General features: G+C 43.2%; 58 protein-coding genes, 1 pseudogene and 1 other annotated feature. Of the genes and pseudogenes, 9 read left to right on the forward strand and 50 right to left on the reverse strand.

The window, feature by feature from the left end; all coding sequences use genetic code 11:
- Positions 1-90: 90 nt before the first annotated feature.
- The 17 genes and pseudogenes from DET59_RS18700 to DET59_RS18780 all read right to left on the reverse strand — a co-directional run.
- Positions 91-303: pseudogene (locus DET59_RS18700) on the reverse strand (NUDIX domain-containing protein); the annotation flags it as partial.
- A 224-nt stretch (positions 304-527) separates the two neighbouring features.
- Entirely contained in the window at positions 528-1,922 is a 1,395-nt protein-coding gene (locus tag DET59_RS18705; RefSeq protein WP_113971115.1) for an HD domain-containing protein, read from the reverse strand.
- Between the two features lie 245 nt (positions 1,923-2,167).
- Complete coding sequence (locus DET59_RS18710; RefSeq protein WP_113971116.1) at positions 2,168-3,421, reverse strand: MFS transporter; 1,254 nt, start codon at positions 3,419-3,421, stop codon at positions 2,168-2,170.
- Positions 3,422-3,489: 68 nt separating this feature from the next.
- Positions 3,490-3,746, reverse strand: a binding site (T-box leader).
- Positions 3,747-4,024: 278 nt separating this feature from the next.
- Complete coding sequence (locus DET59_RS18715; protein ID WP_113971117.1) at positions 4,025-4,576, reverse strand: hypothetical protein; 552 nt, start codon at positions 4,574-4,576, stop codon at positions 4,025-4,027.
- Positions 4,577-4,741: 165 nt separating this feature from the next.
- On the reverse strand, positions 4,742-5,245 hold the full coding sequence (locus tag DET59_RS18720) for a hypothetical protein (RefSeq protein WP_113971118.1): 504 nt from the start codon (positions 5,243-5,245) through the stop codon (positions 4,742-4,744).
- Positions 5,246-5,665: 420 nt separating this feature from the next.
- Positions 5,666-5,947, reverse strand: a complete 282-nt coding sequence (locus DET59_RS18725; RefSeq protein ID WP_113971119.1) for a type II toxin-antitoxin system RelE/ParE family toxin — start codon at positions 5,945-5,947, stop codon at positions 5,666-5,668.
- On the reverse strand, positions 5,947-6,213 hold the full coding sequence (locus DET59_RS18730) for a hypothetical protein (protein WP_113971120.1): 267 nt from the start codon (positions 6,211-6,213) through the stop codon (positions 5,947-5,949). The genes DET59_RS18725 and DET59_RS18730 overlap by 1 nt, the downstream gene beginning before the upstream one ends.
- A 161-nt stretch (positions 6,214-6,374) precedes the next feature.
- Positions 6,375-6,725 carry a DUF4181 domain-containing protein gene (locus DET59_RS18735; protein ID WP_113971121.1) on the reverse strand — a complete coding sequence of 117 codons (351 nt, stop codon included), beginning with the start codon at positions 6,723-6,725 and terminating at the stop codon, positions 6,375-6,377.
- A gap of 52 nt (positions 6,726-6,777) precedes the next feature.
- The gene (locus tag DET59_RS18740) at positions 6,778-7,431 is read right to left on the reverse strand and encodes a hypothetical protein (RefSeq protein ID WP_113971122.1); all 654 of its coding nucleotides are present in this window, start codon (positions 7,429-7,431) and stop codon (positions 6,778-6,780) included.
- A complete protein-coding gene (locus tag DET59_RS18745) occupies positions 7,424-7,969 on the reverse strand; it encodes a sigma-70 family RNA polymerase sigma factor (RefSeq protein WP_113971123.1) in 546 nt (181 codons plus the stop codon). The genes DET59_RS18740 and DET59_RS18745 overlap by 8 nt, the downstream gene beginning before the upstream one ends.
- Positions 7,970-8,095: 126 nt before the next feature.
- The gene (locus tag DET59_RS18750; RefSeq protein WP_113971167.1) at positions 8,096-8,767 is read right to left on the reverse strand and encodes a lysoplasmalogenase; all 672 of its coding nucleotides are present in this window, start codon (positions 8,765-8,767) and stop codon (positions 8,096-8,098) included.
- A 329-nt stretch (positions 8,768-9,096) separates the two neighbouring features.
- Positions 9,097-9,465, reverse strand: a complete 369-nt coding sequence (locus DET59_RS18755) for a hypothetical protein (protein WP_113971124.1) — start codon at positions 9,463-9,465, stop codon at positions 9,097-9,099.
- The gene (locus DET59_RS18760) at positions 9,458-9,664 is read right to left on the reverse strand and encodes a hypothetical protein (RefSeq protein ID WP_113971125.1); all 207 of its coding nucleotides are present in this window, start codon (positions 9,662-9,664) and stop codon (positions 9,458-9,460) included. Before DET59_RS18760 ends, DET59_RS18755 begins: the two co-directional genes overlap by 8 nt.
- Before the next feature lie 252 nt (positions 9,665-9,916).
- Positions 9,917-10,105 carry a hypothetical protein gene (locus tag DET59_RS18765; protein WP_113971126.1) on the reverse strand — a complete coding sequence of 63 codons (189 nt, stop codon included), beginning with the start codon at positions 10,103-10,105 and terminating at the stop codon, positions 9,917-9,919.
- Between the two features lie 141 nt (positions 10,106-10,246).
- Positions 10,247-10,438, reverse strand: coding sequence for a hypothetical protein (locus tag DET59_RS18770; protein WP_181778235.1), 192 nt, complete (start codon positions 10,436-10,438; stop codon positions 10,247-10,249).
- A 640-nt stretch (positions 10,439-11,078) separates the two neighbouring features.
- The gene (locus tag DET59_RS18775; RefSeq protein ID WP_258549737.1) at positions 11,079-11,261 is read right to left on the reverse strand and encodes a hypothetical protein; all 183 of its coding nucleotides are present in this window, start codon (positions 11,259-11,261) and stop codon (positions 11,079-11,081) included.
- A gap of 47 nt (positions 11,262-11,308) precedes the next feature.
- The gene (locus DET59_RS18780) at positions 11,309-11,716 is read right to left on the reverse strand and encodes a YbaN family protein (RefSeq protein ID WP_113971128.1); all 408 of its coding nucleotides are present in this window, start codon (positions 11,714-11,716) and stop codon (positions 11,309-11,311) included.
- 202 nt (positions 11,717-11,918) lie between these two features.
- On the opposite strand from DET59_RS18780, the gene DET59_RS18785 reads away from it, so the two are divergent.
- Positions 11,919-12,254, forward strand: a complete 336-nt coding sequence (locus tag DET59_RS18785) for a hypothetical protein (protein ID WP_113971129.1) — start codon at positions 11,919-11,921, stop codon at positions 12,252-12,254.
- Between the two features lie 393 nt (positions 12,255-12,647).
- Here the strand turns inward: DET59_RS18785 and DET59_RS22255 are convergent, their stop codons facing one another.
- The gene (locus DET59_RS22255) at positions 12,648-14,372 is read right to left on the reverse strand and encodes a phosphotransferase family protein (protein ID WP_113971130.1); all 1,725 of its coding nucleotides are present in this window, start codon (positions 14,370-14,372) and stop codon (positions 12,648-12,650) included.
- A gap of 291 nt (positions 14,373-14,663) precedes the next feature.
- Entirely contained in the window at positions 14,664-15,599 is a 936-nt protein-coding gene (locus DET59_RS18795; RefSeq protein ID WP_142675611.1) for a LysR family transcriptional regulator, read from the reverse strand.
- Positions 15,600-15,726: 127 nt separating this feature from the next.
- Here DET59_RS18795 and DET59_RS18800 point away from each other — a divergent pair, with 127 nt between their 5' ends.
- Positions 15,727-16,347, forward strand: coding sequence for a class I SAM-dependent methyltransferase (locus DET59_RS18800; protein ID WP_113971132.1), 621 nt, complete (start codon positions 15,727-15,729; stop codon positions 16,345-16,347).
- 112 nt (positions 16,348-16,459) lie between these two features.
- Here DET59_RS18800 and DET59_RS18805 read toward each other — a convergent pair whose 3' ends face one another.
- From DET59_RS18805 to DET59_RS18835, 7 genes are all read right to left on the reverse strand, one after another.
- The gene (locus DET59_RS18805; RefSeq protein ID WP_113971133.1) at positions 16,460-17,782 is read right to left on the reverse strand and encodes a sensor histidine kinase; all 1,323 of its coding nucleotides are present in this window, start codon (positions 17,780-17,782) and stop codon (positions 16,460-16,462) included.
- Between the two features lie 404 nt (positions 17,783-18,186).
- Positions 18,187-19,590 (reverse strand): sensor histidine kinase, encoded by a 1,404-nt coding sequence (locus DET59_RS18810; RefSeq protein WP_113971134.1) that lies wholly within the window; start codon positions 19,588-19,590, stop codon positions 18,187-18,189.
- Positions 19,580-20,284, reverse strand: coding sequence for a response regulator transcription factor (locus DET59_RS18815; RefSeq protein ID WP_113971135.1), 705 nt, complete (start codon positions 20,282-20,284; stop codon positions 19,580-19,582). The genes DET59_RS18810 and DET59_RS18815 overlap by 11 nt, the downstream gene beginning before the upstream one ends.
- A 177-nt stretch (positions 20,285-20,461) precedes the next feature.
- Positions 20,462-21,325 (reverse strand): hypothetical protein, encoded by an 864-nt coding sequence (locus tag DET59_RS18820; protein WP_113971136.1) that lies wholly within the window; start codon positions 21,323-21,325, stop codon positions 20,462-20,464.
- 84 nt (positions 21,326-21,409) lie between these two features.
- The gene (locus tag DET59_RS18825; protein WP_113971137.1) at positions 21,410-22,297 is read right to left on the reverse strand and encodes a peptidylprolyl isomerase; all 888 of its coding nucleotides are present in this window, start codon (positions 22,295-22,297) and stop codon (positions 21,410-21,412) included.
- Positions 22,298-22,441: 144 nt separating this feature from the next.
- Positions 22,442-23,707, reverse strand: a complete 1,266-nt coding sequence (locus DET59_RS18830; RefSeq protein ID WP_113971138.1) for a S1C family serine protease — start codon at positions 23,705-23,707, stop codon at positions 22,442-22,444.
- 572 nt (positions 23,708-24,279) lie between these two features.
- Positions 24,280-24,903, reverse strand: a complete 624-nt coding sequence (locus DET59_RS18835; protein ID WP_113971139.1) for a DUF421 domain-containing protein — start codon at positions 24,901-24,903, stop codon at positions 24,280-24,282.
- 241 nt (positions 24,904-25,144) lie between these two features.
- Here DET59_RS18835 and DET59_RS21890 point away from each other — a divergent pair, with 241 nt between their 5' ends.
- Positions 25,145-25,621 carry a lysozyme inhibitor LprI family protein gene (locus tag DET59_RS21890; protein WP_258549738.1) on the forward strand — a complete coding sequence of 159 codons (477 nt, stop codon included), beginning with the start codon at positions 25,145-25,147 and terminating at the stop codon, positions 25,619-25,621.
- Between the two features lie 485 nt (positions 25,622-26,106).
- On the opposite strand, the gene DET59_RS18845 is transcribed toward DET59_RS21890, so the two are convergent.
- Both DET59_RS18845 and DET59_RS18850 read right to left on the reverse strand, forming a co-directional pair.
- Positions 26,107-26,634: a P-loop nucleotide/nucleoside kinase family protein gene (locus DET59_RS18845; protein WP_113971141.1), complete on the reverse strand. Its 528-nt coding sequence runs from the start codon at positions 26,632-26,634 to the stop codon at positions 26,107-26,109.
- Positions 26,635-26,676: 42 nt separating this feature from the next.
- Positions 26,677-27,381 carry a CPBP family intramembrane glutamic endopeptidase gene (locus DET59_RS18850; RefSeq protein ID WP_113971142.1) on the reverse strand — a complete coding sequence of 235 codons (705 nt, stop codon included), beginning with the start codon at positions 27,379-27,381 and terminating at the stop codon, positions 26,677-26,679.
- 89 nt (positions 27,382-27,470) lie between these two features.
- On the opposite strand from DET59_RS18850, the gene DET59_RS18855 reads away from it, so the two are divergent.
- Together DET59_RS18855 and DET59_RS18860 are read left to right on the forward strand one after the other, a co-directional pair.
- On the forward strand, positions 27,471-28,196 hold the full coding sequence (locus tag DET59_RS18855) for a MerR family transcriptional regulator (RefSeq protein ID WP_113971143.1): 726 nt from the start codon (positions 27,471-27,473) through the stop codon (positions 28,194-28,196).
- Positions 28,197-28,468: 272 nt separating this feature from the next.
- Positions 28,469-29,566, forward strand: a complete 1,098-nt coding sequence (locus tag DET59_RS18860; protein WP_113971144.1) for a hypothetical protein — start codon at positions 28,469-28,471, stop codon at positions 29,564-29,566.
- 90 nt (positions 29,567-29,656) lie between these two features.
- Here the strand turns inward: DET59_RS18860 and DET59_RS18865 are convergent, their stop codons facing one another.
- The 11 genes from DET59_RS18865 to DET59_RS18915 all read right to left on the reverse strand — a co-directional run bounded on the left by DET59_RS18865 (position 29,657) and on the right by DET59_RS18915 (position 39,868).
- Positions 29,657-30,505, reverse strand: a complete 849-nt coding sequence (locus tag DET59_RS18865) for an SDR family oxidoreductase (protein WP_113971145.1) — start codon at positions 30,503-30,505, stop codon at positions 29,657-29,659.
- On the reverse strand, positions 30,505-31,575 hold the full coding sequence (gene uxuA / locus DET59_RS18870; RefSeq protein ID WP_113971146.1) for a mannonate dehydratase: 1,071 nt from the start codon (positions 31,573-31,575) through the stop codon (positions 30,505-30,507). Before uxuA ends, DET59_RS18865 begins: the two co-directional genes overlap by 1 nt.
- A gap of 18 nt (positions 31,576-31,593) precedes the next feature.
- Positions 31,594-32,253: a bifunctional 4-hydroxy-2-oxoglutarate aldolase/2-dehydro-3-deoxy-phosphogluconate aldolase gene (locus DET59_RS18875; protein WP_113971147.1), complete on the reverse strand. Its 660-nt coding sequence runs from the start codon at positions 32,251-32,253 to the stop codon at positions 31,594-31,596.
- Positions 32,254-32,289: 36 nt separating this feature from the next.
- Positions 32,290-33,309, reverse strand: a complete 1,020-nt coding sequence (locus DET59_RS18880; RefSeq protein WP_113971148.1) for a zinc-binding alcohol dehydrogenase family protein — start codon at positions 33,307-33,309, stop codon at positions 32,290-32,292.
- 30 nt (positions 33,310-33,339) lie between these two features.
- The gene (locus DET59_RS18885) at positions 33,340-34,614 is read right to left on the reverse strand and encodes a TRAP transporter large permease (RefSeq protein ID WP_113971149.1); all 1,275 of its coding nucleotides are present in this window, start codon (positions 34,612-34,614) and stop codon (positions 33,340-33,342) included.
- A complete protein-coding gene (locus tag DET59_RS18890; protein ID WP_113971150.1) occupies positions 34,614-35,090 on the reverse strand; it encodes a TRAP transporter small permease in 477 nt (158 codons plus the stop codon). Before DET59_RS18890 ends, DET59_RS18885 begins: the two co-directional genes overlap by 1 nt.
- Before the next feature lie 56 nt (positions 35,091-35,146).
- Complete coding sequence (locus DET59_RS18895) at positions 35,147-36,139, reverse strand: TRAP transporter substrate-binding protein (RefSeq protein WP_113971151.1); 993 nt, start codon at positions 36,137-36,139, stop codon at positions 35,147-35,149.
- A 107-nt stretch (positions 36,140-36,246) separates the two neighbouring features.
- Positions 36,247-37,263 (reverse strand): ureidoglycolate dehydrogenase, encoded by a 1,017-nt coding sequence (gene allD / locus DET59_RS18900; protein WP_113971152.1) that lies wholly within the window; start codon positions 37,261-37,263, stop codon positions 36,247-36,249.
- 29 nt (positions 37,264-37,292) lie between these two features.
- Positions 37,293-37,838 (reverse strand): 6-phospho-3-hexuloisomerase, encoded by a 546-nt coding sequence (gene hxlB, locus DET59_RS18905; RefSeq protein ID WP_258549739.1) that lies wholly within the window; start codon positions 37,836-37,838, stop codon positions 37,293-37,295.
- A gap of 45 nt (positions 37,839-37,883) precedes the next feature.
- On the reverse strand, positions 37,884-38,834 hold the full coding sequence (locus tag DET59_RS18910) for a sugar kinase (RefSeq protein ID WP_113971170.1): 951 nt from the start codon (positions 38,832-38,834) through the stop codon (positions 37,884-37,886).
- A 29-nt stretch (positions 38,835-38,863) separates the two neighbouring features.
- Positions 38,864-39,868 (reverse strand): LacI family DNA-binding transcriptional regulator, encoded by a 1,005-nt coding sequence (locus tag DET59_RS18915; RefSeq protein WP_113971153.1) that lies wholly within the window; start codon positions 39,866-39,868, stop codon positions 38,864-38,866.
- 455 nt (positions 39,869-40,323) lie between these two features.
- Here DET59_RS18915 and DET59_RS18920 point away from each other — a divergent pair, with 455 nt between their 5' ends.
- A complete protein-coding gene (locus DET59_RS18920) occupies positions 40,324-41,283 on the forward strand; it encodes a DUF2268 domain-containing putative Zn-dependent protease (protein ID WP_113971154.1) in 960 nt (319 codons plus the stop codon).
- A 201-nt stretch (positions 41,284-41,484) separates the two neighbouring features.
- On the opposite strand, the gene vanY is transcribed toward DET59_RS18920, so the two are convergent.
- The 10 genes from vanY to DET59_RS18965 all read right to left on the reverse strand — a co-directional run bounded on the left by vanY (position 41,485) and on the right by DET59_RS18965 (position 48,532).
- Complete coding sequence (vanY, locus tag DET59_RS18925; RefSeq protein ID WP_113971155.1) at positions 41,485-42,357, reverse strand: VanY-A/VanY-F/VanY-M family D-Ala-D-Ala carboxypeptidase; 873 nt, start codon at positions 42,355-42,357, stop codon at positions 41,485-41,487.
- A gap of 84 nt (positions 42,358-42,441) precedes the next feature.
- On the reverse strand, positions 42,442-43,548 hold the full coding sequence (locus DET59_RS18930; RefSeq protein ID WP_113971156.1) for a HAMP domain-containing sensor histidine kinase: 1,107 nt from the start codon (positions 43,546-43,548) through the stop codon (positions 42,442-42,444).
- Positions 43,541-44,242 (reverse strand): vancomycin resistance response regulator transcription factor, VanR-F/VanR-M family, encoded by a 702-nt coding sequence (vanR, locus tag DET59_RS18935; protein ID WP_113971157.1) that lies wholly within the window; start codon positions 44,240-44,242, stop codon positions 43,541-43,543. Before vanR ends, DET59_RS18930 begins: the two co-directional genes overlap by 8 nt.
- On the reverse strand, positions 44,239-44,361 hold the full coding sequence (locus tag DET59_RS22200) for a hypothetical protein (protein ID WP_258549740.1): 123 nt from the start codon (positions 44,359-44,361) through the stop codon (positions 44,239-44,241). The genes vanR and DET59_RS22200 overlap by 4 nt, the downstream gene beginning before the upstream one ends.
- Before the next feature lie 257 nt (positions 44,362-44,618).
- Positions 44,619-45,860, reverse strand: a complete 1,242-nt coding sequence (locus tag DET59_RS18940; RefSeq protein ID WP_113971158.1) for an ATP-binding protein — start codon at positions 45,858-45,860, stop codon at positions 44,619-44,621.
- Positions 45,861-46,104: 244 nt separating this feature from the next.
- Positions 46,105-46,494 (reverse strand): DUF3021 family protein, encoded by a 390-nt coding sequence (locus DET59_RS18945; RefSeq protein ID WP_113971159.1) that lies wholly within the window; start codon positions 46,492-46,494, stop codon positions 46,105-46,107.
- Positions 46,495-46,518: 24 nt separating this feature from the next.
- Positions 46,519-46,989, reverse strand: a complete 471-nt coding sequence (locus DET59_RS18950) for a DUF1648 domain-containing protein (protein WP_113971160.1) — start codon at positions 46,987-46,989, stop codon at positions 46,519-46,521.
- A 162-nt stretch (positions 46,990-47,151) separates the two neighbouring features.
- Positions 47,152-47,499: a hypothetical protein gene (locus DET59_RS18955; RefSeq protein WP_113971161.1), complete on the reverse strand. Its 348-nt coding sequence runs from the start codon at positions 47,497-47,499 to the stop codon at positions 47,152-47,154.
- Between the two features lie 120 nt (positions 47,500-47,619).
- Positions 47,620-48,009: a VOC family protein gene (locus DET59_RS18960; protein ID WP_113971171.1), complete on the reverse strand. Its 390-nt coding sequence runs from the start codon at positions 48,007-48,009 to the stop codon at positions 47,620-47,622.
- Positions 48,010-48,094: 85 nt separating this feature from the next.
- A complete protein-coding gene (locus tag DET59_RS18965; RefSeq protein WP_113971162.1) occupies positions 48,095-48,532 on the reverse strand; it encodes a VOC family protein in 438 nt (145 codons plus the stop codon).
- Positions 48,533-49,062: 530 nt separating this feature from the next.
- On the opposite strand from DET59_RS18965, the gene DET59_RS18970 reads away from it, so the two are divergent.
- Positions 49,063-49,671 carry a hypothetical protein gene (locus DET59_RS18970; protein WP_113971163.1) on the forward strand — a complete coding sequence of 203 codons (609 nt, stop codon included), beginning with the start codon at positions 49,063-49,065 and terminating at the stop codon, positions 49,669-49,671.
- Positions 49,672-49,694: 23 nt separating this feature from the next.
- Positions 49,695-50,156, forward strand: coding sequence for a hypothetical protein (locus DET59_RS18975; protein ID WP_113971164.1), 462 nt, complete (start codon positions 49,695-49,697; stop codon positions 50,154-50,156).
- 84 nt (positions 50,157-50,240) lie between these two features.
- Here the strand turns inward: DET59_RS18975 and DET59_RS18980 are convergent, their stop codons facing one another.
- Positions 50,241-51,506 (reverse strand): MDR family MFS transporter, encoded by a 1,266-nt coding sequence (locus DET59_RS18980; protein WP_113971165.1) that lies wholly within the window; start codon positions 51,504-51,506, stop codon positions 50,241-50,243.
- A 100-nt stretch (positions 51,507-51,606) separates the two neighbouring features.
- Between DET59_RS18980 and DET59_RS18985 the strand changes: the two genes are divergently transcribed.
- Positions 51,607-53,259, forward strand: coding sequence for an ABC transporter substrate-binding protein (locus tag DET59_RS18985; protein ID WP_113971166.1), 1,653 nt, complete (start codon positions 51,607-51,609; stop codon positions 53,257-53,259).
- Positions 53,260-53,544 lie beyond the last annotated feature (285 nt).

Here is a 53,544-nt window from a genome sequence, read left to right on the forward strand (position 1 = left end):
TTTTGCTTCGAAGCTTTGGACACCTCGTATGATACCAAGAGGGCTCTTTTTGTTTCAAACCTCAAATTTTCTTCTTAACAGGAATGCTCCTATATCTAGTCCAGTTTCTTCTCTCACTTCTCGTCTTGCAGTATCTTCTAAACTTTCTCCGAGTTCCATAAGACCTCCTGGTAAACCCCAACCACCGTCAGTTCTATGCTGTAATAATAACTCATTATCTTCATTCAATATTAAAACAACGGAGCCAGTTAATATTAGCGGTCTATGACCAACCAATCTTCTTAAATCCTTAACATAATCCATATTTATACCTCCTATAATTGCTGAAATCAACTGTGGTTTTCCGCCAATTTGTTTTGCTTTTCTTACAACCTAGCTTTTTAAGTAAAGGCTTTAAGCAATCAGTCAATTGTTCTTGGGTTAACACACTAATAATAATTACCTCAAACTGATTTATGTTTTCTCTTTACTCTTCAACTAAACTGCTGCCCGGTTGTTGAATAGCGCGTTACAGATTAATATAACAATCAGTTGTTTAACTTCTTATTGATCTCCTTAATTGCTCTTGAGGTTTGAACATGGTTCAACCAATCTTCATCTACCGTTTCATGCTCTTCCATCAAGATTTCAACTAGATCTATATCTTTTAACTTTGTATATATATGTTTTTGCTCACCATTTACTTTTGCACTGTACATCCTTGTTGCTAATGCAGAATCTAAAAAGAATGCAAAATCTAACGCGGTAGAACCTTCAGGTAGGGAAACTACGTCCATTTTAGGAGTGTAAACTGTAATATCATTTTGCAGTAATTCGAATGATATTAATTCATAAAATTCTAAAGGGTCATTAGAAATAGCCTTAACTGAATGAATTGAATCTCTTAACAGTTCGGAACTGAACGTTTCTATTTCTGTGACAGAAAGCCCTTCAAGTAAATTAAATATACTCAAATTCATTGAACTTTTAGTTTTAATTTTAAAGTTGATTTCAACATCATTAACTAAAACTGCTGTTTTAAGATGGCATTCAAATTTTTTCCTTTGACCTGAAATTTCATCTCTGAATTTATTTGGAACAGGTCTGAACGAATTATGTATTATTCCTAGGAGTGTATAGCAGTTTATTGAAGTATCTGTGATGACATGGATGGTGAAAAGATTAGGAAGAGCCTCTCCCTCTTGAAGTTTTGAATAAGAATCGTAGATGGGTACAGAACTCCAATTCATGTCCACACTAAATGGTACAGAATTATTTTCCATGATTTCTCTTTTACAATAATTAAAGATGTTAGTAAAAACTTTTTCGTAGTTATCTTTTAGTTTCTTTATACTTAAATATCTTTGAGGGTTGAGGTACTTAAAAGCAAGTTCCTCAAGTTCCAATTGAAATTCAAATAACCCTAACCGTTCACAAAGAGGAGAGAAAAAGATTAACGTTTCATTTGCATAGGGAACTTTCTTTTCCATTTTCTTAATTTCAAGAGTTCTCATGTTATGCAGCCTATCTGCAATTTTAACAATTGCTACTCTAATATCCTGGGCTGCGTATGAAAGAAGCTTTTCAGAATTCCAGGCATCATAGAGCTCTTTGTTTATGGATCCTTTTTCAAACTTTGTTAAACCATCTACAATTAAGGCAACCTGGGCTCCAAACTTGTTGATAATATCCTCTATGGAGAAATCTGTGTCTTCAACTACATCATGAAGCAGAGCTGCTGTAATAGTTGTAATATCCGCTTTGTAATCCAACAAAATTTCACACACTGTAAATGGATGACAAACATAAGGTTCACCAGTAGCCCTTTTCTGTCCAAAATGTGCTAGTTCTGCAAATTCGATGGCACTCTTAAAAACATTTAACTCCTTGGGTGTTAAATAAACAGCCTTTTTAATCAAAAAATTTCTTAACTCAATTGCCATATTATCTACTCCATTTTTCTTTTGGATAATTATAACATTATCACAAAGTCAGTGATAATAATCTTAAAAAATGCTCAATGGCTAAAAGAGGTCGTATACGAAATTCAATCCTCCGTTTTTCAGGTATTAACCACCTTTTCCTTCGTCCACCTTAGAAAAAGCCTGATCTCCTACGCTAAGAAGATTATGCTCTGGGTATATTCTTTAATTTAATCCTAAGTCAGAATACAAGACATACCAATATCCTAAACAGTTTCAGAAGTTTGTGTCTCATCTTTTTCAGTATAAAACCCTGATTTAGAAGGCTGCGTATTAAAGAAAAATAATATAATCGTTACTACAAACATTATTAAAGTTCCAAATATGACAATAAACTGAATAGATATCACTTCAGCTATGATTCCAAAAGTTATAGTTCCGATAATGATTAAAAAAGCTTCGATGAAACCATAAACACTACCAACGCGCCCCATTACTTCGACAGGAACATTATTTTGATAAAAGGTATAAAACCCTGTGTTAATAAACGCCATCGAAAATGATAGAATGAAAAAACCAATTGCTGCTATCGAAAATTCAACCGAGAAAGCATAAATCATATAACCGCTTGAAACCATCAGGGATCCAAGACCAATCAGCCAAGAGGTAGCTACTTTTTTAACAATTATTATGTTTACTAAGGAGCCTGCAACTATTCCAGCACCTGCAATGCTTACCAGGAAACCATAATCTCCCTCTGATAAAGAAAGCACTTCTGTAGCAAATGCTGCTTCCAGAGAGTCTACAGCAGTTGCCAAAACCATCACCCCACTAAATAGTAAATAAATGATCATTATATATACGTGTTTACGACTAAAATCAACCACTAATTTCCAATCATTTTTCAATACCTTTAAAGTTAGTTTTTCGCCTTTTGTTTCTATAAAATCATTTTTGTCAATATTAGGCATGAAAATTGTGATCAGTGATGCTAAGAAAAGGGCTATTGCATTAATATAAATCGCAAAATCAGGGGTGCCACTCATGAATATGATTCCCGCAATGGCGGGTCCGGTAACAAATGCTTTAGAATCAATTAAACTTACGAGAGAATTAAATCGTTTTCTTTGAGCTTGAGGAATTAACTTTGTTATATAAGTCATTGTTGTAGGACCGGCCATGGAACTAGCTATATTTATCAAAAAGACCATACCGTATATTGTCCAAATGGATGAAAATAAAGGCAATAAGGCAATAAACACTGCTTGGAATATAGTAAGCCACACTATAAGATGCTTTTTATTCAATCGATCAATCAAACTGCCCGACCAAATGTTAGTGAATAATGTAGATAAAGCTCTAAGTATATATAGACCTGAGACAGCAAGTACCCCCATCATATCAAGAACAATTAAGTTTAACGCTAAAAAGTACACCCATTCCCCTATACTAGAAATTCCAATAATAGTAAGCAAAATAGAAGGATATTTCCACGACCTTACACTCATTTTTATGCGCATTTTTATTTCCACTCCCTTTTAAATTTTAAACTTGGACAATAAAAAAAACTCACCCCCAAGACAGTTGTCTTGAGGACGAGTTATTGCGCGCCGTGGTGCCACCCCAGTTTGGTAATATGTTCCCATATTCCCCTCATTAGGTACGGTATGAACCTCATACATATACCCTAGCTCTATAACAGGAGCTCCTGTCACACTATCACCTAGATGGATCCAATGTGCTGCTCAGAGGCTTGCTTCAGTAAATAAATCCTTACTCCTTTTCACCAACCGGAGCTCTCTGTGAATGATTACCTTTACCTACTCTTCTCTTCATTGCATTTAATATTATTGAACATTATCCAATATTCAACCAATTATGTAAATAGTTAATTTGAAATTATTTTAAGAACCAATATATAAATATACAATTAATTATTAACTATTCTTAACAAAAGGCACTTTCCCTAATCTTCCATTAAATGGCCCTTTAACTGAACAATACAGCTAAAGTTCCAGACCATAAGAAAAACCCTATATCAATACAGGGTTTCTCTCAAATTATGATATAAATAATTCAACCTTATTAAATATCAACAAATAAATACCGAATTGTTTTTCTGATCAGCAGCCAAGAAAACGCAGGAACAATCCTCCCCGTATGGTTACAATCTGGCGCCCGCAAGCATCGGTGATCACTTGTGGAGCAAAGGCAAATGCGCCGACCGTATCAAAACAGGTCCCTTGACAATTTTCCGTTTTGCAGATCGTTTGGATCACTTGATTGACCGGCACGGAAACATCGCTTGCAAGAGTACATGGAATATCACCAATTTGAAGTCCCCCTTCAATCGGTGTCAAGTCTCCCACGTTTATATGAAATCTGGCGGTACCAACAAGGCGAACGGCATCGATCGCAACAGGACACGTCAACGTACCACCGCATGGGTTCTCAACAGTCCCTTCCGCCTCCTGCTCTTCCAGCATACATACAAGCGCACTCAAATCAGAGCAGGCCGTGAAGCTATCGAACGTAGTGAATCTGAAAGTATATCCATCCGGAACAATAGCGGTTGCACAATACTCTATGGAGCGGTCGCAGCTTTCCTGCTGGATATCGAGTTTGTCTACCATTTTGCCTTTTGAATCATAATACACGACATTGTTTTTTAACATATTATCCCTCCCCTCTACTACTATCTATATGCATTTCTAGTAGATTTGAAAGGGACAGACACCTTTGATGATAAAACTTCTTTTTTATACGACTAACAACAACTTTCGGTGGTCACTGCAAGAAAATTATAATTTGGGCTTTCTTGCTTCAGAAGCAATAGTTGATCATCCGTCAGTTGTTGAGAAATCTCCCTGCTTTCCCGTCATACGTTTCAACACTCTTTCCATGGTGCATTGATAGGCATAAATGATGACAGCCAATGACAGAACAATCATGTAAAACAGGGTGGAGCTCAACTTTCTTAGTTTAAAGGCACCCACTCGATCGTAAAACTTCACAATAGGAAAGGCCAGCAGGAAATCGATCACGGCATTTAACGCGAAATACTTTTTAAAGTTTCCGAAGGTCAGCTTAAACACCCAAAGGGTCGTAATATAATACATTCCCGCCACAAACGGAATATCGATATGGACATTTTTCAAGATAAAAGGATCCGCTTTCCACCACCGCTTTTTATTGGCGAATACACTGAGGATACTCCAAATGACGTTCGTAAATATAGCTACGGATGTATAACGAATGAATACCTTCTTGCCTAAAAATGGTGCTGTGAACCATGGCAGAACCAAGGTACACACAGATAATATGGTTGAATTCTTATTAGACACGTTACGTCCCCCATTATTCGCTTAGATAGTTGTAACGTTCTCTTATAATAGGGGTTTTATGTATGGATCGTGATTTTCAGCATCCAAGTCGGTTGGTAGTATAGCGGCTCGACCCTTCATAGGGAAATTGAATGATTAACCTATTTATACCCGAACGAGAATTATAAAGAAATCGTCTTATTCAAAGGTCATTACTCCCGAATAATAGAGATCGTTTAGGTGTTTTGTATGGAACATATTAAGGGGTAAAGGATGATGGTTTTAGGATCTGTCATCTTTTTCTTTGAGTGAAGTGAATTACAATCACTAAGTGTAGACTAATTCCTGAGTAGTGCTGTGTATGTCATTAATCTTTAATGAATCAACAAAAAAAAGAACCCCTATTTTGAGTGATGGGTCCCTACTTGCACGATACATCTACTATTTATTTTCACCAGGAAATAAAGCCGCAATAATAAGTACTTCATGGTCTACTATTCTAAAATAAAATTGAAACTTCCTTACTACAATTCGAGATATTCCTTTATACTTTCCAAATTCTTCTGTGTAAGTCTTCCCGATCACAGGATTTTTCAACAAATCCTCAGTTTCTAATATAACTTGGGAGATATAGTCGAGTGTTTCAATCGGCGTAAATCTTTTACTCCTAAACTCTGTAAGCTTCTCTCTTACAATTGGAGTCCATACAACATTACGGGACATTACCTGAAATCCTTCTCTGACAATGATTTTAAAAGGTCCGAAGTTGAAATTCCTAACCCTTTCTTGTATTGCTCTTCACTTTCTTTAATCATACGTTTTAAGTGGGGATGTTTCTTAATATCTGCTTCAATTGACCGTTCATCCTCTTCTTGTAGTACAAGAGTAAACTTACCCTTTCCAGGGATCGAAAATTGAACAACTGAGTTTTCACTATTCATATCATCAATATACTTCATAAGCTCTTCTGAAGAGTGAACCTTTCCCATACAATCACCACCGTGTAAAAATAACTTATATTCTCATAATACCATACTCCATAAATTCAGGTGAAACAGCTTAAACTGGTCTCATTTCTCAACTCTTTATCATGCCCTGTTTTTCAATCACTTACAAAAAAGCAGAGATGGGACAATCATCACACACTTCTCTACACTAAGAAATCAAACGTATAACCAACCGTTATAAAGATGATGAAGAATACAAGATCCAGGAGCGTCATGATGTACTCCCTTTCAGCTTTTTTCATTCTCCATTGCATAAAGGCCTCGAATCCCATGAGTAAGACAATGATCATCGCCCCGACCAGTTCTGCTTCGAAAAACACGGCACATATAAAGAAGACCGTCCAACCGATTCGGATAACCCAAGTGTGAATCGTACCATGTCCTTCGAAGCCGGATTTTCTGTTATAAGGGATGTTCCACCCTCTCCTGGCAATCTTCTCAACGATAAAGTACGCCGCCGAGGTGATGACAACATAAAAGATAAAACTGTACATGTGATCCCCCCAAAAAGGTCCTTCTACAGGTTAATGGTGCTTGCCTAAGGCTTTATTTAAACGACTCCGCCATCTTAATCATGTCTTTTTTAGACAGAGTGACTTCAGATCCCCCTGGCAGGAATTCGATTTCGTATTTGATGGTTTCCCCTTCAATCCATATCAAGCGGCTGACCTTTTCAGCTCCCACAGACTCATAATAGCTGCCCTTGGATTGACCGACTTTCACTTCGTCCCCGGACAATGTTATATCCGATTCTGGTTCAATGGATTGAAACGTCAGATGGATCGTTTGCCTTTCCTTCCCCATCAAGGTCACCCTCTCTATCTTTCCTAATGAATCCTCGCCCGTCTCCGTCGTGACCTGCTCTACTTCAAATGGAGCCTTTGTAAGAAACTTGAATTCTGCGCCAAGGGATTCAGGGCGATCTTTGGCCACGTATTGATAAAAGGGGGCACTGGCGTTATTTCCGTCAAAGAGTCCCAATTGTGTTCCACCGAAATAAACGAATAAAGAGAGGCATGCGGCAACAAATACAAAGGACATCAACGGAGCGAATATCGGTTTTTTATTGAATGAGAAAGCTTTGGATGAAGGTTTCGAATGAACCTCTTTCAGAATGTTTTCCCTCATTTTATTGGTGAAACCATGCCCTCTGAAGGTTTCTTCTTTCATCAGACCCCGCAAACGTTTAAGCTCATCCATTGTTATACACCTCGTTCCGTTTAATTGCTGAACCGAGTAATGCCTTACCTCTTGTCAACCGTGTCTTCACCGTATTGGTGTTCAAATCCATACAGGCCCCGATCTCAGACAGCTTCATTTCTTCAAAATAGTAAAGAAAGATGACCTCTCGATACTTGATGGGCAGGGCCAACACGCTCTGGATCAGCTCTGAGTTCTTTTCCTTCTCGATCACGGTTTGTTCCGGAGCCCCCATTTTCCCTTTGACCATGTCATTGATTTTATTCGATATACTGACCATACGTGTATCCCACCGTCTCAGATAATCCTTGCAGTGATTGACGGCCACGCTGATGATCCACGTTTTGAGAGAGGAATCCTCGCGAAAGGTATCCATCTTTTGATAAAACTTGATGAAGATCTCTTGTGTCAGATCCTCCGCCAGGCTATGTTCCTTCACATAGGAATAGACAATATAATACACATCATTTCCGTATTCCGTCATGGCTTTCTCTAGTAGTCGATCTTTCTCGGATTTAGAAATAGTTCCGGATTTCAAACACTCACCTGCTTTGTATGTATCTTCACTAAATAAGACGTTATGACTATAGAAAAAGTTTGGATTTTTTTATATTTTGTCAAAAAAACACGCCTGGCGAGGTTTATCGTCAGGCGCAAACACTGATTACATGTTCATACTTTTTCCCTCTTCATGCCTGACTGACTTCCCTAAGCTTGCAAGGCTATGGGCTATCAGGAACTGCGACGTGTAGTAGGTTGTCATGATCAGGACATCTGAATAAGGGATGGCTGACACGAACATATTCCATGACAGAATCGAGTCCGAGATGACAAACAGGATGCTGCCGGCAGTTGCCCATCGGTTACCGGTCAGGATGGCGGTTAGGGCCATCAGGGAAATGACCAGCATATAGGCAATAACCGGGATCACGAGTCCATCATTTCCTTCGGTTTGGAGCGCGGCAATCAGTTGTCGGCCGATGATGAAGGAATACAACCCAATCGGCAGTAGGGTTGCGAGGCGCGTCTTGTTCATTCTGGACATTTTGATAAAGCCCGTCAAATAGAAGACGTGTCCGATGAGGAATGCTCCTAGACCCGCTACAAATTGTACGGCAATAAACCCATCGCCCAACATGCAGAAAAACAGGCCGATGATGATGAGGCGCATGGCCGGTGCCGGTTTGGCAGGCAGCTGACGGAATGCGTAGAGAATGATGAGTAGCATGGGGATCAGCTTGAAGACGATTTTCAATGCTAATGGTTCTGCTGGAATAATAAATAGGTAGAGGGCAGCCATGATTCCGATCAGAATGGGGAGGAGCATTTTTTTCAACATCGTTCACATCCTTTTTCTTATTTCAATGGCATATATACTCTCTTGGAAGAAGAAATTCCTTCTTGAGAACAGAAATCGTGGGAAAGAGTCTGAAATGCCCCCGCCTCTTTCGTAACTCAAGCTAGTAATTAAACCGGTCTGGACGACTTTCAATCCTGATTTCTGATAATTGATCCAGTTTCGAATGGATTGATCCGGAATTTAATGAATTGATCCATTTTTTCATATGATTAATCCCCCGTGTCGAATTTTCTTGATGCCCTCCCATTCCTCAAAAAAATGAACGCAAGAGCTACTCATAAGTTAAGTAGTTCTTGCGTCATTCATTAGAATGAAGTTGACTTTTGGATGATTTCCCCACCAGGACTTACACTATAATGAGCAATCGAGTTGGTTGCTGAGTCTTCGCTAGTGAGCCCATCTTTATAGTTGAACGTGATTTTCCAAGCCTTTGCTTCACTACTGAAATGGGTTTCTTTTGAAAGGAGTTCCACGTCATCCATACTGATTTTTTTAAAGCTTTTTTCATTATGTTCCTGTAAATCTTTTTCAAATTGTGCCATGGCAATCACTTCCGCTTTCTCATTGTCAATGCCGCCTGTTCCATCTTCCGCACAGCCGAACAATGAAAGGACTGCCATCAAGCTTACAACGGTCATCATGATTTTCTTAACATGTGCCAGAGACTTAACCATTGGGACCTCCACCAGAATGATGATTTGAATTCATGGCTTGTTGGGAATACCGTGCGGACTTCTCATAGGCCTCATCCCTGGAATTTCGGGACGTATTCTTGATGCTATCCCCATAAAACTCCATCTTCCTGGAACCGATCCAAATTCTAATAGCAAAGTATAGGACCAGGATTCCGACGAAAATAAAAAAATACATCATGTTGTTTCCCCCTCTTTACTGTTTATGTTCGCTTAATGTCAATTATTTCAAATATTGTGGGGTGGGGCAATAGCGAATAGTGATTGAATCCCTCACTGGAACCATGGGGACAGGTACCTTGGCTCCATTCCTAGATCTGTCCCCATGGTTCATTCTTGCTTTCTCCAATAAAAAAAAGCCCCCTTTAACGGGAAGCGTCATCCTTAGAGTCATTAAACGAATTAACCACTATGTTTTATGTCGATTTTAAATTTATATTTTCTTATGCTCTGCCAATGCTTTTATTAAGTTATCCAGTTCTTCCTGTGAAATTTCAAGTGCATCCATGATGTAATCATCTGATTTTTTTCTTGATAAATGACTTTGAACAAGTCTTAAAAGGGTTAGTCTTTCTCCTTCTTTACGCAACTCAGCATCGTAGTTTTCTAGAATTTGACTCATTCTTAATGCCTCCTTTAAGTCTTCTTCGTATTGTTCATTCATTGCTTTAGAAACAAGAACAGCTACACCACCAGCTACAATATTTTGTTGATCTTCATCTTTAATTTTCTTTGCCAGTTCGAAGAGGTCAATCGCTCTTTTTTAAAAACTCTCTTTACTCTTCATTAAAATACTAAATATGAGCTTAGATAACTCTTCATTTGTTAGTAGACCTTTTTCTTCTATTTTACCCATCATCTCGACTAATATGTTATCGCCGTCATAGTTATAAAGATAAATGGCTTTAGGATTGTAGGTTACATCCCCATATTCTAATTTCACCTTATCTCGCAACCAAAAAAAGACTCGTCTCATCGACGGGTCTTTTATTTCATACGAATAAAGTATTTCTCCATTTCCTTTTCAGAGATCATCATTCTCCTTGATAAATCTCTCGTCCGTAAAACATGGAGCCATGGGGACAGGTTCCTTGGCTCCATTTCACCCTCAATTTAGTATACAATTTGTCATGCTAAAAATGCTACACAACACATTCAAATCCCCTAAATATGTTAATGTGAAGTCTTATACACCAGTGATATTTAAAATAACCGGAGTTTTTCCGTTTAGTTTGCAGAATAGAGCTCGGTACGGGGTATATAGGCGGAATTTTTCCGGTTAAGCACATTAAAATTACCCAATTTACACGTTTTACGAGTCAATAGTCGGAATCTTTCCGTCTATTTAAGGTATTTTATATTCTTTTTCCTAATTAAGCGAAATTTCTCCGCTTATTTATCACAGCATGCTGATTCCTCATCTCTAGGTCCGTGAAAGGCCGCTCCTTTACCTAAAATAGAGGTTAAACGGCTCAATATAGTGAACTGAGCCATTTATTTTTAAACGCAATAACAGATATAAAAAGTAGTACAAATTAGGCTGCATTTTCGGCTTCTGCGACAGGAAACGTTACCCGTTACTCATCGACGGGTCTTTATTTCATAAGAATAAAGTATTTGTCCATTTCCTTTTCAGAGATCATCATTCTCCTGGATAAATCTCTCGTCCGCAATACATACTCCTTGATGCCAATATACTCAGATTCTGCAATCAAATAGAAGAGGGACCCCTTTTGGAACCCTCTGAAATCGCTTTTTAATTGATATCTTTTCAGCATTGTGTCTCGTAACTCCTTGGTTCATTACAAGCCGTAATCCCCACAGATCACTGGCTCTGCTCCACCTGATACGACTCCGGCTGAATCGTCTTGATTTTTTTTATGAAATAGTAATGTTTATATAAAGCGAGCCCGATTAAGATGATCCGGACAAACAGGATATCTACGAACACTACTGATAGCAAAATAAAGAAATCAGCCGTGACGTTGATTCTGATTTTTTCTTTCCGGGTCATCCCCTTCTTTTGAAGGAGGGCGAGAACATATTTATCATATATGACTGTACTCTTAAACCAACGATCGATCCGCTTGGAGCTTTTCGCAAAGCAAAACGCGGCAAATAAGTAAAAAGGACCTCCCGGCAGAACCGGAAGCACGGTGCCGGCAATCCCGAACACCAGGGATATCGAGCCAAGCAGCATGAACAGGATGCTCTTTATCTTTTTTAGTGTCATGATTGATTTCCCCTACCATCGCTAGATTCATAGACAAGTTTCTACTTTCATTCAACCTTCATTGTACTATAACTATAACAGGAAGTTCCGGGTACTTGTTTAGGGGATTTTTGTTAAATGTGACGATTAGTGGGCGGTGGAGGAAGGGGGTGATCCTACAGATCAAGACCATGTTGTTAAAACTGGATTTTCCGTTATTTAAATGAGTTCATATAAACAAGATATTCTGAACTATGCCGAAGACGTGAACGATATGGATAGCAGCCCATTTGAAAGCTTGCGAATGCTGCACGATCGATCCGCCATTCAAAGAGTTTATGACCAATTAGAATTCGATGAAAAAGTTCATCTTGCGCTATATGATTTGAAATTGATTGAACATGCTGAAAAGATGGTCGAACATATCAGTAAAGTATACGACTTTAACCTATCAGACGAGAAGCAAATCCCACTGGACGAGTGGTGGTGGCATTTGAATAAAATTGTGAAAGGAACAATGGACTTTGGTGTATCGACCGGGATTGGGAAAGTGATGTGATGATAGGCAAGTCGTATAAAGATCAACTTTCAACCATCCATCCCGGTCTTTTCAGCTGTAACGGTCTTTGACTAGCTTACAAGTTTCGACAAACGGATCATAAGAGGGCAAAAGTGGTTCATAAATCAGATTTTCGGATCAAATATTCTGAAACCGGTTCATATATTCCAAAAGCGGATCATAAAGTACCAAAACCGGTTCATAAAAGTTATAAGAGGGTGGATCCTAAAAGGATTTGCCTCTCCAATCAATCATTGAAGCCTCATAATCGCATTTTATGAACCTAAAAGGGAAGAAATGACCCTCTTTTTTTAAAAAAGGGGGAAATTGGTGTGTCCCCGAGGGTTGAGAAAACGGAAACTTAATCCCTTGGCTCTGCTGGATATGTTATAACTAACACTTACCCCTCCTTGCCCGATCCCACTCATATTTTAACTCCGCCAATGACTGCTGGCGCTTATCCCTGTCATCACTGACCGCCTTCAGCGCCACTTCATATAACTCCTTACTCAACCGCCACTTTTCCATGGACCGGTCTTTTTCCCCGCCAAACAAGGCGAAAGCGGTAGCCCCCATGCCATATACATTCGTGATTTCATCAATCGGTGCACCAGGTGTGAATTCCTCCGGTGACATAAAGCGTGATGATCCCCACATCCTGCCCATCGTATTGATATAGGGCATTTTGGAATAGAGATCAATATCACAGATGAGGGTCTTTTCCTTGTGAAAATCATACAGGATGCTGCCGTCATAAAAGTCGATGGCCACATATCCCTGCTTGATCACGTGAATGTGAAAGTCCAGGATGTCGTTGAATACCTCAAGCTTGGTACTGTCCGGCATCAGCAAGAATTTCTCCCTGGACAGTGGATACATTTTTCCCATGCACTCACTATCTGTCCATTCAAATATGGCGGCAAATCCTCCCCCCACTTCCTCCGCACGAATCAACCGGATCAAATGAGGATGCGCCAAATCTTGATACACCTGAACGGCAGCTGTAAGACCAGCGACGGCATCTTCAGGTTGGCCGGCATATCTCTCAGTCGGGGCACCGGCGAATTTGATAAAATACCTCTCATTCCCGTCCTTCACCCCAAAGCAGATATTGCCCGAATCCTGATCATCATACACTTTGAAAACCTCACCATATTGCTCGATGAACGAAAGGTCGAAAGGAGACTTTAACTTATATGGAATCTGATTGACGTACTGAATATAGAATTCCTCCAAATACCAGGTCGGCACTGGATTATTCATACCATCAAACCAGCCCATCACTTCCTTTGCCTGATCCTTCATGACGTTCACCTCTTCCTCACCGAAAGCAATGGCCCAGGGAACCGACGACAGCATATTGCTGCTTATGTAAAAAGCCATGAGCTTGAAGAACTCCTCCGGCGGCCTTCCGTTAAAATAACCGTTGAGCTGGCCGGTGGCAAAGTGCGGACTGACCGAAGCGCTCCATACGATGCGGTTGAACTCTTCCCACGGATCACCGAAGTCATGACGGTTGAAATCGATGACGGAGAGTTCCCGTTCCGGCGAAATGACCATATTCCCCACATGATAGTCTCCATGATGAAACGATTGCGGCCTCCCCCGAAGAAGATGCCTGTTTGCCTCTATATAGGCAATGATTGGGTCGCCGTCTTCTATTTTAATGGGGCAGTCTTTGTACTGCTTGATCTTGCCATCCGCTTTACGGTTGAATTTCGCTTCCCAGTCCTCTTGGTCAGCCGGCGCAGGAATGGAGTGGATTTCCCTCAGGATCCGCCCCGATTCAAGCCCGAGTTCATATTGCTCGGTCTCGGTCAACTTGGGCAACACGATCTGGGCGTCTTCTCCCTCGCACCATGTAAAAAGCGAATAAACAGAATCGCCGTTATCACAAATGCCAAAATCGATCGGCTGCGATATGGGGAGTCCCCTTCCAGCCAGCCGTTTCATCACCTCAAACTCGCTCTTCTTCATCTCATAGGCTGAACGATCAGCCGTTCGGAGCAGGAGCTTCTCGCCCGTATCGGTTTTAATATAGTATTTCTTGTCGCTGGACCAGCCCTTGTTGATCGGCTCAATTTTTCTAAATGTGCTGTAGCTTTTTATATCCTGCAAGATGGCACCTTCCTTTTACCATTTTCAACACTTACCGGCCCCGTCAAATGACACCTGCCCTGCCCCGCCTTTTGTCACGTTGTCAGGGAACGTGAATCAAGACCCAAAGAATCTATGTTAAGATGAGGGGAACTTCATCACCTTAGGAGGCTGCTAACATGAATAGAAGAATAATTGTATTATCGATCCTGATGATTTTCCTTTTAATCGGGATAGCTGTTTTGTTTATATAACATACATAGTAGGAACATCAATCCCCATTTAAAAACCATGGTCTCTTAATCTCCTTACTTATTCCCCGAACGGCGCCTGACTATCGGGACAAGGTGCCTGTCCCCTCTGTCCCACCGCGGCCCGTGATCTAAAGACCTCAACAACCGTTTTGGCAGCAGGGGATAAGCTCTTTTCAGAATCCAGACTTACCAGAGCGATTTCCCGATATAGTAATGGGAAGTCTGCTGGTTGTATTCTGACTAACTGATTGGTTTCCAAGCCGTTCTTTACCATTGATTCTGTGACCAGGGCCACTCCCTTGTTGGAAAGCACCAAATCCAAAGCAGTGGGTGGGGGTAATTCTATGAAGTTCATGCTGAGATTCGTCATTGATTTCTGCCAATGTTTACTTTCAGTACTCCAATCCACCATGATGTAGGGATCACTCTTCTCTATGATTTCAGCGGATGTTCGTCTTTCATCAGATGCTGAAGCGAGAGGATGAGAAGGGTGTGCCACTAAAATGAGCGGTTCCTTTAGAGTAAGGATGGTTTTAACGTCTGTATTATAGTAGGGATTGGTCACTAACCCCATCTTAATAAATCCGTCATACAGCATTTCAAGGATTTCCTGATTATGCCCCGTGTGTATTTCGACGTGAATCTCGGGAGACCACGTATTGAGATGAGCCATCGCTGAACTGAATACCCCGGAAGTAAATGTAGGGATAGTCCCGATCGTAACATGGCCCGCTTTCCCTTCTTGTATGAGACGCGCTTTCTCCATCCCGTTCGTGACTATTTCAATGGCTTGTCTCGCATACGGCAGGAACCCCTTCCCTGCATCTGTTAATTCTACCCTCTTTCCGACTCTGTGAAATAGACCCCTTCCAACCTCTTTCTCTAAACCCTGTATCCTGACACTAATCGTAGGTTGAGAAAGATTCAGATGCCTGGCAGCTTTACTAAAACTGCCGAACCGGACGACATGATCGAAAGCCTTTAGTTGATTCATATCCAAATAAATCACCCCTCTTCTATTAAAAAAGTTAATACTAACTATAAGGATTATCACCTTGTTTAATATGTTGATTATACTATACTTTTCTTAAGATTCCGTATATGGGGAGGATCAGAACCAGATGATACGAAGCAAATTAAAGGAATATGCTGATCAGCAATATCAATTACCTAAAGGAATACTGGGACGATATTTTGGGGAAAAGATGGTCTTGCAACATCGGACAGAAACACGCTGGACATTGAACTTACTAAATGTAACGAAGGAAGAACGAGTATTGGAGATTGGATGTGGCGCAGGCTACGCCATCAAACAACTGCTTAAATCACCTGATGTCGAGTATGCAGCCGGACTCGACCTGTCGGATTCCATCCTCCGGTCAGCAAAGTCCAGGAATAGACGGGCCATTAAAGAGGGGCGGGCTGCGTTCATACAAGGAAATGTATGCAAGATCCCCTTAGACAATGACATGTTCACCAAGATCTATAGTATCCACTCGATCTATTTTTGGGACGTGACGATCGAAACCATTTCTGAGATTCACAGGGTCCTGAAGAACAACGGTTCCGTAACGATCACACTCTGCACCGGCAAGAATGGGGAGACCTGGAGTGGAGTCCACCACATGTTGAACACCCAATTACTTCCCTTAATGAAAAAGGCCGGCTTTAAAAACGTAAAACTAGTAAAAGGACCGGACTCAAGACAATTTCAAACCGTGGCAGTCATTGGCGACAAGTAATCGTCACAGTGAGGAGGGACGGACCTTACTCTATTCACTAACATCAGAGCGGCGGCGGTTTATAGGGACAAGTGCTCTGTCCCTTCTAAAACAAGGTCCGTCCCTCACTCCTTTAACGCAGTGAGGGACGGACCTCTGTTGTTTGTTTCATTCTATTTAGGTTTCCCTCTTCTTTATATATCGGAAAGGAGAGGATGACGGAGGTTCCTTTGCCCGGTTTGCTTAGGACTTTGATGGTGCCTTTCATGCCTTCGACGAGTTGGAAGACGGTCATCATGCCGAGGCCGGTTCCGTTCTTGCCTTTCATGGAGAAGTAGGGTTCCCCGAGGCGCATGAGTTGTTCCTTGGTCATCCCGGTTCCCGTATCGTTGATGACGATGAACACCCTGTCTCCCTCCTGATAGCTGAAGATTCGAAGCGTACCGCCTGTTTCCATCGCTTCCAGCCCGTTTTTCATCACGTTGATGAGGACCTGCTGCAGCTTATTGGGATCCCCTATAATGGAATGGTGATGGAGGATGTTTGCCTTCAGGACGATTCCCTTTTTGACCGCCAGGGGCATGATGATCTCCGTCGATCGGTTGATTTCATCCCGGATCTCCACTTCCACCTCAAGCTCCGGGTGGGGCCTCGCAAAGTTCAAGTATTGGTTGATCACTTCTGTGGCGCGGTCGATCTCACTGACGGCCACCTTTGAAAGCTCACTATTGATGCTCACGTTGGAAGGGTCTTCCTGAATCAGCTGAAGAAATCCCTTCACCGTTGTCAAAGGATTCCTCACCTCATGACTCATGCTGGCTGCCAGGTGACTGACCACCTGCATTTTCTCATATTTAATCGCTTCCAGCTGAAGGGTATAAATCGTCCGGATGATTTCACATAAGTAAAAGACAAAGAACGTCGACCCGCTCAGGACAGCAGAATAAACCAGGAACGAGCTCGTATAATCGAAATCAAATACGAGAGACGGGATCAACAACGAAAGAACCGAGTAACCAAACGACATCAACGTATACCAATATACCCTCGCTTTCCAATCTTTGCCCTCCAATCTCGGTCGCATATACATAATCACGAACGTGAAGAGAATCGCCATGATGATCGTCACCACTAACCCCGGACCAAGCATCGGTACCCGGACCGCAATCATCGTGACAGCAAGCCAAGGTAAGACCCTGTTCCCACCATATATCCCCCCGAGTAAAAAAGGGATGAACCGCAAATCATACACAAATCCATCTTCCAAGCGAACAGACAAAGCAAGACTAAGCAACAGGAGAAGCGAACAGGCCACATAGATCGACAGTGGTTTAATGTGGAGCTTATGTACTTTATTTCGGGAAAGATACTGAAAGCTTATAAGTAAAATCATGATCAAAATGACAAGGAGATTAAGAAGTAAACCGGTCAATAACTCAGAATGATACGTCGGCATTGCTTCCCTACTTTCGATAATTTTTTAAAAATTAACAAAACTCCCTTTTTATATTCTATTATAACTGAAAATGATCGAATTTGTTTTATAGTTTCAACATTTCATAGGAGAGACGCCTCTAATCAACTTAATAACGTCACCCTATCATAGAACAGTTATCCAAACTTTACACTCAATCATGTATAGTGATCCCTTCACACTGGAATATCTTGTCGATATCTTTGAAAAAGCATTCCTTGAAGAAATGAACTGATTTTACCCCATAAGAAAACCGCGTGGATTGTTGGAGTCCATGCGGTTTTTTTTCTTGTTTGAACCAAGGGGACAGGTACCGAGGCTCCAATCCAAGACCGGGCCAAGGTACCTGTCCCCTTGGTTCGTTCCCTGACTCCTTGATCCACTACCTACAACGGCAACCGAATCACAAACCTCGTACCCTTCCCTTTCTCACTGAAAACCTCGATCGTCCCCTCATGCATGAGCACCAATTGCTTTACGATGGAGAGTCCGATGCCGAATTCACCGTATGGATTATTCGTCCGGGACAGGTCCGCTTTGTAGAACCTGCGCCAAATCGACCGGATTTCTTCGGGGTCCATGCCGATCCCTGTGTCGTCGATTTCAATGACGGTTTCAGTCCCGGAAGACGAGCCGCTTAACGTGATTGTTCCCCCGGAGGTGAATTGGATGCTGTTTTTCGTGATGTTGATCAGAATTTGGATGAGCCGGTCATAGTCGGCATATACCGTAGCAGCAGAATCTGCCGAAATCCTGATTTCGTTCCCCTTTTCTTCTGCCTGAAAGTCGAGCTGTTCCTTGATGACTTCGAGGACATCCAGTAATGGTAAGGTGACTTTCGTGATGGTTACCTGGTTGGAGCGGATTTTTTCATAGTCCAGGTTTTCGTTCACCAGTCTGATCAGGCGCCTCGTTTCCTCGCTGACGAGTCCGAAGCTTTTCTCTTTCTGTTCTTCGGGGATCATATCGTTTCTGATTCCCTCGATGACACCGCGGATCGTGGTCAGCGGGGTTCTCAATTCGTGTGATACATCCGCCATGAACTGCCTTCTCCGGTTCTCCAGAGTATCGATTTCCTCTTTGGATGCCCGGAGTTTCGTGACCATTTCATTAAAATCTTCGGCAAGATCGCCGATTTCATCGAAGTTCGAGCTTGGGACTTGAACATCGTAATGACCGGATGACACACGGGAAGTGGCGTCCCGGATCCTCTGAATCCTTTTCACATGGAGCTTTGACAAGAACAAGCTGATCAAGAGGGAAATCGCCAGGGACAGAAGTACGATATACAGGAGATATCGATTGATTTCACTCAGCATTTCCCTTGAGCCGCTGATCGGTGAAATCAGGATCAGCCCGCCCGTCAGCTGACCATCCACAATCCGGGGCATGATGACGAGGGATACAGCCTGGTCAAAACGACCGAAATCTTTCTTCAGCGGGACGGTTTCACCGCCCTCGATCTTTTGCCACTCATCCTTTGAGAGCTCGATTCGCGGGTACACCCCTCCCCTGGAGAATGATACCTCCCCTTGGCGGTTGAACGTGATCACATCGATGTTCCGGGCATGAAGCAAGTTGCTGTATTCCTCCAGATAAAGAGGCCGTCTCGGACCTGGCCTTTCAAGATCTGATAAAATTTTATCCCCGTACGTCCTGAGTTCCGTGACCTTATTTTCGTAGACAAGATTTTCGACATAATGGGAAAACAGGGTGCCAAGGATCAAGAAGGCGATGATGAGTACGCTTGTATGGCTGAGTAGCAGCTGATAAAGATATCTAATTTTCATCCCCGGCCGCCGCCTCATCGAATTTATACCCTACTCCCCAGACCGTATGCAGGTACGGCTTTTCCTTGCTGCCGATTTTGTTGCGAAGCCGCTTGATATGGACATCGACCGTCCGTTCATCCCCGTAAAAATCATATCCCCACACGCGTTCGAGAAGCTGCTCCCTCGAGAACACCTGCCGCGGGTGACGTGAAAGATAATAGAGCAATTCAAATTCCTTTGGTGTCAGATTGGTAAGGGGAACGCCTTTCAGCAGGACTTCACGGGTTTCCTTACTGATCTGGAAATCTGCCGTCGAGACATCGTGACTTCCTGACCCGCTGCTTTTCTCCCCTTGATACCGCCGCGAAACAGCCTTTATCCTGGCCATCAGGGCAAGGGGGGAGAAGGGCTTGGTCACATAATCGTCGGCACCGAGTTCGAGGCCAAGCACCTGATCCGATTCACTATCCTTCGCCGTCAGCATGATGACCGGGATCTGTGACCCTTCCTCCCTGATTTTCCGGCAAATGGTGACCCCGTCCATCCCAGGCAGCATCCAGTCCAGAATGACGAGATCCCAATCACCGTCTTTATAACGCCGGTACCCTTCAGCCCCGTCGTGGACAAACTCCCCTTGAATCCCTTCTTTTATAAAAAACATCTCAAGCATGCTTGTGACACTCTTATTGTCTTCAATGACCAATACGTTCATCAACATCGCTCCTTTCCCGACTGAACCATGGGGACAGGTACCGTGGCTCCATTCCAATACTGTGCCAAGGTACCTGTCCCCATGGCTCCCTATCTAAAGTATAGTCGTTTTGACTGATTCATTCTAATGTAACCTCCTAATGAAAAACCCCCGCACATTTGGCGGGGATTTCAATCCTTATAATGTATCACTTTCGGACTCGGCAGCAGGTGCCTCACTTTGTTCTGCCTCAGGTGCTCCTCCATATGGTCCTTTTCCATGACCAGGACCATTGTGGTGGCCTTTCCCACCCATGTGGAAGAAGAATCCCTCTTCCTTATTGAATGGGAAGAAATCCAGTTCCTTCGCTTCATCGGCATGATCGGTCACGATTTCTTCCATCAGTTCTTTGGACGTTTTGCCTTCTGTTTCAATACCCAGTTCTTTGGCGGCTTTTAAAATGGAGGCTTCGAATATCTCTTCTTTTAATTCAGGATGCTCTTTGCCTTCTGTCTCGATGCCAAGATCTTTTGCCTGATTCAGAAGTGCAACTTCCCTTACTTCATCTGCAAGCTCATCCAGTTCCTTGCCCTCGGTTTCCACTCCAAGTTCTTTCGCTTTCTGTTTAAGCAAAGCTTCCCTTACCTCTTGAGAAAGCACTTCCTGGTCTTTGCCTTCCGTTGATATCCCCAGCTCTTTCGCTTTTTCATTCATTTCCGCCTGGCGGATTTCATCCATGACGGCACGGTGATCCTTTCCTTCTGTTTCAATGCCCCATTCTTTCGCTCTTTTTTCGAGTTCGGCCTCCATGATCTCTTGGGCCAGTTCCCGTGAATCCATATCGGTGCTGTCGATTCCAAGCTCTTCTGCTTTTTCCTTCAACTGTTCCTCATCCATGTGGAACTTTCCAGGTCCACCGCCGTGATGTCCGCCAAATGCCTGCTTAGCAACCGCCGAGTCGTTCGTCTCAGCAGCGTCCTCCTCAGCCGCAAAGGCGGGAAGGGCTCCCGCGATCCCGATCGCTAATATACCTGCCAACGCGAGTGTTCTCTTATTGTTCATTCCATTTCCTCCTTATATAGGTTGCAGCTGCACGATCATTATTTCCAGAACATATGACGAAATCATGAACAAACCATGGCCGGATTATGAAACTTTCAAAAGATTTTCGATCTTGTAATCCTCTTTCTTTTTCTGGATCCACGTTCCATACTCGGTTTGAAGGGCCTGATCAAACAGGATGTCCTTGATTTCCTCTTTACGATCGGCAAGAACCGCTTCTTTCGCGTCTTTCTTACCCGTCACCTTGATGATATGGTAGCCAAATTCCGTCTTAACCGGCTCACTGATTTCACCCTTCTTCATGGCAAACGCCTTCTCATCGAATTCCGTCACCATCTCACCTTTTGCAAAAAAGCCCAGCTCCCCGCCTGACTCGGCATTGGACGTATCAGTGGAATATTCTTTCGCAAGCTCGGCAAAATCCCCTCCGTCATCAAGCTTTTTCTTCACTTCCTGAGCCGTTTTTTCATCTTCAACCAGAATATGACTTGCCTCTACCTGTTCTTCCTGGGCAAACGTATCCTTATTCGCTTCAAAGTATTCTTTGATCTGATCATCCGAAATCGAGATTCTGTCCTTCAGCAACTTTTCCGTTATTAAAAAGGATCGGATATTCTCTTTGACACTATCAAGACTCGCTCCGCTCGAAGCCAATGCCTCATCGAATGCCTCTTCGCCTCCATAGGAGTCTTTCATTGACTTCAGTTCCTCATCAATCTCACTATCCTTGACGCTGATGTCTTCTTTGTCACCCTCTAGCTCCACAATCTTCTCGGCAATCAGTGTATCAAGGGCTGCTTCCCCATACTGATCCACAAGCGTCGAATACAAATCCTCTTTACTGATCGACTTGCTTCCCACCTTCGCCACCACTTCCTCTTTCGAAAAACCAAACATCGCAAGCATCGTGCCGACGACGACAATGCCCCCTATAACACTCCATAACGTGATCGAACGCTTCTTTTTATCCACTTATCCGCTCTCCTTTGTCATTCATTTTCGATTGTACTTGTTGGTACCTGGTACCATTTTCTTGGTTTGTGCCTGGTACAATTCACTCGGTTTGTGCCTGGCACCAAACACCCAATCCGTACCAGGCACCCCTCACAAAATCAATTAGTTAACCATCGCATTACTAGTCAAAGTCAAACTGATCGTCATTTCTTCTCCACCACGGAAAATGGTCAAATCAATCATATCCCCCACTTTCAGGTCAGCGTACAACTGCCTTCTCAAGTCGGCCACATCCGCTACTGATTGGCCATTAAGCTCGGTGATGACATCGCCCTCATTGATTCCGGCTCCTGCTGCCGCGGATGTTTTATCGATATTGGCGACAATCACCCCTGCTTCTACTTCACTCGGCAAATCTTTCAAGTATTGGCGGGGAACATCCGTTAGATTCGTCATTCCAATTCCGATATACGGACGCTCCACCTTACCTGTTTCGATGATTTCCTTGACGATCGGCTGGAAATCCTTACTTGGAATGGCAAAGCCAAGTCCTTCTACACCGGAGTTTGAGATCTTCGCGCTGTTGATTCCGATCAGCTCACCCTTTGAATTCAGAAGTGCCCCTCCACTGTTACCCGGATTGATCGCCGCGTCTGTTTGGATGACATTCAATTCAGATTCACCTTTAGATGTCTGAACCGGGATGGTACGATCGACGGCACTGACAATTCCTTGTGTCACCGTTCTTGATAGATCGAGTCCAAGGGGGTTCCCGATCGCGATCACCTGTTCACCGGCACGCAATGCACTGGAGTCCCCTACTTCCAACAGATTGTCCGCATATTTCTCATCGATCTTCAATACGGCAAGGTCAGTCAACGGATCGGCCCCGACCAGCTCCGCGTTGGTTTTTTCACCGTCATGGAGGGAAACCTCAATCTTGGAAGCCCCTTCAATGACATGGTTGTTGGTGATGATATAAGCACTGTCCCCGTCTTTTTTGAAGAGAACGCCTGAACCTGTCCCTGCTTGAGCAGCTTGTGAAGCCCCCATGCCATTCTGTTGCTGATAATTGACGATTCCGACAATCGATTCAGAGGCATCTTCCACAATGTTCGCTATATCGCCACTACTTGTTGATACCGTTGTGGGATTGATTCCCGAATCACCCGAAGACTCCACCTCGCCTTTGTCACCTGCTGACTGTTCGATGCCCGGCTGAGCCAGGTTCTGATAGTAGTCGGTTTGAGGCAATACCGTCAGAGTCAGGACCGAACCGATGATCCCGGCACCTACAGTGTTTAGAAAGCCCCGTCCTTTAAAAGGCTTCTTCGGCTTCGGGCTTCTTTGCATTTCCTCTTTCTTCACGGATTCCGTATTGTCTGATTCTATATGCTTCATTTCTTCATTTTGATTATGTTCTAGCATTTTTGTTTCCTCCTCTATTGATTTTGCTCGGTTGAACTTTGCTGTTGATTTCATCTTAGAGGGTAAATATTACGAAACTATTAACAATGTATGTACAGGATGGGAAGTTTTTAGGAAATCATTACATAATGGAAGAATAAGAGATTGTAGCCCGTAGGAATATTGAGCTCACGGGTAACATGAAGGGAATGGGAAGAGCGCGGGTTGCAGGGACCAAATTTAGCGGCAGGCTGTCGATTTGTCATTTTTCGACAAACGGATCATAATTAACGAAAACCGGATCATAAATCAGGCGAGAGCCCTATATTACCCTTATTTCCCCTGTCAGTCTTACGCAAAAGACATGAAAATCGACTAAATGATTCAATTTCACTTAAAAATTCATTTGTTTGGTGTAAAATAGGGGCAATCATGCCGGAGATGAATTGAAATCCAGGGTGGCCACGTAGCAATCCAGCCCTTCACCGCCAAACAAAAAAGTCCCTGAAGCAGACTACTCAGGAACTTTTTTCAGGTACTCAAATGACCGTTGTAAAAGCAGGATTATCCGCTAGATCAACCCACCTTCATCACTACTGAAGATGTTTCGGAGGAGGTGTGACGGCAGAGGGATATTGGATCTCTTTAAATATATCTTCCCCTCCTACTTCGTGACTGACCGGCCTTCTCGTGGAAGGTTGTACTTCAAGCATAGTGATCAGCCTCTGTACTTGTGCCTGTAGTTGTTCAAAATCTTTCATTGTCACCGGCTTCGCCTGGGGCATCAATTCCACCCCGACTTGTCCATTCGGCTCCAGCGTCGCCCATTTCACATCCGAAAGTTTACTGACTCCCTGCTGCCTCAGTTTCATTTCAAGCTGATCCACCGTCATTCGTAACTTCTTAAAGTTCTTTTCAATCAATTGGCCATTTTCCATGAGAAGCTTGGATTTCCCCGTGATCATTCGTTCTACACGATCGGATTTCACCTGCAAATATTCCATGACCATCAGCGTCAAGACCAGAACAAGCCCGACACCGATCGTGGTCCAGATATTCTTTCCGGCAACCGGTTGAATTAATAATGATCCGATTCCGATCATAATGACCGTCTGCGTCAACGTCATCTGGGAAATCGACTTCCTCCCGGCCACTCTTAACAATAAAGTTCCCGCCACAACAATGAGAACCGCTTTCCAAATCCAATCCAACTCCATTACACATTCCATCCTTTCGCCCTGTTCATCGCTAAAAACCCTCTTCTCAGGCAGAAGAGGGAAAACGGTTTATTCAGATTAGCTTCCCCTACAGGGATGGAATTATTCCAGGGACCGCGGGAAGTACCACGGGGACAGGTCCCTTGGTCTGTTAGAAATCATACTAAAGACAAAATCCCCAAACAATATTACTTCTGATACGATACCAGCAAGTACCGATGATTCGTCTACAGAAAGTACGGTGGAATCCGATAAGAACGAGGAGAATCAAGCGGAAGAATCATCAGTGGAAGATAGCAACGCTCAGGTAGACAGTAGTGAGGAAGATCATACTCCCCTATCCAAAGTAGCGGGTAAAACAGAATATCTGAACAAACTGGACAACATCCAAAAGGAACTTGATGCCATGCCAGATAAGAAGGATTCAGATAAAGGCGTGACAAACGCTATGAAAAATTACTATGGGGTGTCTTACGAAAGGTATGACGATGCATTAAATGAGATTTATTCCCTTTTGAAAAAAGAATTATCTCCAGAGGTCATGAAGGAGTTAAAAGCGGAACAGGTTAAATGGATCGAACAGAAAGAAGCGAAAGCCGAGAAAGAAAGACTGAAGTATGAAGGCGGGACGTTTGAAAATGTGGCGTGGTACATTTCTTTATACGAGTCGACGAAGGATCGGTGTTATGAGTTGGTGAATGAGTATATGACGGATTAGATGATATATGGAAGTAGGTTATGGCACCCTTTTAAAAAGACTATTGTAAGAAGGTTTAATTATACTACTTCCATAGGAGTTCTTTAAATTTATTAAAGGGACACACACCCGAGAAACAGTAGCCATGAAAATTCGTAAGAACACCCCTTAGAGTTTTCTGAATATTCTATTATTACTTTTATTGAATTACAATTTTATGGTAAAATAAAGAGATGAAATAAGGAAGGCGATGATCGAAATGGTTTGGTTAATTATTTTGTTACCCATTGTAGGCATTTTGCTCTTTGCAGTATGGTATGACAAAAGACATTCGTATAAAAAGCGTAGCTACACTGAAAATGAATTTTCAGCTACACAGTATTCATATACAAATCATCAGCAAAATGGTAATCACGGCCCAGTAGATGGGGGTAACTAAAAGCCACGGGGACAGGTACCACGGCTCTTATGCAAAATTGAACCAAGGTACCTGTCCCACCGGCTCCCTAATTCTCAACAACTATTTCCCCTTCCCCCTCAGGAACTTCAAAACCATTCAGGTAGGAAGTTAACACTTCTTCTGTAATCGGGAACGCATTGGCATCACAGCGCTTGTTCCTTATTTTAAGGCGTTCACGCAGATCATCAGGGGAAACGTTTATATAAATCAGTTTCCATTTTCCCCCAGACTGTTCGATGAGTTGTTTATACTCGTCCCTCCTTGCACGGTCCCAGAAACTGAAGTCGATGACCACCTGTTGTTTATCGTGAATGAACTTCAATAAGTGATTGCGCAATTTTCTTTCTGCCTCTTTCTTATACTCCTCCATCTTTTCCATAGGGAAATCAATCCCATAACGACCATGAGTCGCCCATATTTCTTCATCAATGGATAGACGCACAAACCCATTATTCTCAAGTTGCTGCGAGAATGTCGTTTTCCCCGAACCGGCCACACCACACATCATGACGACTAGTGGTGTGGAAACATCTCGTTCCCTGTAAATCGTTTCAAAATTAAAATGGTTGAACATGTAGGCACTCTCCCCATTTATAAAGTTGGCTTTTCTTTTTAGTTACCCCAAACTTGTCAACAACACCATCATTCCATTCGTTATACCGTGGACCAAAACCGCTGGCCAGATGGAATGGGTACGTTCATACGCTAAAGCAAAAAGGACCCCGCTAAAGAAATTTACCGGCATGACGTTATAAGTCGGGATATGGATGATGGTAAAAATGAGCGAGCTAAGGATGAGCGCTCCAGTAAATCCTATTCGTGTACGCAACCAGCGATATAAGAAGCCCCGGTAAAAAATTTCTTCGTATATTGGTGAGATAATGGCCGCAGAGATAAAGGCAATCATTATTGTAAAGATCGTTGCATCTTGCTGCATGGCCTCTGTTTTGCTGTTCTCCCACGAATTGCCTATGAAACTGGTCAGTACTACAATGATCACGGCACCAACCAATAAAATGACAGAATAGGTGATAATGATTTTCCAATCTTTAACAGAGAAAGATTTAACCCCTACTTCACTCCAGGAAAGCTTTTTTGGACGGAGTGCAATCAAATAGACACCTGAAAGGAGGATTATGGCTATGTTTAACCCTATTAATGTTCCGGCATACAGTTCATTTCCAAGCCAGTCAGAATAAAGGGGCTTAACCACGAATTTAATACATCCGATCACCAAACCAAATTCAAGAAACATCAATGATATGAATTCTTTCCAACCCCACGCGTCCTGTTCTTTCCAGTTCCTTTGACTCTTTTCCATCCATCTTCCCTCTTCCTATATATGGTATAATCCAACTATAGGAGATGACGTTACGTCACCTGCAAGCTTTTTTTTCAGGAGGGAATGGAATGAAAAGATGGACCACCGGAGAGGTAGCCAAAGAGCGGAATATATCCATTCGCGCACTTCGCTATTACGATCAGATTAACCTCCTTACACCAAGCTTTAAGGATGCGAGCGGAAAGCGTTATTATTCAGAAAAGGACTTATTTACATTAGAGAAAATCATCATCCTAAAATCTTTATCACTCCCCTTGGAGGATATTCGCGATATTTTAGATAAACTATCTTTCAAACAAGTTCTCGTCTCACACTACAATTACCTGCAAGAACAACTTTCGACACTTCAAACAAGCATCTCCTATACGACTTCATTAATTCATATGATGGAACTGGAAGAATCTTTACCCTGGGAACGTGTCTCCGAACTGGTCCGCCGTTCACAACACAGCTCAAAGAAGTGGATGGATTATTTTCAAGAAGATGAACAGGTCCTCTTACAAAAGTCCGTCCCAAACCTCAGTGACAACGACGAAACAACCCAGCAGTATATTTCATTAATCCGGCGAATGGAATCATGCATCAAACACAGTGTGAAGCCTGAATCAGAAGAAGGCTTTCAAATCGGGACCAAGTTACTGGAACTATCAAATGACATGTTCCAAGGAGATAAAGAGTTAATGGATAAATTCTGGGAAGTACGGAAACAGCCTGTAGAGGAAACCGGCCTGTATCCGATTTCGGATGAGGTACTGGAGTTTGCGGAGCGTTGTATTGAGTATGTGATGAGTTAAATAGAATGCTAGAAGGTAAATTTAATTGATTATTTGTGGTAGGTCGCGGGAACCACGTTGTTTAATAAGATATTTATGCAAGATAGTATTTTCTAAATCTAAGGATGGGCGGTAAATCCCTCCTTTATGAAGAATACGAACCTTCCCCGTCCAACCACCAGCATGAACGTTTAGATTAAAAATTCCTATCAATTTCTTTACATAGGTTTCATGTACAGGAAAATGTGTTAAAGTCCTCCATATTCTTCTATATAAAAAGGGTGTGTGAGGCAATGAAAAAGGTATCGCTGCTACTTGCAGCCGGGGTACTTATACTGGGAGCGTGCGCTGATCCTTCGAGCACAGAGGAGAGTAAGAAGGATGCGCCGTCTTCCGAACAGGACAAATCAAACGAGAAAAAAGCGGAAAACGAAAAACCAGAAAAGCCCGAACAGCCCTTTAAACCGTTGAAACCGTCTGAAGATGCTGTGGCTTTGGATAAAAGCCTATCAGAAAAGGAACAGCAGGAAATCCCTGATATGCAGGCGTTGCTGGGCGGAAATCCAGAGCGTACGGTTCCTGCGGGTGAAACGCTGGCAGAAGGGTTGGAAGATCCATCCGATGGACCATTAAAGAATCATCGGTTGGTCGCCTATTACGGAACGCCAGATTCTGAAAATATGGGGATTCTGGGCGAGTTAGAGCCTGAGGAATACATGAAGAAGCTGAAGGAACAGACGCAGGCCTATTCCGACGCTGATCCCGACCGGCCGGCGGTACCGACGATCGAGTTGATTACGACGATGGCCCAGAGTGAGCCGGGTCCTGATGGAGACTATGTGCGCATGACGTCGGAAGAAAATATTGAAAAATATGTGGAGCTTGCGGAGAAGCATGACGCTCTGGTGTTGCTCGATATTCAGCTCGGTACAGACACCGTCATGGAGCAGGTGAAAATGGTCGAAAAGTGGCTTAAGCACCCCCATGTTCACCTGGCAATCGATACGGAATTCCACGTAGCTGAAGGGGAAAAACCCGGAGATGATCTTGGACAAGTGGACGGGAAGGAAATCCAGAAGGCAGTCGAGTATGTATCGGAGCTTACGGAAAAGAATAACCTCCCGGATAAATTCGTCCTCGTCCACCAATTCACCGGTGCCGTCCTATCGAATAAAGAGGCGATCCAACCAACAGACAACGTCGAAATCGCCATAAACTTCGACGGCTGGGGAGCATCCGCAGACAAGCAGGCCCTGTACGGGAAGTACATACGTGAAGAACCGAAACAATACGGGGCATTCAAGATCTTTTATAATAAAGATGTGCCGGTCATGGAGCCGGAGGATGTGTTGAAGATGGAGCCGAGCCCTGCTATCATTAACTATCAATGATGCGAAACAAAGCCGGTAATCGCTATGATTACCGGCTTTGTTATGGAGCATTCGTACACCTGGCTATCTTAGTCTTCCATTAAAATACTACTAAACCCCCGAATAAGACATAAATCCACCATCAACAGGTACCGTAATACCTGTTACAAACCCTGCTGTATCCTCGTCAACAAGCCATAATAACGTACCCAGTAAGTCCTCAGGTTTACCGAATCTGCGCATGGGGGTTTGAGAGATGATTTTAGTTGATCTCTCTGTTAAACTGCCGTCTTCATGAGTTAATAATGTCTTGTTTTGCTCGGTCAAAAAGAAGCCTGGCGCGATGGCGTTGATGCGAATACCAGAGTCCGCCATGTGAACCGCGAGCCATTTGGTAAAGTTATCGATCCCTGCTTTCGCTGCACTATAGGCGGGTACTTTCGTCATGGGAGACGGTGAGCTCATGGAGGACATGTTGATAATGACGGCACCTTTCCGATTCACCATATTTTTCGCGAAAACCTGGGTCGGAATCAGTGTACCGAGGATATTAAGGTCAAAGACAAATCCAAATCCTTCTGGAGAAAGGTCAAAGAATGTTTTGATCCCTTCTGTGTCCAAGTCTTCCACGTTTAATGTTTCGTTAGAAGTGGTACCACGAGGGTCATTACCTCCTGCTCCATTGATTAAGATATCACAAATGCCCAATTCCCCGATGATAACCTTTTCCGCTTCCTTCACACTTTCAGCATCAAGTACATTACAAGAGATGGCAATGGCTTCACCGCCTGACTCTCTGATTTCTTTAGCCACTGCTTCTCCTTTCTCTGCTGTCCGATTAAGGATCGCGACCTTCACTCCCTGTCTGGCGAGTTCTAGTGCCATCGAACGGCAGAGTACTCCGCTGCCTCCCGTAACTGCAGCCACTTTTCCATTCAAGCTTTCATGTTGAGGCAGCATTATGCATTCCTCCCAGCACGTTCTAGGGAATCCCATATTCCCCATAGGTACATGATGCCAAGCCCTCGATCATAAAGGCCATATCCAGGTCTGCACTCTTCTCCCCAAATATGTCTGCCATGGTCAGGTCTTGCATATCCTGTAAAGCCTTTTTCATGGTAGGCTTTCATGATTTCAAGGATATCGACAGACCCATCCTTCGATCTGTGGGAAGTCTCTATGAAATCTCCATTTTCATATACCTTTACATTTCGGATATGAGCAAATGGAATTCGATTGGAGAATTCTCTGACCATATCCGCTACATTATTCCCAGAGTTCGCACCGAGGGATCCGCTGCATAGGGTCACCCCATTGGAAGGACTGTCCACAAGAGAAAGGACTCTCTTGATATTTTGTTTATTTGTTATAATCCTCGGCAATCCAAATATAGAGAAAGGAGGATCATCTGGGTGGATTCCCATTTTGATATTGTTCTCCTCGGCAACCGGTATGATTTCTTTTAGAAAATATTCGAGGTGATTAAATAAGTCTTCTTCCGTGACCTGTTTATAGGCTTCGAATAATTCCTTCAGCTTCGACAATCTTTCCGGCTCCCACCCAGGCATGGTGAAAGCGGAGTTACTTGAGATCTTTTCGACCAATTCGAATGGATCCATATCTTCCACTTTTGCTTTTTCAAAAAATAGGGCTGTTGAACCATCTTCCATTTCCTTAAATAATTCGGTTCTTGTCCAGTCAAAGACCGGCATGAAATTATAGCAGATCACTTTCACACCGGCAGCGGCCAATTTTTCGATCGTTCGTTTATAGTTTTCAATGTATTGGTCACGTGAAGGCAAACCAAGTTTTATATCTTCGTGAACGTTTACACTTTCCACAACATCAATGTTCAAACCGAATTGTTCAGCGTGGTTCTTGACTTCCTCTATCTTCTCTGAGGGCCACTCATCCCCGGCAGGGACATCATGGAGCGCCCAGACGATCCCTTCCACACCAGGTATCTGTTTGATCTGCTGGAGGGAGATACTATCATTTCCTTCTCCATACCATCTGAATGTCATCTTCATCGATTGAACCTCCTCTTCTTATGTATACATTTTTGCCGTTCTTGCTTCTCTCACAATCTCGCAATATTGTGTTGCCAATTTTGTCACTTCATCATAGTTTCCAAGGGACGCAGGCTTGGTCAGGTCGCTTCCGATCCCTATGGCAACCGCTCCGCTTTTGATCCACTCTGCTGCATTTTGTAGGTTGACCCCTCCTGTAGGCATCACAGAGATTTGAGGGATCGGCCCTCTAATGGATGAAATGATGGAAGGTGCGAACGTATTCCCAGGGAACAACTTCACGACATCGGCACCATATTCCATAGCGGTCTTCATTTCTGTAATCGTCATGCAGCCCGGCATGTATGGAATCCCATATCGATTGCACAGCTTAGCCGTTTCTCTATCAAAGCAAGGACTGACAATATACTCTGCACCCGCCAATAGGGCGATTCTGGCTGTCTCGCTATCCAGGACACTTCCAGCCCCAAGGATGAGTTCTTCTGTTCCAAACGTGCTTTTCAACGAGCGGATCACCTCTTCAGCCCCCGGGACCGTGAAGGTGACTTCTATAGCCTTGATCCCACCCTGGATGCAGGCATCCGATATCCGTTCTGCATCTCTCTTATTTTCTGCACGCACCACTGCCACTACTCCGGACTCCATCATTCGATTCAGTATGTCGATTTTTTTGATCATAGCGTATCTTCCCTTCCTTCATTAGAGTCTCTTGCCTCACCCGAACGAAATAACCACCTTCCGTACGTCTTCTGGTGATGTCTCGATTAAGCGGATCGCTTCTTCGATTCGGTCTACCGGGAATTCCTGCGTCACCATTCCCCTCGTATCGATTGTCCTGTCATTGAACATCTCGATGATGATCGGGAATTGATTGGTCTGCAGTCTTGAACCGGTGATCGTCACTTCCTTTTTCGTGATCGGCAGCTGCGTGATCTGAGATGGCCTTTCGTCGAACCCGAGGACAACGACCCGCCCTGCTGCTGATGCTGCTTCGATGGCTTGTTCAAAGGTTTGCGGGATACAGACGGCATCAATGACCACGTTTGCTCCCTCCTGTTTCGTCATCTTCATGACTTCATCTATGACATTAACGTTAGAAGCATCTATCGTATGATCCGCCCCCCACTCTTTGGCAAAAGCAAGACGGCTTTCATTTAAGTCACTGATGATCACGGTAGCGCCTTTTGTTTTCGCTACTTTAAGACAACATAGACCGATCGGTCCGGCGCCCATAATGAAAACAGTGTCCCCACCCCTGACATCACCGCGCCAATTCGCCTGTGCACCGATTGTAAACGGTTCGACCAGGACCGATTCTTTATAGCCCAATTCTTCGTCCACTTTATGGACCAGCTTTTGCGGTATGACCATGTATTCCTGCATGCCTCCGTCACGGTGGACACCGTAAACTTCGAGGTTACTGCACACATTTCCCCGGCCTGAGCGGCATGCATAACACTGACCGCAGGACTCGATCGGTTCAAGGACTACCTTATCCCCTACAGAAAGCGTGTCTACTTCATCCCCGACAGCCTCCACTACCCCTGTGACTTCATGTCCGATGACTCTCGGTAAGGTGGCAAGGGGGTTGGTACCGTGATAAATATGAATATCCGATCCGCAGATGCCGACCATTTTCACTTTGATCAAAACATCTTGTTCATGGGTGATGACAGGCTTCTCTCTTTCCACAATGCTCAACTGATGTGGTCCGGTGACTTGAACGGCTTTCATGGATAAGCAACTCCTTTTCTTTCTATTATTCTATTTAAATAAACCAGGAAGGAATAGAGTGATTTCAGGGATGAAGGCTACCAGTAAGAGCACGACGAGACTCGCTCCTAAGAAGGGCAGCAATGCCTTTGACGTTTTCCCGATGGATACCTTCCCGATACTCGAGGCAACGAATAAGCACACACCGACTGGGGGGGTGGATAATCCGATGACCAGATTCAGCACCATCATCACGCCGAAATGAACGGGATCCATTCCGACACTGGATGCCACCGGTAACAAGACCGGAAATAATATGACCAGCGCTGCGATGGTTTCCATGAATGTCCCTACAAACAACAGCAACAAGTTGATTAAGAGAATGACCACAATCGGATTGTCCGATATACCGAGGATTCCATCTGCTACAAGAATAGGAATCTGCTCACTCACCAAGATCCATCCGAACAGATTGGCAAATCCGACCAGGAACATGATGGAGGCCGTGCTGACCATGGAATCCAGCAGGATCTTAGGAAGATCTTTCAATTTAAGTTCCTTATAGACGAACATCCCGACCACTAACGCATACACGACGGCTACGATTGAAGCTTCTGTTGGCGTAAAGTAGCCTCCCAGAATCCCAAATAAAATAACAAAGGTCATTAATAATGCCCAGAAAGCACCTGTAAACGATTTAGCGATCACACCGATCGGCTGTCGTTCACCCTTCGGATATTTCCGTTTCACCGAAATGACATACGTGACGAGCATCAAACTTAATCCCAGCAGGACACCAGGAACGGCACCGGCCAAGAACAGATCCCCGATCGATACGCTCGCGAGAGTTCCAACAATGATCATCGGCAATGACGGTGGAATGATTGGACCAACAGTCGATGATGACGAGGTGACGGCTGCCGAGAAGTCTGCATCATACCCCTCTTTTTTCATCGCCGGGATCATCACGGCCCCTATACTCGCAGTATCTGCGAGGGCTGTACCCGAAATACCGGCAAACCCCATGGAAGAGCCTACATTCGCAAGACCCAGTCCCCCTCTGATATGACCGACGAAATTATTCGTAAAGCCGATGATGCGCTCTGTGATCCCACCTGCATTCATCAAGTTTCCTGCTAAAATGAATCCAGGTATGCACAGCAGTACGAAGGAATTCATGCCTGCAAACATTTTCTGAGGGACGATGGAAAGAGGGATATCAGCGATAAGCAGATAAATGATGGAAGAGATCCCTAAGCTGAATGCGATGGGCACACTGATAAAGATAAGAATTAAAAATGAAATAAATAAAATAGCTGCTAACATCAGCTTTCACTCCTTTCTTTCGGACTTATGAATGCGTTCATGACATGCATGATCGCATAGATGGCGATGAACACAAAGGATATAGAAATACTCGCATGGATAACTGACATATCCACGGCCATTGTCGCTGATGTCTGCCCTTTTCCGACAGAAATGAACGTATATCCATGATAGGCAATGACAAAGGAAAGAACGACAACGACTAAATAAATGAATGCTTCGTAAATTTCTTGAATTCTTTTAGGCAATAACCCCGTTAAGATATCCACGCTGATGAATTCTTTATTCTTCAGTGCAAGCGGTGCACCGAAGGAGATTGCATAGATAAACAGAAATCTCGTGAGTTCTTCTGTCCAAACGGCTGTGTATGGCAAATACCGGGAAAGGATTTGTATCAGCACCACTATGATGACACCGAGAAACGATAAGATCGTCGCCGCTTCCAGTGATCGTGTAAGGATGTTTGTCCCCTTCATTCTCCCTCACTCCTTTCTATAAAGAAGGCATATGTTTAACATATGCCTTACATGGTTTATTCCACTGCCAGGATTTCTTCATATAATTTGTACTGTTCCTCAGTCAAGCTCTCTTTGATCGCCGGCTTCATCACCTCGCGGAAAGCATCCTGATCGACTTCATTGAATTTCATGCCTTCATCTTTCAGCTTCTTCTCATATTCTGTGATCTCTTTGTCAAAAAGGTCTTTTCCGAATGCTTGAGCTTCCTTGGCCGCTTCTTGAACCGCTTTCTTGTTCTCATCGCTCAATTTTTCAAATTGCTTGTTTCCAACAAGGATATAAATCCATGAATACACATGCTCTGTTTCATTCACATAGTCTTGCACTTCATATAATCCGCCGCTGTGGATAAGGTCAACAGGATTTTCCTGACCATCGATCACATTTTGCTGTAAGCCGGTGAATACTTCATTGAAGTCCATGACCTGAGGTTTCGCTCCTGCCGCTTTCCATGCATCAAGGAATAAAGGAACGTTCGGAACGCGCATGCTGAATCCTTTCAAATCGTCAGGTGAACTGATCGGTTCTTTTGACGTTAAATTACGAGGTGCACGTGTATGGTAATAAAGAGGTGTCAGACCGACTTTATCTTTGATCTCTTCTTCAATCTCTTTACCGATGTCTCCCTCAACCACTTTTTGAAGGTGGTCTGCATCCCTGAATGCGTATGGTACCGCCATCAAGGCAGCTTTCGGTGACCAGTTTGCCATGGTTTCACCTGAAATGACCAGGTCGGCCGTTCCCGCTTTGATGCTGTTGATCGTATCGGTTTCCCCTCCCAACTGATTACTAGGATAGATTGTGATTTCAATTTGGCCATCCGTCTTTTCTTTGACTAAATCAGCGAACTCCAAAGCTGTTTTATGCCAGATATGATTCTCATCCGCCAGGTGTCCGAATTTCCATTTTATTTTTTCTTCCCCGCTGCCTGAAGATGATTCCGATCCACAAGCTGAAAGAAGCAGCATGATCGCTGTGATCATCGCAACCCATTTGAATTTTTTCATTTTCATTTCCCCCTTGTTTTTTCATTTCCACCTTGAACATGCGTTAAAGAGTTTGATCTTCCTGAAGAAAACACCCCTCTCCTCATCACCCCTTTCAAGGTAAATTGTCATTCTCCTGATTGCAGATACTGATAAACGGTTTCGGTCATCGGGACCCCTTCTCTCAGATGTTTCTCTTCCTTTATCTGTTCCGGCTCCCCGGGTACGAGTACCTGATCGAAACCTTCAGCAGGCTTCACCCCATGAAGCTCATCGATCATCCTGTCCATCGAGCTGAGGAAATCCTCTTTATTTGTAAAAAAAGTAGGATTGATCGCGCAGACATAGTGTCCCAGTTTCCGATGCTGGTTATAGTCGCCATACATTTTCGAAATATGGGGACCAAAGGCTGCGCCAGCTAATAGTCCTGAGAAGATATCCACCACCATGCCGAGTCCATATCCTTTTGGACCTGCAAATGGGGTTAATGCGCTTACATTATTTGGGTCCGTCGTTGCACTTCCCTGTTCATCTACACCCCAGCCTTCAGGGATGTCCTTCCCTGCTTCCTTTGCGTAAAGGATTTTTCCAAGAGCAACATTGCTCGTCGCCATATCCAAAATGATAGGCTTGTGTTTCTTTGCCGGGAATCCATACGCGATCGGATTCGTTCCTAGGAAGGGCTCCGCTCCTCCAAAGGGGACGACGATCTTATCGGTATGCGTCATAGCGACACCGATCAGTCCTTCTTCAGCAGCCTGCTGGACAAAATAGGATAACGCTCCACAATGGCTGCTATTTGTGACGGTAATCATTCCGATCCCACTTTGCTTGGCGAGTTTGATCGCCTCTTCCATGGCGTTCTTTGCGACTACATGACCGAGGCCGTCATCCCCGTTGAAAATTCCTGAACAAGGTCCGGTTTGTTCAAACGAGAACGATGGGTTCTTATTCACTCCCCCTTCATGCAACCTTCTGACATAGTGCTCGGTTCTCAGGACCCCGTGGGAACTGACGCCTCGGAGGTCGGCATGAACCAGGACATCGGCAACAACCCCGGCGTGATGTGAATCCAAGCCTGCCCCAACAAGTTTTGCGGTAGTCAATTGCCGCAGCTCCTCATGTGATACGTTCACTTCCCCCATACTCTCATCTCCATACTAAATTTGGATTATTACTCTACATTCGCATGTCTTTGCAACAGTTCGCCGTTATGATCCTTTCCTTCAAGAAGGGCTAGAATGATAGCATCCAGCAGCAGGTGTGCGCTTTGATCGAATTGGCTACCAAGCGGCTGAATCGTTGCAGGCTCTTCCTTGCGCCGTTGCTTCGTCGCTGCAGGAATTATAAGTGTTGCTTCCGGGAGCAGCCCATGTTGGGTAGACGCTGTTACTACAAACGTACTAGCACCCACTTCTACCGCTTTCGAAAAATGGTGTAAAAGCGAAGGCGAAGTGCCCGATGCACTGATTCCTATTATGAGATCCCCTTTGTCGATGCTCGGCGTGATCGTCTCGCCAATGACATACACGTCGTATCCACAGTGCATCAACCTCATCGCAAATGCCTTACCGATCAACCCGGAACGTCCTTCACCATATAGAAAGATTCGCGTTGCTTCCTGAATCTTCTTGAGCAGCTCATCGGTTTCTTTCTTGTCAACTCCCGCCAACACAAGTGCATTCTCATGAAGAATCGTTTCAATCATCCGCTTCATCATCGAGTGAACTCCCCTCCCCTCTCTCCATCTTAGGAATCCAGTGAATCAGCGTTCGATAAATTCCTTCTCCCCCAGCTGGACCAGTACATCTTCCAGATAAGGAAGTCCCTCATTATCACCGGATACACTGACCACCATGGAACCGATTGTGTTTGCAAACATCAATATCTTCTTTAACGGCCATTGCTGCAGGACACCATATAGAAAACCAGTATCGAATCCGTCTCCCGCACCCACTGTGTCGACCACTTTCCTAGCTGTGACAGGAGCTGATTGAATGATTTCCCCTTTGTGATAGCCAATCGAACCTTCCTCACCTTTTTTCAGGGCGATATAGGAGATCCCGAGCAGTTTCGACTTTTCGATGATTTCCTTTTCATTCTTGGTGTCAAACAGGATCTCGGCCTCATCCGTTCCTGTCAGCAGGATATCCACGAATGGAAGGATGTCTGATATCACTTCCCTCGCCCTCTCTTTGCTCCACAATTTCAATCGGATATTTGGATCGCAGGAAACGAGGACGTCATTCTGTTTCGCCATAGTGATCGCATGCTTGATGATTGCCACATTTTTTTCATCGATCGCTAGAAATACTCCCGTAATATGTAAAATTCTCGCATTGGCAATATAGGATTCTTCCAAACTATCAGGCGTGAGGGTCAGTGTAGGAGAATTCAACCGGTAATAAAACGTCCGGCCAGTCCCATCTTCCAGTACTTCTTTGAAATTAACGGAAGTAGGATACCCGTCTACTAGCTTCAGCTGGGAAGTATCGATTCCTTCCCCCCTCACGAAATGCTGGATATAACGGCCGAATTCATCATTCCCCAATCGGCTGATCCAGCCCGTATCCAACCCCAGCCGCGCGCATCCGATGGCTACATTTAATTCCGCCCCCCCTACATTCCGTTCAAATGAATGAACGAATCTCATAGGTCCTTTTGATGTCGGATTCATCGTAATCATGGCATCTCCAATGGTGATTACATCTTTCATGGTGCCATCCCCCTCTTTCTTCCACATTTTCAGCAAGACTGCCGAACCACCAGTTTCGGTTGGAATCGATATATATGCTTTTCCTCGATAAAATTCGGGTCTTTTATTTTGTTCAATAATAATTCAGCAGCCTTTTTCCCCATTTCGAACGTCGGTTGAGCAATCGTTGTCAGTTCCGGCGTAAACAAACTCGCAAATGATACATCGTCTATCCCGATCAGTGCCAACTCCTCCGGCACCTGGATATGATTTGTCTTTATATACCTTAAGATCTCGATCAACGTCAGGTCGTTCCCGGCAATCAATGCCCGAGGCGGTTCATCGGCTGATAGCATTTCATGGAGACCATCCTGTATGAATTCAACTTCCATTGACTTGATATATTCTTCACGGACAGGAATTTTCTTTTCTCGCAGCGCTCTTCTGAAGCCGTTGATCCTTTCCACACGGGGAGTCACATGTCGATGCAAGGAAGTGGTCATGATGCCGATCCGTTCGTATCCCTTTTCAGCAAAGTGATCGACGGCCATTTTAATAGCGTTTTCATTATCAAGCATAATCGATGACGTTTCGAGACCCTCCACAATCCGGTCGACAAATACGAGAGGATACTTTTCCTTTATCATCCTTTGATACAACTCTACGTTCCCGCCCGTCGGAAAGATGATGAGCCCGTCTACTTGCTTCGCTCTCAGCATCTCGATGTATTCACGTTCCTTTTCAGGATTGTCATCTGCATTACAGACAATGATATGAAACCCCTGCTCATTGCAAATGTCCTCCACTGCCCTGATCGTCTGAGTTGAAAAGGTGTGTAAAATATTCGCCACTATCACGCCAATGGTAGACGTCGACTTCTGCTTCAAACTTCTCGCGACGATATTCGGCTGATAGCCCAACTCCTCGATCGCCATCCTGATGCGCTCCTTCGTTTTCGGTGCCATATAGTCGTAACGCTTATTCATATATTGAGAGACGGTGCTTTTTGATACTTCGGCATGCTGTGCCACATCTGAAATCGTTATTCTTTTCATAAGTCCTTCTCCATACCCTTTTTACTAAATCGGTTTAGTAACAAAGGAAAAAATTTTGTTTGTAATTTTTTTCTTTTCGTTTTCGTATTCTTTAAATGAGTAAATCGGTTTACTAAATCGGTTTAGTTGTTGATTGTTTTCAATTATAAGAAAATTGAAAGCGTTTTACAATAGTTTTTAGAAAATTTATAAAATATTTTTCGAATTAAGGTTTTATAAAGGTAAAGAACGCAGCGATCATATGATTTTTGATTAGAGTAGTTCACATTTCCCCTTTATAAAAAAGGGTGAATAGATTGCCTGTGCCCCTCTATTTAGCCTACAATCTATTTCGGACAGTTGTTCATCGGAGTGTCCACCCCGGAAGAGCTACCGGGACAATAGACCTATCCCCACTATCCCACCCTCACAAAATATGGTAAAATAAAGAAAATTCCAAATAAAGGGTGAACTCATTGAAAAAATATTGGTTGTTGGCATTTGCCATTCTTTTCACTATTGCCTTAACGGCTTGCTCCGAGGATATTCCGGAAGCGAAGGAATTTCAGGTGAAGCATAACGGGCAGACCTTAACGGTTATTCCGCTTTATGACAGAATACTAGATTACACATCAGAAGCGAAAGGTAAGAAGAAATACGAAAGAGAAGATTTGTACCGCGAAAAAGTCGTTCAGCCTTTCCAGGAGATGGCCGAGGAAAAAGGGATTGATATCGGAAGCGATTATTTCGCCTATTTTACTGGAATTACGGATATCGATCAATTGGAGAAAAACACCTTAGAATTATTACAGAAGCAGGAAGAGGTTCAAACTTTGGTGGAAGAAGCTTTCATGGAATCTGCTGAGCTGTTGCCCGGGAAGGATAAAGCCGTGTTCCTGATGCCGATCAATCCCGACTTCACCTTTCCGATCGAGAAGATGGAAGGGTCGACGGGTGTCACGTTTACAGAAGACTTTATGCTCCTTCAAACAGACCCTTCCTATGCAAAAAGTGCAGTGAAAAATACGGTGGCTCATGAATATTTTCACTCTGTGGATATGGAACACCAAACAGGACGCCCCACTGTATTCGACTCCATCATCATGGAAGGAAAAGCAGACTCGTTTACCCGAATTGTTTATCCTGATTACACTCCTCCTTGGACCGAGCCCCTGACCACCGCACAAAAAGAGAAGGTCTTCAATGAGTTGAATGGTAAGCTTGATTCGTACGATTTCGAGGAGTACCAGAACCTTTTTGCCGGAAACCCGTCAAAAGGAATTCCCCTCTGGTCGAATTATAAGATTGGATTTGAAATCATGCAGGGGTATTTAGCTTCAAACCCTGAAATGACTCCAAAAGAATGGGTACTAACGGAAAGCAAAGATACGCTGGAGAACTCTTCGTACAAAGAATTGTTGGCACCGAAGGAATAGAAAAATGGTGCTGCCCCCCGGTAGTTAAAGCTTCCCCTTCCTCGGGGGGCAGACACCAACATCTTAAACCAAAGAATGGCACCAATAAAATGAAATAAAAAGAATAATGGTCAAAATAAGTGCTGTTTTTTTAGCCATGTGCCTTAATGCCCTTCATTAATTTCGTTAGGTTCATTCCGCATCCTTACCTTCCTTCAAGTTTCATGTGTGCTTATCAGGAAACACTGTCACGATCACACCATCGACATTGTTACCTGAAATCTCATAACGAAGATCTGCCGGCACTTGAATAGTCGTACTTTTCGTAACAGGGTAATAAGAAATCTCATATTGTTTCCCATTTACATTAGCAGAAATATTTTTTTCTTCTTTTAGGTATTCCATATATTCTTCTAATACGAAATTCTTTGATTTCATAATGGCGCTATGAGGGAAACCAACATAGCGGATGTGCCACGGTTCATATTCAATTCCTGTTATATCCTTTTTATTCTCTGGATAACGTAAAATGAAGCCGTATTTCCAAGCGTTTTTTTCTATCCACTTTCCTTCTGGTGCATTAGCCATCTTCATTTGAGTGGATCCTACATCAAGGGATAAGCCCAGATTATGTTCACTGTAGCCTGCAGGCAACGCATAGTCAGAACCCATATCTTGATAAAGCACACTTTGCTCATCAAAGTCCCGAAAGCCGCTCGTAATGGCGAAATGTTGAAGAGCATCTTTTTTAGCAGCAGAAACCATCTCTGAGAATGCATGTGCAATATCCTCTGATAAATAAATGTCACTGCCTAACAACACGTAACCTTGCGCCAGTTCATTGCTTGCAGATAAATTGACAATATCCGATCGAATACTGTCTTGATGAACAGGATATTCACTGTTGACCAAAAGCAGATCTCCTTGATAGATTTGATCCTCAGAAATTTCGATTTCTTGGATATCCGCACCCTCTGCGATCCCATTTTGAAATTGATCAAAGTTTTGAATTTTCACTTCTGGTTCAGACAAAGGTCCCATATAGGCGAAAGTTAAACCTAGGCAGGATAATAATAAAAAGCCCCACTTCTTCATTTATTCGTTTCCTCCTTACTCTTGATGCTTATAAGTGTAGGGAAAACTTTTTAAATAAAGAGTGGGGTAATTTTTAAATTTTTCTTAAATCCTTTTATCTACATCCTGCGGCAAGCGCACTTCAAAAATGGTACGTATGATACTACTTTCGGCCGTAATGGATCCATCATGCTGCTCCACAATGTTCTTGGCAATGAAGAGGCCAATCCCGGTGCCACCTCCTTGATGGGTTCGTGCTTTGTCACCGGTATAAAACATATCAAAGAGATGAGGCAGCTCATTCTCAGGAATCGGATCTCCATAATTCACAATCTGAATAACCACTTTCCCGGAATCAAGGAAGCCATTAATATCCACAAACTGGCCATCGTTACCATAGCGATTCGAATTGGTCAGAAGATTTTCAAACACACGTGCCAACAGCTCTCCATCACCCAAAACGGGTAAATGTGGAGTAACATTCACTCTGGCGACCAGATCATTCTTCTCGAAGACAGGATACAATTCTTCCTTTAATTGATTAAGGAGATCACTTACATTTAGATGATTTTTTTGAATGGGCAATATGCCATAATTCATTCTCGTTATTTCGAATAGTTCATCGATGAGTCGTTCTAAACGCTGGGATTTCGTAAAAGCTATCGTTAAAAAATGTCTGACTTGTTCTTTTGTCAATTTTTCATCCTTAAGAATCAAATCTAAATAACCTAAAACGGAGGTGAGCGGTGTCCGAAGATCATGAGCTAAATTGACGACTAACTGCTCTTTACTACTTTCCGAGAAGTCTCCCCTTTCGATGGCTTGTTCCAATGTTTCACTTGCGAGATTGATGCTCTCGGCAAGATCACTAAATTCATCATTTGACACGATTTGAACCCGATGCTTAAAGTCACCCTGGGCGAGAGAATGAATTCCTTTTGAAATCTCATTAAAATAGGCAGAATAGGGTTTTGTCAGTAAAAAGAAGAAGAAGATCGAAAGCAGGATAAATAATAGTAAAAAGGCCTTAAAGTCTCCAATATTCCGGATGATATTGCGAAAATAACCTAGTGTATCTCCATAATTAACACTTGAATAATAATACATTTGAAGTATTTTAAAGAGTAGATAGGTTATAGCGCCAGACAACAACATGCTTAGTCCCAGCAATAAGATCATTTTTGAACGGAAGCTTCGTAGTATTTTACCCATTGAATGTATACCCTACGCCCCATACTGTTTTAATGAATTTATCTTTTCGTTTATCCTCTTCAAGCTTTTTTCGTAATGTGCGGATATGGACCATGACGGTATTCCCACCTTCAAAGTATGCATCGCCCCACACGTGCTGAAAAATATGTTCCACACTGAATACTTTACCTGAGTGACTGGCCAGTAAGTACAAAATATCAAACTCTTTAGGCGTTAGTTCAATGGTTTCACCATATAGAGTCACTTTACGTTGATCGGGAGAAATGACCAATCCACCACTTTCCACAGTGGCCTTCGTTTCTGTTGCCGTCTTAGGTTGATTAAGTTTCAAAAAACGGCGGAGCTGAGCATTCACACGAGCAACCAATTCGATCGGGGTGAAGGGTTTCGTCATATAATCATCGGCCCCAATGACCAGGCCCTGTACTTTATCGAAATCAGATGTCTTGGCACTCAAAAAGATGATTGGCATATTATGCTGATCCCGAATGCGGCGGGTGACTTCATATCCATCCATTTTCGGCATCATGATATCCAAAATCAGCAAATCAATGACCTGAGTCTCGACCACTCGAACGGCCTCTTCCCCATCCGATGCTTTCGTCACATGGTATCCTTCTTTTTCTAAATGGATGGCGATCAGATCAGCAATTTCCTCCTCATCATCAGCGACTAAAATTGATAAACGTTTCACTTTTTCACTCCTACTATGGTGACATCCGCTAAATTTCCAACAAGCCTTACAATGCTGCACCCGACATAGGGATGCTTCGTCATCATGATCATATCCTTCGCGGCAGCTCCTTGAATCATTTAGGGCTTTCACTTATTTTCCATTATTTTTTTCATAAGCATACCCTTTGGAGAGAAGTTATCCAAAGGGATTTCATCATCGATTATAAGTATTGTTTACTTAAACATAAAATAAACTTCAAGTGTGATAGTTTAAATGAAATTCCTTAAAAAAATCATGTGAGAATTCTTAAATTTTTCTTAAGATAGAAGCCAAGGGGACAGGTACCGCGGTTCTTAAACAGAAAAAGCCAAGGGACCTGTCCCCTTGGCTCTCCCTATACACTCCCAGGCAAAAAAACCCTAAACACCGTCCCCTGTCCCGGCTCGCTTTCCACCTGTATTTCCCCTTTCATACGTTTGACGATTTGATAGCTTACCGTCAATCCAAGTCCCGTCCCTTTTTCCTTGGTGGAATAATAGGGTCTGCCCAATACTTTGAGTTGTTCCGGAGGCATGCCGACTCCATTATCTTGAATGACGATCATGATCCGGCCGTCTTTCTGTACATGGGCTGCCGCCGTGATTTCTCCGTTTTCTTTGACGGCCTCGATGGCATTCTTCAGAAGATTGAGCAGAACTTGCTTCACCTCTATCTTCATTCCTTTGATCATCAGGCCATCTTCCATGTTTTTGTTGATTTTAATGCTATTCATCACGGCATAAGTAGACATCACGTCAACGGATTCATTCAGGGTATCGGTAAGACTGAACACCTCGTATTCCTCCGTCTGGGGCTTGGCAAGGGAAAGGTATTGATTGATGACGTCCTGTGCGTGATCTAATTCCTGGATGGATATATCGATAAAGCTCTTTTGTTCCTTGGTTAGTGTTTCTCTCTGCAGGAGCTGCATGAATCCTCTTACCGTCGTCATCGGATTCCGGATTTCGTGTGCCACGGATGCTGCCAATTCGCTGACTACGTTAAATTTTTCAGCTTTGATGAGCTCTTTTTTGATCCTGACTTGTTCCAATCGATTTTCAATCAGATAAATGGTCAGAATCAGTGTGATCCATATGATCAAGGTGGAGCTTGCCACAAGTGGGAGCTGCTCTAATTCATTGTTCTGAAGCAAAAAAAGAGTTCTTGTAACCGGGACGAATAAATAAAAAGCCGAAATCAGAATGAGCTTGTTCTTCCAAGATAACCGCTTATACCATTTGGAAAGAGGGATCAGCAATACTCCATATATCGCATAATTCACGACCAAAAAAATCCATACATGGTGGGTAAACCAGCCCATCACAAGCAAGGCGATGAACGTACTGAACCCCACTTTCTTCCCTCCATAGAGAAAGGCAAGGATTATGGGAATGACTTTGAAATCGTACACATATCCGCTTGAGTAAACTACGGGGAAGATCATGGTAAACAGTAAAATAGCCAGATTCATGAGAAAGAACTTAAAGGTGAACCCTTTTGTGCCGCTGTCCGATTCACTCGTAACCATTTGAAAAACAAGAATCGTAAATAGGATAAATACCACATGCAAAATTAAATGATGGACAGTCTCTACCATATAAGGTCTCCTTTAAGAAAATAAGCGTCTACTCTAATTCTTCGACATCCTTATGGGAAATCCTTTCCATTCATCACGGAAATTCGACAATAATCAGGACCTTTTGGTGATGCTCGTGGAATGGAAGAACCACGGGGAAGAACCATGAGGACAGGTACCGTGGCTTCTTTAATAAAACGGTCCCAGACTCCGGAACGCTAAAAATTTACCGTACTGGGGTCTGCCACCGATATTTTAGATCCTATTAATTCTGTGCTTTCATATATGCTCTATTACGCAAATGGAAAACAAGATATGTAACCAAAAACAAGATAACTCCAACCTTATTAAAAAGGAAAAATACGTTTACTGCATCTCTAAAAGAATCAAGCGGATAAAAACCGCTCAGAAGTAAAGTGGGAAAGACGGTCAACAGCATGACCAAATAATGAACCATAATTTGTTTTAAAAAACGCCATTTTTCAATTTCATATACGACGCTTGCCAATCCCAGGAAAAAAGCGATCAGACCATAAAAAAAGAATGTGTTTGAAATATCTGTTGACCCTTGAAATTGATTCCACAGCAGCGAAATGATGATCATGAAACCAAATGGGATGATTCCTCTAATCAATCCTTTTATCCATAAATTCATTGTATGTTCCTTTCTTTACGTCCTCTAATTTTTCAACGTTGCCGCCCAGAACAAATGGTAAACGGGTGTAATCAAACAAATACACAATAGAACGATGGCCATTGAAAAAGGCAAACCTGACTCCATTCCCACTGCATTTCTTAGAGCTGCTTCATTAGCAAATATAAAGGTTACAGCACCCATGTATTGAATGATTACCATTACTTTTTCAGCTCTAGCATATTGTATTTCTTTGTTGCCCTCCGTTAAGTTAACATAGTTCAACTTCTCTGGTTTTTTGACTACTAATCCAATAAGGAACCAGGTTATAATACTGACAACCGGCATGATGAACAGGATGTATTTTGAACCCCACTGATCAGGTTCTCCTTTACGAAAATGGATGGCGATTGTATTTGGAATCTCTGACCAAAGATAAAATAAATGAAAAGCATGATAAAGAAGAATAGGTGTGGAGATTATGATAAGAGTGAATTTTAGAGGCTCGTTTCTCATTTAACCGTCCCCCTTGCATTGCTGCGTTAGTAAATGTTACTCGAAATTTTTGTCTATACAAATTATACGATTCACTTGGCGTTTCGTTTCAATATTTATTAGGAAAGTGAGGGAACGAATAAAAATGGGCTCTCTTCTAAAAGAAAGCCCATTTCCCTATGCTTAATTCAATTTAACTGGTGAATGGAGATCATCAGAATCCCGGTAGGATCGATAGGAAACCAATTCCTTTCCACTTAAAGAACCATCCAGTTGTAAAATACGTCCATTGGTTGTTTCTAAATAGAATCGATAGTTGTTCACGTTTAATCTAAAGAAGGTATAGGTGGTGCCAAGAAGCTGCTTCTTGATTTCATGTGTGTCAGGGTGTATCTGAATGAAGTCCGCCAGCTCCTGAACGGAAGCTGTGGGAATATCTGCAATGGAATAGTACGTCCCCTTCATATTGTGTTTGAACTTACTCATTGCAGCCATAGCCCTGTCTTTAAACTTTCTGCCATCTAACTCCATAGGTCCACTCCTCTTTCGTTACTATTAAGAAGAATCCCCAATTCATCATAGAATAAACCAAAATAAAAAGGGCCTTCCCCCTGCACGCTGAATACAGCACGTAGAGGAAAGGCCACGATCTTAAGACTTCTGCTCAATCATCTGAATAAGGTTTCCACATGTATCGTCGAAGACAGCTATAGTGATGTCGCCCATTGCGGTAGGCTCCATCGTAAACGTTACACCTTTTTCCACTAACCGCTCGTGCTCTTTGTGAATATCCGAAACCCCAAACATGGTTACAGGAATACCGTCTGCGAATAGTTTCTCTTGGTACTCTTTCGCAGCCGGGTGCTCATTTGGTTCGAGTAAAAGCTCGGTCCCGTCTTGTTCATCAGCTGAAACAAGGGTCATCCACCTGTGTGCTCCCGTGGGAACGTCGTGCTTTTTCACAAAGTCCAGCGTGTTCGTATAAAACGCTAATGCTTTGTCCTGGTCTTGAACGAATATACTGGTGATAATAATTTTCATCATAATTTTGCCTCCTCCAATTCTTTGCGATGACACATTCTCTTCTGCTGATTTGTGATAAAACCTTTAAAGTCCCATTCACTATTTAACTGATTTTCTCCGCCAACTCTAAAATAATCCCTTCTGGACCACGAACGTAGCATAACTTATAACTGTCTTCATATTGCTGTATCTCACTAAAGATTTCTGTGCCCTTCTTCTTCAGATTGGCAACAATCGTTTCAATATCTTCAACGGCAAAACAAATATGCCGGATCCCCAGCGTATTGGCAAAAGGTTGCAGAATACCATTTTCATCTGACGGTGTATGAAATTTGACCAGCTCTATCCATGCCTGACCATCTGACATTCCCAATCCTACACATGCCGTTTTAACATCTTTAAGCCCAACTATTCTGTCCAACTGCTCTCCATCCAATTCCCATTCCGCTTGCACTTCAAGTCCTAAATCCAGAAAAAACGCCTTGGCCTTTGAAAGATCATTAACGTTTATACTCACATGATCTATTCTATTAATCTTCATATCTTATACCTCCTTTGTTTCTGTTATTTCAATGCCTATGTTCTTGTAAGGTTCTTTGTGTGAACCATAGGGACAGGTACCGCGGCTCTTTTTTAATAGAGAGCCATGGTACCTGTCTCCATGTCTCCTCTACTGGAAGATATCACAGATCAAATTGCAAAAAAAGGAAAATAAAAGAAATTCTATGATAAAATGAAAGAAAATTGATACCGTTTACTTTACTAAGTCTTTGAAACTCAAAAATTAATTGATGTAAGGGGCCATGGAACATATTGATTCACATATTAAAAAGATTCTATTTTATGAAAAAGAAAGAAATCTAATCCGTGGAGATCAACATATAACGTGGTTTCTTAGTACATTGTCCAAACCTTTTATCATTATGTCTAAGGATTGGGAGTAGTTTTCGAGGATTCGAATCCCTTCCCCTCTATAGAATCGGTGCCACTCGCATCTTATTGTCTAATACCTGTTCAAGTGAAATGATAAGGCATCTTACTAAAATAGATCTGAAACTGGGAGGAGTAACGTTGAAATCTATTAAAACAGTTACATTATGTGCATTGATCCTCATCCTCTTAATAGGATGCAAATCCAATGAAGAAAATCAAGTAGAAGTAAAGATGAAGAGTGATGAAGAACTGAAGAAAATAACGAATACCTACACGTATGAAGATTATAAAAGGGTTTTCGACGAGGTTATATCCGAAGCAGAAGAACTGGGGAAAGAGGATAAATTAAACAAGTGGGTTATTCGGATATTAGCTCAAGAACAGTTATCCTATGAAACCGACTTGACGGATGAACAAGTAATACAATTAGCTGAAAAGGCGATGAAAGAAGATAAAGTGTGGAAAACCATTGCTCAAGAGGAATACGGCATTTCAGTTACGAAAGAAGAAGTAGACAACTATATTAAGGAAGGACCAGATACAAGTGAATTGCCCCGGCACCTTGCTTATGCAGATGCATTAGGGTTGTCCCTGGAAGAACTTAATCACGATTTTGATCACGATATTTATGAAAAGAATGTCATATGGTTAAAACTAAAGCCCAAACTTGAAGATAAATACGGGATCACTGATAACAATAAGCAAGTTGAAAAATATGAAAAAGAGGTAAAAAACCAAGTTCACTGAATAAGAAATGAGGTCCTAAAATAATGAAAAGCCTAATTCTAAGACTATCAATCCTTGCCTATGTACTAAGTGGTTGCTCCAATAGTGAACAAGTGATGGAAATCGATCATAAAGAAAAAGCAGGTTCCTTGTTTATTCAAAAAGTAGAAAACCATACATCGTCTGAAGAATTGACTAAGGTTGTACAAGATAAACAACAAATGGAGCAAGTATTGACGATGGTAGAAGGTCTTAAAGTGGAAAAGAGTAGTTCAGAAGAGATGATGGCTAAGATGCAGTCAGCCGACACGTATATGTTTGTCTTTTCTGAAGGCAAAGAAATGAAGTCTGGGACAGCAGCACCGTTTGCTTTTCATGTTTTGGAAGATGGAACCTTCCTTTTCCCCTACAGTGGATTTGATTCACCCCAAAAACCTCTAATCACAGTCGAAAAGCATCAAGAACTATTAGATGACTTGAAACAGTTGTTAGGAATTGAATTTTAGATTCTTTTCTCCTTTTCGTTTCCTATAATCCCCCTCTAGTAATATAAAAACCAGAGGATTCCCGAATATCCAGGAATCCCCCCATTACTTTCCTCCACTCGCACCAACACCACTGTCCAACACTTTCGCCTTTACCCAGCTCCCGCCAAACAATCCCGTATAAACGAGAACGGTACCGAGCATGACGATGAATCCGATATAAACACTCATCATCGTCGGCATCAAGAAGGCACCGATGATAATCGTCGACCGTGCGACAAGATCTGCTCCGCTGAATGACAAGTTAGAAAATGCGGAGTAGGAGCCCCTTTTGTCGCTTGGGATCATGTTGGCCTGCTCTGCGTTCCGGATCGGGGAGTAGATCAGTTCCCCCATTGTCGCAATCAGGTTGAAGGCGATCAGGATGTACCACGTGTTGGCGGATGTGACCGTCACATAGCCGATGCCGTACAGGATGAGTCCGATCAAGAGGGCGTTCTTCTTATTCAGGCGGTCTGTATAGCGGTTGATGATGAACGTGAGGCAGACGACGAGCATCATGTTCTGGATGTTCAAAATACTGAGCATCCTGACCCCGACGATTTCAAAATTCCCGATGTTCACGGCCTTGAAGGTTTCCGCAAGACGGATCCCGATATAGCTGTTCAGGGAGAATTCCGCTGCGAAGATGAAAGTGGACCCTGCCACCACTTTCACGAATGCCGAATCCCTGAAAGCAATCCGGTAATTGTTCACGAGATCGATTAACACATTCTCGTGCTTTTTCTGCAGCTGATCCTTGAAGTTGTCCTGAAGCCAGATCCCATACGCAACGGGAATCGTCGTCGACGTGAAGGTCAGCATCATAAATAGCTCTGTCTGATGGTTCAAATACAACAGCCCCCCGAGGGCCGCACCGATGGCCATAGACAGGTTAACGAGCCAATAATCCAGGGCGTAGACGGCTTTCCTATTCTCCGGCGTTGTCGAATCGATGATGATCGCATGCATTGCAGGACGCCCCAGGCTGCTCGTGATGATGAACCCGATATAGGCACCTGCAAATAGCAGGATCAAGTTATCTTTCGGAAAAAGACTAACGGTCATGATGAAAAAGAACATGGCGTTCAGCCAGGACGTTGTCAGCAGTACTTTCTTACGGGGAAAGCGGTCTGATATATATCCCCCGACCAGATTGATGAAAAATCCGATCACCACGGTGACGATCAGGAAGATCCCTGCCCAGATCTTATTCAGTTCCTGTGCAAAGAACAGCGCCATGAACGGCATAACGGCGGATGAAACGGCACGGTTGAAGAATGACGTGATCATCCGTACTTTTATATTTTGAGGTAATTCCTTCCACTTCATGTTGTTCCCCCTCCTCTATTTACTGTATAGTAAACTAGACGGAAGATTAAAAAAATAGACACTTTTCAAATCTATGTCCCCTTTTAGGAGGAGAAGCAACATGGAAAACAAATTACTCACCCTTTGGAGATACTATCCCTCTGGCAGCATCCGTGTGGAGGAAATCTCGGAAACCCTTCAATTGAGCCATAAACAGACAACCCGCTATTTGAAAAAATGGAATGAAGAAGGCTGGATCACCTTCACACCCGGTCGCGGACGGGGAAATGTCTCGACACTCCTATGGAAGAAAGATGTGGAGGAAGAGTTCGAAGAGGAAGTCGTAAAGCTTCTGGACGAGGAACCAATTGAGACTAGCAGCAAATATCTCATGTATAACTGGTCAACCGACAGCAAGATGAGGCTGATGAATAAATTCCACAGTAAACTCGGATTTGTGAAAGAGCCCAAAGATAAGCTGATCGTGCCGAAGAGATATCCCTTTTTCTCCATCCATCCATTGGAGGCGGCCGACGTCCTCAGCGCCCATCTAGTGGCGAACGTATTCAATCGCCTCGTCTCCATCACAGAAGAAGGGGACATCCTACCGGAACTTGCGCACAGTTGGGATGCTTCATCTGCGAAACTGCGACTATATGTAAAAAAGGACATCCGATTCCACGACGGGGCCATCCTGACGGCAAAGGATGTTGTCCATTGTCTCGAACAGCTTCGGACATGCCCTCATTATCAAGATCTATGGGAACCAGTTGAAAGGATCGAGGTAAAGGCCCCCCTCATCATCGATATGCATCACCCCCAGGGCTGCAGCTACATCCTCCCCATGCTCAGCATGATGTGTGCGAGCATTTATAAAGAAAACAAGGGACGGACCTTCGGAACAGGATGCTTCTCCCTCGAGGAGAATACCGATGCGAAGACAACTCTCGCTGCCTTTAAAGAGCACTTTCAGGAGAGGCCGCTCCTCGATGCAGTAGAATTTGTCCAGGTGCCGAAAGACTTCAAAGGAATCTATCATTCTCACATTGAAGAGAGTCAGTCTTCTTCTGTTGAGGTCGAGAGTGACTCGGGGTTCGGGATTGTCGTCATGAATGCTCTCCCTGGACGAGATTCTCAGATTCAAAGAAACGACGTCCGGGATTATCTGCACTGGGTGATTGCGAAGAACCGCCACACCCTCCGTGACCTCGATCCCCGCCTGACACCGAACGGCAAGAGCATCCTGATCGGACAGGATCAAGCCATGACGATCACCGAGGCAGAACGTCCCTTGTTTAAAGAGCCGATCGTGATCCGTTGTGCCAATCATACAGCGAAAACCACCGAGTGGCTTGTGGAGGTTTTTGAAAAAGAAGGCATTCCAGTCGACGTTAAGTGGTTTTCCTTTGCCGACACCCTGACGAGGCAGCCCGATACCTTCCATGTGGACCTATTCGTTCACGGAGAAATCTTTGAATCCAACCAGAACTTCTCGTTTTATCACTTTTTGAAAAACGGGTATTCGCCTCTTTATCCCCTTTTTGAAAAAGACAGTACGTGGAAAGCCTGTCTGGAGGAATATCGTCAAACGTCATTCGAGGACTGGACCGCCTTGAATATGAATCTGGAGAATAGGCTCATGAGAGAATCGATCATGATTCCACTCTATTACGAGAAACGATATATCCCTTTTTCGACTGACATTATGAACATTGAAATCAAGCATTTTGGGTATGTGGACTTTTCGAAGTTATGGGTGCGGCCGGAGATGTGAGAGCCAGGGGGCAGGTTCCGTGGCTCTTGGCTGTTGATATCTCTTATGCCATGATACAGAAACTAAAAAAAGGAATGCTGAGAATAAAAATAAGTAGTTCAGATAACGTGGAGAAAACATAAAATCACTGCCCTAAAAACATACGTTTTCGCAACTAAAATAACAAGTGAATTAACAATACAATTAACACAAATCGAGTAGGAGGGGGTGACTAACCCCCGACCTCTCACACCACCGTACGTACGGACCCGTATACGGCGGTTTCTTTAAGGTTGACGTATCGTT

The sequence above is a fragment of the Rossellomorea aquimaris genome, assembly GCF_003315075.1.
Taxonomy (GTDB): Bacteria; Bacillota; Bacilli; order Bacillales; family Bacillaceae_B; genus Rossellomorea; species Rossellomorea aquimaris_C.

Excerpts from the sequence above, each read along its gene's own strand:
- DET59_RS18705 (WP_113971115.1), bottom strand. The coding sequence starts at position 1,922 with ATGGCAATTGAGTTAAGAAATTTTTTGATTAAAAAGGCTGTTTATTTA.
- DET59_RS18710 (WP_113971116.1), bottom strand. The coding sequence starts at position 3,421 with ATGCGCATAAAAATGAGTGTAAGGTCGTGGAAATATCCTTCTATTTTG.
- DET59_RS18715 (WP_113971117.1), bottom strand. The coding sequence starts at position 4,576 with ATGTTAAAAAACAATGTCGTGTATTATGATTCAAAAGGCAAAATGGTA.
- DET59_RS18725 (WP_113971119.1), bottom strand. The coding sequence starts at position 5,947 with ATGTCCCGTAATGTTGTATGGACTCCAATTGTAAGAGAGAAGCTTACA.
- DET59_RS18730 (WP_113971120.1), bottom strand. The coding sequence starts at position 6,213 with ATGGGAAAGGTTCACTCTTCAGAAGAGCTTATGAAGTATATTGATGAT.
- DET59_RS18735 (WP_113971121.1), bottom strand. The coding sequence starts at position 6,725 with ATGTACAGTTTTATCTTTTATGTTGTCATCACCTCGGCGGCGTACTTT.
- DET59_RS18740 (WP_113971122.1), bottom strand. The coding sequence starts at position 7,431 with ATGGATGAGCTTAAACGTTTGCGGGGTCTGATGAAAGAAGAAACCTTC.
- DET59_RS18755 (WP_113971124.1), bottom strand. The coding sequence starts at position 9,465 with ATGGTTAAGTCTCTGGCACATGTTAAGAAAATCATGATGACCGTTGTA.
- DET59_RS18760 (WP_113971125.1), bottom strand. The coding sequence starts at position 9,664 with ATGATGTATTTTTTTATTTTCGTCGGAATCCTGGTCCTATACTTTGCT.
- DET59_RS18765 (WP_113971126.1), bottom strand. The coding sequence starts at position 10,105 with ATGAGTCAAATTCTAGAAAACTACGATGCTGAGTTGCGTAAAGAAGGA.
- DET59_RS18775 (WP_258549737.1), bottom strand. The coding sequence starts at position 11,261 with ATGCTGAAAAGATATCAATTAAAAAGCGATTTCAGAGGGTTCCAAAAG.
- DET59_RS18780 (WP_113971128.1), bottom strand. The coding sequence starts at position 11,716 with ATGACACTAAAAAAGATAAAGAGCATCCTGTTCATGCTGCTTGGCTCG.
- DET59_RS18785 (WP_113971129.1), top strand. The coding sequence starts at position 11,919 with ATGAGTTCATATAAACAAGATATTCTGAACTATGCCGAAGACGTGAAC.
- DET59_RS18795 (WP_142675611.1), bottom strand. The coding sequence starts at position 15,599 with ATGAATCAACTAAAGGCTTTCGATCATGTCGTCCGGTTCGGCAGTTTT.
- DET59_RS18800 (WP_113971132.1), top strand. The coding sequence starts at position 15,727 with ATGATACGAAGCAAATTAAAGGAATATGCTGATCAGCAATATCAATTA.
- DET59_RS18805 (WP_113971133.1), bottom strand. The coding sequence starts at position 17,782 with ATGCCGACGTATCATTCTGAGTTATTGACCGGTTTACTTCTTAATCTC.
- DET59_RS18810 (WP_113971134.1), bottom strand. The coding sequence starts at position 19,590 with ATGAAAATTAGATATCTTTATCAGCTGCTACTCAGCCATACAAGCGTA.
- DET59_RS18815 (WP_113971135.1), bottom strand. The coding sequence starts at position 20,284 with ATGAACGTATTGGTCATTGAAGACAATAAGAGTGTCACAAGCATGCTT.
- DET59_RS18820 (WP_113971136.1), bottom strand. The coding sequence starts at position 21,325 with ATGAACAATAAGAGAACACTCGCGTTGGCAGGTATATTAGCGATCGGG.
- DET59_RS18830 (WP_113971138.1), bottom strand. The coding sequence starts at position 23,707 with ATGCTAGAACATAATCAAAATGAAGAAATGAAGCATATAGAATCAGAC.
- DET59_RS18835 (WP_113971139.1), bottom strand. The coding sequence starts at position 24,903 with ATGGAGTTGGATTGGATTTGGAAAGCGGTTCTCATTGTTGTGGCGGGA.
- DET59_RS18845 (WP_113971141.1), bottom strand. The coding sequence starts at position 26,634 with ATGTTCAACCATTTTAATTTTGAAACGATTTACAGGGAACGAGATGTT.
- DET59_RS18850 (WP_113971142.1), bottom strand. The coding sequence starts at position 27,381 with ATGGAAAAGAGTCAAAGGAACTGGAAAGAACAGGACGCGTGGGGTTGG.
- DET59_RS18855 (WP_113971143.1), top strand. The coding sequence starts at position 27,471 with ATGAAAAGATGGACCACCGGAGAGGTAGCCAAAGAGCGGAATATATCC.
- DET59_RS18860 (WP_113971144.1), top strand. The coding sequence starts at position 28,469 with ATGAAAAAGGTATCGCTGCTACTTGCAGCCGGGGTACTTATACTGGGA.
- DET59_RS18865 (WP_113971145.1), bottom strand. The coding sequence starts at position 30,505 with ATGCTGCCTCAACATGAAAGCTTGAATGGAAAAGTGGCTGCAGTTACG.
- uxuA (WP_113971146.1), bottom strand. The coding sequence starts at position 31,575 with ATGAAGATGACATTCAGATGGTATGGAGAAGGAAATGATAGTATCTCC.
- DET59_RS18875 (WP_113971147.1), bottom strand. The coding sequence starts at position 32,253 with ATGATCAAAAAAATCGACATACTGAATCGAATGATGGAGTCCGGAGTA.
- DET59_RS18880 (WP_113971148.1), bottom strand. The coding sequence starts at position 33,309 with ATGAAAGCCGTTCAAGTCACCGGACCACATCAGTTGAGCATTGTGGAA.
- DET59_RS18885 (WP_113971149.1), bottom strand. The coding sequence starts at position 34,614 with ATGTTAGCAGCTATTTTATTTATTTCATTTTTAATTCTTATCTTTATC.
- DET59_RS18890 (WP_113971150.1), bottom strand. The coding sequence starts at position 35,090 with ATGAAGGGGACAAACATCCTTACACGATCACTGGAAGCGGCGACGATC.
- DET59_RS18895 (WP_113971151.1), bottom strand. The coding sequence starts at position 36,139 with ATGAAAAAATTCAAATGGGTTGCGATGATCACAGCGATCATGCTGCTT.
- allD (WP_113971152.1), bottom strand. The coding sequence starts at position 37,263 with ATGGGGGAAGTGAACGTATCACATGAGGAGCTGCGGCAATTGACTACC.
- hxlB (WP_258549739.1), bottom strand. The coding sequence starts at position 37,838 with ATGATGAAGCGGATGATTGAAACGATTCTTCATGAGAATGCACTTGTG.
- DET59_RS18910 (WP_113971170.1), bottom strand. The coding sequence starts at position 38,834 with ATGAAAGATGTAATCACCATTGGAGATGCCATGATTACGATGAATCCG.
- DET59_RS18915 (WP_113971153.1), bottom strand. The coding sequence starts at position 39,868 with ATGAAAAGAATAACGATTTCAGATGTGGCACAGCATGCCGAAGTATCA.
- vanY (WP_113971155.1), bottom strand. The coding sequence starts at position 42,357 with ATGAAGAAGTGGGGCTTTTTATTATTATCCTGCCTAGGTTTAACTTTC.
- DET59_RS18930 (WP_113971156.1), bottom strand. The coding sequence starts at position 43,548 with ATGGGTAAAATACTACGAAGCTTCCGTTCAAAAATGATCTTATTGCTG.
- DET59_RS22200 (WP_258549740.1), bottom strand. The coding sequence starts at position 44,361 with ATGATTCAAGGAGCTGCCGCGAAGGATATGATCATGATGACGAAGCAT.
- DET59_RS18940 (WP_113971158.1), bottom strand. The coding sequence starts at position 45,860 with ATGGTAGAGACTGTCCATCATTTAATTTTGCATGTGGTATTTATCCTA.
- DET59_RS18945 (WP_113971159.1), bottom strand. The coding sequence starts at position 46,494 with ATGAATTTATGGATAAAAGGATTGATTAGAGGAATCATCCCATTTGGT.
- DET59_RS18950 (WP_113971160.1), bottom strand. The coding sequence starts at position 46,989 with ATGAGAAACGAGCCTCTAAAATTCACTCTTATCATAATCTCCACACCT.
- DET59_RS18955 (WP_113971161.1), bottom strand. The coding sequence starts at position 47,499 with ATGGAGTTAGATGGCAGAAAGTTTAAAGACAGGGCTATGGCTGCAATG.
- DET59_RS18960 (WP_113971171.1), bottom strand. The coding sequence starts at position 48,009 with ATGAAAATTATTATCACCAGTATATTCGTTCAAGACCAGGACAAAGCA.
- DET59_RS18965 (WP_113971162.1), bottom strand. The coding sequence starts at position 48,532 with ATGAAGATTAATAGAATAGATCATGTGAGTATAAACGTTAATGATCTT.
- DET59_RS18975 (WP_113971164.1), top strand. The coding sequence starts at position 49,695 with ATGAAAAGCCTAATTCTAAGACTATCAATCCTTGCCTATGTACTAAGT.
- DET59_RS18980 (WP_113971165.1), bottom strand. The coding sequence starts at position 51,506 with ATGAAGTGGAAGGAATTACCTCAAAATATAAAAGTACGGATGATCACG.
- DET59_RS18985 (WP_113971166.1), top strand. The coding sequence starts at position 51,607 with ATGGAAAACAAATTACTCACCCTTTGGAGATACTATCCCTCTGGCAGC.